General features: G+C 38.6%; 53 protein-coding genes and 2 tRNA genes (1 of these 55 cut by a window edge). 20 read left to right on the top strand and 35 right to left on the bottom strand.

What is annotated here, in order from left to right:
* On the bottom strand, positions 1 to 250 hold the 5' portion of the coding sequence (locus GQR53_RS02610; protein ID WP_165742777.1) for a Grx4 family monothiol glutaredoxin. Its footprint begins 89 nt before the window's first position; the window shows 250 of its 339 coding nt (coding positions 1-250); it begins with the start codon at positions 248 to 250; the stop codon falls past the left edge of the window.
* A gap of 266 nt (positions 251 to 516) precedes the next feature.
* Between GQR53_RS02610 and GQR53_RS02605 the strand changes: the two genes are divergently transcribed.
* The 4 genes from GQR53_RS02605 to GQR53_RS02590 all read left to right on the top strand — a co-directional run bounded on the left by GQR53_RS02605 (position 517) and on the right by GQR53_RS02590 (position 6,080).
* A complete protein-coding gene (locus GQR53_RS02605; protein ID WP_002960323.1) occupies positions 517 to 1,098 on the top strand; it encodes a Fe-Mn family superoxide dismutase in 582 nt (193 codons plus the stop codon).
* 210 nt (positions 1,099 to 1,308) lie between these two features.
* Positions 1,309 to 3,231: a PrkA family serine protein kinase gene (locus tag GQR53_RS02600; protein WP_165742776.1), complete on the top strand. Its 1,923-nt coding sequence runs from the start codon at positions 1,309 to 1,311 to the stop codon at positions 3,229 to 3,231.
* A 31-nt stretch (positions 3,232 to 3,262) separates the two neighbouring features.
* On the top strand, positions 3,263 to 4,546 hold the full coding sequence (locus tag GQR53_RS02595; RefSeq protein WP_007375849.1) for a YeaH/YhbH family protein: 1,284 nt from the start codon (positions 3,263 to 3,265) through the stop codon (positions 4,544 to 4,546).
* Between the two features lie 19 nt (positions 4,547 to 4,565).
* Positions 4,566 to 6,080, top strand: a complete 1,515-nt coding sequence (locus tag GQR53_RS02590; protein WP_165742775.1) for a SpoVR family protein — start codon at positions 4,566 to 4,568, stop codon at positions 6,078 to 6,080.
* A 98-nt stretch (positions 6,081 to 6,178) separates the two neighbouring features.
* On the opposite strand, the gene GQR53_RS02585 is transcribed toward GQR53_RS02590, so the two are convergent.
* Both GQR53_RS02585 and GQR53_RS02580 read right to left on the bottom strand, forming a co-directional pair.
* Positions 6,179 to 7,150, bottom strand: a complete 972-nt coding sequence (locus GQR53_RS02585) for a diguanylate cyclase (RefSeq protein ID WP_165742774.1) — start codon at positions 7,148 to 7,150, stop codon at positions 6,179 to 6,181.
* A 3-nt stretch (positions 7,151 to 7,153) separates the two neighbouring features.
* Entirely contained in the window at positions 7,154 to 8,158 is a 1,005-nt protein-coding gene (locus tag GQR53_RS02580; protein ID WP_024605320.1) for a response regulator, read from the bottom strand.
* Between the two features lie 232 nt (positions 8,159 to 8,390).
* Between GQR53_RS02580 and tpx the strand changes: the two genes are divergently transcribed.
* Positions 8,391 to 8,972: a thiol peroxidase gene (gene tpx, locus GQR53_RS02575; protein ID WP_165742773.1), complete on the top strand. Its 582-nt coding sequence runs from the start codon at positions 8,391 to 8,393 to the stop codon at positions 8,970 to 8,972.
* Positions 8,973 to 9,060: 88 nt separating this feature from the next.
* Here tpx and adk read toward each other — a convergent pair whose 3' ends face one another.
* The 12 genes from adk to GQR53_RS02520 form a co-directional block, all read right to left on the bottom strand.
* A complete protein-coding gene (adk, locus tag GQR53_RS02570) occupies positions 9,061 to 9,705 on the bottom strand; it encodes an adenylate kinase (RefSeq protein WP_039487425.1) in 645 nt (214 codons plus the stop codon).
* A gap of 190 nt (positions 9,706 to 9,895) precedes the next feature.
* Positions 9,896 to 11,809 carry a molecular chaperone HtpG gene (gene htpG, locus GQR53_RS02565; RefSeq protein WP_002962320.1) on the bottom strand — a complete coding sequence of 638 codons (1,914 nt, stop codon included), beginning with the start codon at positions 11,807 to 11,809 and terminating at the stop codon, positions 9,896 to 9,898.
* 118 nt (positions 11,810 to 11,927) lie between these two features.
* Positions 11,928 to 12,665 carry an RluA family pseudouridine synthase gene (locus GQR53_RS02560; RefSeq protein WP_165742772.1) on the bottom strand — a complete coding sequence of 246 codons (738 nt, stop codon included), beginning with the start codon at positions 12,663 to 12,665 and terminating at the stop codon, positions 11,928 to 11,930.
* A gap of 4 nt (positions 12,666 to 12,669) precedes the next feature.
* On the bottom strand, positions 12,670 to 14,571 hold the full coding sequence (locus GQR53_RS02555; RefSeq protein ID WP_165742771.1) for an MFS transporter: 1,902 nt from the start codon (positions 14,569 to 14,571) through the stop codon (positions 12,670 to 12,672).
* A gap of 133 nt (positions 14,572 to 14,704) precedes the next feature.
* Positions 14,705 to 15,313, bottom strand: coding sequence for a recombination mediator RecR (gene recR, locus GQR53_RS02550; protein ID WP_165742770.1), 609 nt, complete (start codon positions 15,311 to 15,313; stop codon positions 14,705 to 14,707).
* A gap of 7 nt (positions 15,314 to 15,320) precedes the next feature.
* Positions 15,321 to 15,647, bottom strand: coding sequence for a YbaB/EbfC family nucleoid-associated protein (locus tag GQR53_RS02545; RefSeq protein ID WP_002962306.1), 327 nt, complete (start codon positions 15,645 to 15,647; stop codon positions 15,321 to 15,323).
* A gap of 60 nt (positions 15,648 to 15,707) precedes the next feature.
* Positions 15,708 to 18,233: a DNA polymerase III subunit gamma/tau gene (gene dnaX / locus GQR53_RS02540; protein WP_165742769.1), complete on the bottom strand. Its 2,526-nt coding sequence runs from the start codon at positions 18,231 to 18,233 to the stop codon at positions 15,708 to 15,710.
* A gap of 3 nt (positions 18,234 to 18,236) precedes the next feature.
* The gene (gene apt, locus GQR53_RS02535) at positions 18,237 to 18,782 is read right to left on the bottom strand and encodes an adenine phosphoribosyltransferase (RefSeq protein WP_002962303.1); all 546 of its coding nucleotides are present in this window, start codon (positions 18,780 to 18,782) and stop codon (positions 18,237 to 18,239) included.
* Positions 18,783 to 18,953: 171 nt separating this feature from the next.
* A complete protein-coding gene (locus tag GQR53_RS21695; RefSeq protein WP_002962301.1) occupies positions 18,954 to 19,076 on the bottom strand; it encodes a hypothetical protein in 123 nt (40 codons plus the stop codon).
* 72 nt (positions 19,077 to 19,148) lie between these two features.
* A complete protein-coding gene (locus GQR53_RS02530; protein WP_002962300.1) occupies positions 19,149 to 19,901 on the bottom strand; it encodes a putative DNA-binding domain-containing protein in 753 nt (250 codons plus the stop codon).
* A gap of 36 nt (positions 19,902 to 19,937) precedes the next feature.
* Positions 19,938 to 20,795, bottom strand: coding sequence for a DUF692 domain-containing protein (locus tag GQR53_RS02525; protein ID WP_165742768.1), 858 nt, complete (start codon positions 20,793 to 20,795; stop codon positions 19,938 to 19,940).
* 67 nt (positions 20,796 to 20,862) lie between these two features.
* Positions 20,863 to 21,360, bottom strand: coding sequence for a hypothetical protein (locus GQR53_RS02520; RefSeq protein ID WP_024596351.1), 498 nt, complete (start codon positions 21,358 to 21,360; stop codon positions 20,863 to 20,865).
* Between the two features lie 226 nt (positions 21,361 to 21,586).
* Between GQR53_RS02520 and GQR53_RS02515 the strand changes: the two genes are divergently transcribed.
* On the top strand, positions 21,587 to 22,567 hold the full coding sequence (locus tag GQR53_RS02515) for a tRNA-dihydrouridine synthase (protein WP_165742767.1): 981 nt from the start codon (positions 21,587 to 21,589) through the stop codon (positions 22,565 to 22,567).
* 61 nt (positions 22,568 to 22,628) lie between these two features.
* Positions 22,629 to 22,955, top strand: coding sequence for a hypothetical protein (locus GQR53_RS02510; RefSeq protein WP_024603666.1), 327 nt, complete (start codon positions 22,629 to 22,631; stop codon positions 22,953 to 22,955).
* 16 nt (positions 22,956 to 22,971) lie between these two features.
* On the opposite strand, the gene GQR53_RS02505 is transcribed toward GQR53_RS02510, so the two are convergent.
* The 9 genes from GQR53_RS02505 to pyrC form a co-directional block, all read right to left on the bottom strand.
* Positions 22,972 to 24,015 carry a hypothetical protein gene (locus GQR53_RS02505; RefSeq protein WP_165742766.1) on the bottom strand — a complete coding sequence of 348 codons (1,044 nt, stop codon included), beginning with the start codon at positions 24,013 to 24,015 and terminating at the stop codon, positions 22,972 to 22,974.
* Between the two features lie 61 nt (positions 24,016 to 24,076).
* Positions 24,077 to 25,336 carry a tetratricopeptide repeat protein gene (locus GQR53_RS02500; protein ID WP_165742765.1) on the bottom strand — a complete coding sequence of 420 codons (1,260 nt, stop codon included), beginning with the start codon at positions 25,334 to 25,336 and terminating at the stop codon, positions 24,077 to 24,079.
* 11 nt (positions 25,337 to 25,347) lie between these two features.
* On the bottom strand, positions 25,348 to 25,965 hold the full coding sequence (locus GQR53_RS02495) for an energy transducer TonB (RefSeq protein ID WP_007583869.1): 618 nt from the start codon (positions 25,963 to 25,965) through the stop codon (positions 25,348 to 25,350).
* Positions 25,965 to 26,369 (bottom strand): biopolymer transporter ExbD, encoded by a 405-nt coding sequence (locus GQR53_RS02490; RefSeq protein ID WP_002961710.1) that lies wholly within the window; start codon positions 26,367 to 26,369, stop codon positions 25,965 to 25,967. The genes GQR53_RS02495 and GQR53_RS02490 overlap by 1 nt, the downstream gene beginning before the upstream one ends.
* Before the next feature lie 14 nt (positions 26,370 to 26,383).
* Positions 26,384 to 26,908 carry a MotA/TolQ/ExbB proton channel family protein gene (locus tag GQR53_RS02485; protein ID WP_002961709.1) on the bottom strand — a complete coding sequence of 175 codons (525 nt, stop codon included), beginning with the start codon at positions 26,906 to 26,908 and terminating at the stop codon, positions 26,384 to 26,386.
* Positions 26,908 to 28,272: a MotA/TolQ/ExbB proton channel family protein gene (locus GQR53_RS02480; RefSeq protein WP_002961707.1), complete on the bottom strand. Its 1,365-nt coding sequence runs from the start codon at positions 28,270 to 28,272 to the stop codon at positions 26,908 to 26,910. The genes GQR53_RS02485 and GQR53_RS02480 overlap by 1 nt, the downstream gene beginning before the upstream one ends.
* Positions 28,273 to 28,278: 6 nt before the next feature.
* On the bottom strand, positions 28,279 to 29,049 hold the full coding sequence (locus GQR53_RS02475; RefSeq protein ID WP_165742764.1) for a DUF3450 domain-containing protein: 771 nt from the start codon (positions 29,047 to 29,049) through the stop codon (positions 28,279 to 28,281).
* A gap of 1,068 nt (positions 29,050 to 30,117) precedes the next feature.
* A complete protein-coding gene (locus tag GQR53_RS02470; protein ID WP_002961702.1) occupies positions 30,118 to 30,321 on the bottom strand; it encodes a cold-shock protein in 204 nt (67 codons plus the stop codon).
* A 437-nt stretch (positions 30,322 to 30,758) separates the two neighbouring features.
* Positions 30,759 to 31,811, bottom strand: a complete 1,053-nt coding sequence (pyrC, locus tag GQR53_RS02465; protein WP_165742763.1) for a dihydroorotase — start codon at positions 31,809 to 31,811, stop codon at positions 30,759 to 30,761.
* A 292-nt stretch (positions 31,812 to 32,103) separates the two neighbouring features.
* On the opposite strand from pyrC, the gene GQR53_RS02460 reads away from it, so the two are divergent.
* The 3 genes from GQR53_RS02460 to GQR53_RS02450 all read left to right on the top strand — a co-directional run bounded on the left by GQR53_RS02460 (position 32,104) and on the right by GQR53_RS02450 (position 36,590).
* On the top strand, positions 32,104 to 34,473 hold the full coding sequence (locus tag GQR53_RS02460) for a GGDEF domain-containing protein (RefSeq protein WP_165742762.1): 2,370 nt from the start codon (positions 32,104 to 32,106) through the stop codon (positions 34,471 to 34,473).
* Between the two features lie 410 nt (positions 34,474 to 34,883).
* A complete protein-coding gene (locus GQR53_RS02455; RefSeq protein WP_002961689.1) occupies positions 34,884 to 35,771 on the top strand; it encodes a LysR family transcriptional regulator in 888 nt (295 codons plus the stop codon).
* Positions 35,772 to 35,825: 54 nt separating this feature from the next.
* Positions 35,826 to 36,590: an ElyC/SanA/YdcF family protein gene (locus GQR53_RS02450; protein ID WP_165742761.1), complete on the top strand. Its 765-nt coding sequence runs from the start codon at positions 35,826 to 35,828 to the stop codon at positions 36,588 to 36,590.
* 14 nt (positions 36,591 to 36,604) lie between these two features.
* Here GQR53_RS02450 and GQR53_RS02445 read toward each other — a convergent pair whose 3' ends face one another.
* Positions 36,605 to 37,357, bottom strand: coding sequence for a Nif3-like dinuclear metal center hexameric protein (locus GQR53_RS02445; RefSeq protein ID WP_165742760.1), 753 nt, complete (start codon positions 37,355 to 37,357; stop codon positions 36,605 to 36,607).
* Between the two features lie 150 nt (positions 37,358 to 37,507).
* On the opposite strand from GQR53_RS02445, the gene GQR53_RS02440 reads away from it, so the two are divergent.
* Positions 37,508 to 37,849, top strand: coding sequence for a hypothetical protein (locus tag GQR53_RS02440; RefSeq protein ID WP_002961684.1), 342 nt, complete (start codon positions 37,508 to 37,510; stop codon positions 37,847 to 37,849).
* A 138-nt stretch (positions 37,850 to 37,987) separates the two neighbouring features.
* On the opposite strand, the gene GQR53_RS02435 is transcribed toward GQR53_RS02440, so the two are convergent.
* From GQR53_RS02435 to GQR53_RS02415, 5 genes are all read right to left on the bottom strand, one after another.
* On the bottom strand, positions 37,988 to 41,167 hold the full coding sequence (locus tag GQR53_RS02435; protein ID WP_165742759.1) for an amidohydrolase family protein: 3,180 nt from the start codon (positions 41,165 to 41,167) through the stop codon (positions 37,988 to 37,990).
* Positions 41,168 to 41,272: 105 nt separating this feature from the next.
* Entirely contained in the window at positions 41,273 to 42,097 is an 825-nt protein-coding gene (locus GQR53_RS02430; RefSeq protein WP_002961680.1) for a M90 family metallopeptidase, read from the bottom strand.
* 354 nt (positions 42,098 to 42,451) lie between these two features.
* Positions 42,452 to 43,090, bottom strand: a complete 639-nt coding sequence (locus tag GQR53_RS02425; RefSeq protein WP_165742827.1) for a CatA-like O-acetyltransferase — start codon at positions 43,088 to 43,090, stop codon at positions 42,452 to 42,454.
* A gap of 136 nt (positions 43,091 to 43,226) precedes the next feature.
* Positions 43,227 to 44,267 carry a Glu/Leu/Phe/Val dehydrogenase gene (locus GQR53_RS02420; protein ID WP_033028599.1) on the bottom strand — a complete coding sequence of 347 codons (1,041 nt, stop codon included), beginning with the start codon at positions 44,265 to 44,267 and terminating at the stop codon, positions 43,227 to 43,229.
* Between the two features lie 430 nt (positions 44,268 to 44,697).
* A complete protein-coding gene (locus GQR53_RS02415; protein ID WP_165742758.1) occupies positions 44,698 to 46,224 on the bottom strand; it encodes a fumarate hydratase in 1,527 nt (508 codons plus the stop codon).
* A gap of 155 nt (positions 46,225 to 46,379) precedes the next feature.
* Between GQR53_RS02415 and pabB the strand changes: the two genes are divergently transcribed.
* The 3 genes from pabB to GQR53_RS02400 all read left to right on the top strand — a co-directional run bounded on the left by pabB (position 46,380) and on the right by GQR53_RS02400 (position 49,798).
* Positions 46,380 to 47,738 carry an aminodeoxychorismate synthase component I gene (gene pabB, locus GQR53_RS02410; protein WP_165742757.1) on the top strand — a complete coding sequence of 453 codons (1,359 nt, stop codon included), beginning with the start codon at positions 46,380 to 46,382 and terminating at the stop codon, positions 47,736 to 47,738.
* A gap of 6 nt (positions 47,739 to 47,744) precedes the next feature.
* Positions 47,745 to 48,320, top strand: a complete 576-nt coding sequence (locus GQR53_RS02405; RefSeq protein WP_024594770.1) for a CoA pyrophosphatase — start codon at positions 47,745 to 47,747, stop codon at positions 48,318 to 48,320.
* A gap of 101 nt (positions 48,321 to 48,421) precedes the next feature.
* Complete coding sequence (locus GQR53_RS02400; protein ID WP_165742756.1) at positions 48,422 to 49,798, top strand: L-serine ammonia-lyase; 1,377 nt, start codon at positions 48,422 to 48,424, stop codon at positions 49,796 to 49,798.
* 76 nt (positions 49,799 to 49,874) lie between these two features.
* Here the strand turns inward: GQR53_RS02400 and cysB are convergent, their stop codons facing one another.
* Entirely contained in the window at positions 49,875 to 50,852 is a 978-nt protein-coding gene (cysB, locus tag GQR53_RS02395) for an HTH-type transcriptional regulator CysB (protein ID WP_002961670.1), read from the bottom strand.
* 324 nt (positions 50,853 to 51,176) lie between these two features.
* Between cysB and GQR53_RS02390 the strand changes: the two genes are divergently transcribed.
* Complete coding sequence (locus tag GQR53_RS02390) at positions 51,177 to 51,935, top strand: hypothetical protein (RefSeq protein ID WP_024594743.1); 759 nt, start codon at positions 51,177 to 51,179, stop codon at positions 51,933 to 51,935.
* 73 nt (positions 51,936 to 52,008) lie between these two features.
* On the opposite strand, the gene GQR53_RS02385 is transcribed toward GQR53_RS02390, so the two are convergent.
* Entirely contained in the window at positions 52,009 to 53,301 is a 1,293-nt protein-coding gene (locus GQR53_RS02385; RefSeq protein ID WP_002961426.1) for an NCS2 family permease, read from the bottom strand.
* A gap of 118 nt (positions 53,302 to 53,419) precedes the next feature.
* Between GQR53_RS02385 and GQR53_RS02380 the strand changes: the two genes are divergently transcribed.
* The 3 genes from GQR53_RS02380 to GQR53_RS02370 all read left to right on the top strand — a co-directional run bounded on the left by GQR53_RS02380 (position 53,420) and on the right by GQR53_RS02370 (position 55,135).
* Positions 53,420 to 53,884, top strand: coding sequence for an SEL1-like repeat protein (locus tag GQR53_RS02380; RefSeq protein ID WP_002961427.1), 465 nt, complete (start codon positions 53,420 to 53,422; stop codon positions 53,882 to 53,884).
* Between the two features lie 298 nt (positions 53,885 to 54,182).
* Positions 54,183 to 54,617: a SulA-like leucine-rich domain-containing protein gene (locus tag GQR53_RS02375; protein ID WP_002961428.1), complete on the top strand. Its 435-nt coding sequence runs from the start codon at positions 54,183 to 54,185 to the stop codon at positions 54,615 to 54,617.
* Between the two features lie 38 nt (positions 54,618 to 54,655).
* Positions 54,656 to 55,135, top strand: coding sequence for a YchJ family protein (locus tag GQR53_RS02370; protein ID WP_002961429.1), 480 nt, complete (start codon positions 54,656 to 54,658; stop codon positions 55,133 to 55,135).
* Positions 55,136 to 55,209: 74 nt separating this feature from the next.
* On the opposite strand, the gene GQR53_RS02365 is transcribed toward GQR53_RS02370, so the two are convergent.
* The 3 genes from GQR53_RS02365 to GQR53_RS02355 form a co-directional block, all read right to left on the bottom strand.
* A complete protein-coding gene (locus GQR53_RS02365) occupies positions 55,210 to 56,127 on the bottom strand; it encodes a diguanylate cyclase (RefSeq protein WP_165742755.1) in 918 nt (305 codons plus the stop codon).
* 193 nt (positions 56,128 to 56,320) lie between these two features.
* On the bottom strand, positions 56,321 to 56,623 hold the full coding sequence (locus GQR53_RS02360; RefSeq protein WP_002961433.1) for a DUF6172 family protein: 303 nt from the start codon (positions 56,621 to 56,623) through the stop codon (positions 56,321 to 56,323).
* 179 nt (positions 56,624 to 56,802) lie between these two features.
* Positions 56,803 to 57,330 (bottom strand): VC2046/SO_2500 family protein, encoded by a 528-nt coding sequence (locus tag GQR53_RS02355; RefSeq protein WP_165742754.1) that lies wholly within the window; start codon positions 57,328 to 57,330, stop codon positions 56,803 to 56,805.
* A gap of 112 nt (positions 57,331 to 57,442) precedes the next feature.
* Here GQR53_RS02355 and GQR53_RS02350 point away from each other — a divergent pair.
* Together GQR53_RS02350 and GQR53_RS02345 are read left to right on the top strand one after the other, a co-directional pair.
* A tRNA-Tyr gene (locus GQR53_RS02350) sits at positions 57,443 to 57,527 on the top strand.
* Between the two features lie 49 nt (positions 57,528 to 57,576).
* A tRNA-Tyr gene (locus tag GQR53_RS02345) sits at positions 57,577 to 57,661 on the top strand.
* The last annotated feature ends 10 nt before the right edge of the window (positions 57,662 to 57,671 follow it).

Below are 57,671 nucleotides of genomic sequence, written 5' to 3'. Positions count from 1 at the left end.
CACAACCACCAACTAATTCGCCATCTACCCAAAGTTGTGGGAATGTTGGCCAATTTGCGTATGCTGGAAGCTCAGCACGAATGTCTGGATTAAGTAAAATATCAACGTATGCAAATGGTTCACCACATGACATTAACGCTTGCGATGCTTGTGAAGAAAAACCACAATTTGGTAATTTTGGTGACCCTTTCATGAAAAGGATTATTGGATTTTCTGAAATTTGCTGTTTAATTTTATCAATGGTTTCCATCTACAACCTCAAAGTAACGATAGCTAAATATATTTAGGTCTTGAAAATAACTCATCGTGACCACAAATATATAACTTAAAATGGGCAAATAAAGCCGCAATTGAAATAGTCTTTCGCAATAGCATTGCTGTTTGCTTAAACTTGAGTAAAATACTCAACAATTATAGTAACACTATATTACCGCTTGGTATAGGTAACTGCTCTGTTTCAACAGGCATTACGTATTACCAAATGGACTATCAACCAAAGAAGATGGAGATAAAAAAATGGCATTTGAACTACCGTCACTACCATATGCAATCGACGCACTTGAGCCACATATTTCAAAAGAAACGCTAGAGTTTCACCATGGCAAACACCACAACACATACGTGGTTAAGCTTAATGGTTTAATCCCTGGTACTGAGTTTGAAAACAAATCTCTAGAAGAGATCGTATGTTCATCAGAAGGCGGCGTATTTAACAACGCAGCACAAATCTGGAACCATACTTTTTACTGGAACAGCTTATCTCCAAACGGCGGCGGCGAGCCTACTGGCGCAGTTGCTGATGCAATCAACGCTAAATGGGGTTCTTTTGATGCGTTTAAAGATGCATTAAATGACAAAGCAGTAAATAACTTTGGTTCAAGCTGGACGTGGTTAGTTAAGCTTGCTGATGGTTCACTAGACATCGTTAATACATCTAACGCTGCTACACCATTAACTGATGATGGCGTTACTCCAATCCTTACAGTGGATTTATGGGAACACGCTTACTACATCGATTACCGTAACGTTCGTCCAGATTACCTTAAAGGTTTTTGGTCGCTTGTTAACTGGGAATTCGCGAACGCTAACTTCGCTTAATTAGCCTTTAAACGCTAATGTAAAAAAGACGCTTAGGCGTCTTTTTTTGTTTCTTGTTTATCACACCTAAGCGTCTCATCATTTAATAAAACGCTTTTAGTAACATGATCTTTTTTCACTTAAATTTTTAATTTTATTGCACAAAAATACACATTCGTGACTAGACTTTAAAAGGTAAGCACCTTTTTACAGCGGGTTTCGGAGGTTATTATGACGATTTTTGAGCATTACCAAGCACGATACGAAGCGGCACAGGAAGAAGAATACAGTATCGCTGAATTTCTTGAGATTTGTAAAACCGATAAGTCTGCCTACGCCAGCGCACCAGAACGCCTACTCATGGCAATTGGCGAACCACACATGGTAGATACCGCAACGGATGCACGACTAAGTCGATTATTTTCAAATAGAGTAGTTGCGCGCTACCCTGCCTTTGCTGATTTTTATGGTATGGAAGACGCCATTGAGCAAATAGTCTCTTATTTAAAACATGCGGCTCAGGGGCTAGAAGAATGCAAACAAGTGCTTTATTTACTTGGACCTGTTGGTGGGGGTAAATCATCCATTGCTGAAAAACTAAAGTATTTAATGCAACAAGTGCCTATTTATTCAATTAAAGGGTCTCCTGTAAACGACCACCCCCTCTCTTTGTTTGATCCTATCGAAGATGCAGACGTACTCAGCAAAGAATGCGGTATTAAACCGCGCTACTTAAAAACCATTATGTCGCCTTGGGCTGGCAAACGCTTAAAAGAGTTCAATGGTGATATAAGCCAGTTTAGAGTGGTTAAACGCTACCCTTCTATTTTAAACCAAATAGGCATTGCCAAAACCGAACCAGGAGATGAAAACAACCAAGATATTTCAGCACTGGTTGGTAAGGTCGATATTCGCCAGCTTGAGCACTTTGCCCAAAACGATCCTGATGCATACGCCTACTCTGGCTCTTTATGTTTAGCTAACCAAGGGCTGATGGAATTTGTAGAAATGTTTAAAGCGCCTATTAAAGTGCTGCATCCTTTACTTACCGCCACCCAAGAAGGTAACTATAACGGCACAGAAGGCATTAGTGCCCTGCCCTTTAATGGCATGATCCTCGCTCACTCTAATGAGTCTGAGTGGCAAACCTTTAAAAACAATAAAAACAACGAAGCATTTTTAGACCGTGTTTATATTGTAAAAGTCCCTTATTGCTTACGTGTAACTGAAGAAATTAAAATTTACGACAAATTACTTGAGCACAGCGAGCTATACAACGCGCCATGTGCACCGGGTACACTTAAAACATTGGCGCAATTTACGACGCTATCACGTTTAAAAGAGCCAGAAAATTCAAGTATCTATTCTAAAATGCGGGTATACGATGGCGAGACCCTAAAAGATACCGACCCTAAAGCAAAATCGTATCAAGAGTATCGTGATTACGCAGGGGTTGATGAAGGTATGACGGGGCTCTCTACGCGCTTTGCGTTTAAAATTTTGTCCCGAGTGTTTAACTTTGATACCACTGAGGTTGCTGCAAATCCGGTGCATTTGTTCTATGTGCTTGAGCAACAGATAGAGCGCGAGCAATTTTCAAGTGAAATAGAAGAGCGTTATTTAAGCTTTTTAAAAGGCTATTTAATTCCACAATATGTCGAGTTTATAGGTAAAGAACTGCAAACCGCTTATTTAGAATCGTATTCGGAATATGGACAAAATATTTTTGACCGTTATGTTATTTATGCAGATTTTTGGATACAAGACCAAGAATATAGAGACCCCGATACAGGACAACTATTTGACCGCGCAGCGCTAAACGCTGAACTTGAAAAAATAGAAAAGCCAGCGGGTATTTCTAATCCTAAAGATTTTCGTAATGAAATAGTGAACTTTGTACTGCGTGCCCGCGCACACAACAACGGTAAAAACCCACTATGGACAAGCTACGAAAAACTACGCACGGTGATTGAGAAAAAAATGTTCTCTAATACCGAAGATTTACTCCCTGTTATTTCGTTTAATACTAAAACGTCTGCAGAGGATCAGCAAAAGCACGAAGACTTTGTGAACCGTATGGTCGAAAAAGGCTATACACAAAAACAAGTTCGCTTGCTTTCTGAGTGGTATTTACGGGTTAGAAAATCGCAATAACCTTCATAGTCGTAGTATATAGGAGGTCAATATGGCGCATTTTATAGATAGGCGTTTAAACGGAAAAAATAAAAGTACGCTTAATCGCCAGCGCTTTATTAGGCGCTATAAAAAACAAATTAAAGAAGCGGTTTCAGATGCGATTAACAAACGCAGCGTTACCGATTCAAGCTCTGGTGAGAGTATTTCTATTCCACAACGCGATATCAGCGAACCTACATTTCATCAAGGGCAAGGCGGGAATAGAGAACAAATTCACCCTGGTAACGATCAGTTTTCTACAGGTGATAAAATTGAGCGCCCTAAAGGCGGACAAGGCGGTGGTGCCGGTGAAGGTGACGCCAGCGATTCGGGCGAGGGACAAGATGAGTTTGTATTTTCAATATCAAAAGATGAATACCTTGATTTACTGTTTGAAGATCTAGAACTTCCTAACTTACAAGAGAACCAGCTTGATAAGTTAGTGCAAATGAAAACCCATCGCGCAGGTTTTTGTAGCGACGGCATGCCAAGTAATATTGACATTGTCCGCTCTCTTCAAGGCTCGCTTGCACGCCGTGTGGCAATGAGTGCAGGTAAAAAACGTCGTTTAAAAGAGCTCGAAGAACAACTTGCTCTGCTGCTTGCTGGTCCACATAACGATAAAGCGGCAATTGCTTTATTACAAAAAGAAATTGCAGCATTAAAAGTGCAAATTAAGTCGGTTCCGTTTATTGATAACTACGATTTACGTTTTCGTAATTACGAAAAGCGCCCTCACCCCACCAGCAAAGCGGTGATGTTTTGTATTATGGATGTGTCAGGCTCAATGGATCAGCCAACAAAAGACATGGCAAAGCGTTTTTATATTTTGCTCTATCAATTTTTAACACGCAGCTATAAAGACATAGAAGTTGTTTATATTCGCCACCACACACAAGCAAAAGAAGTAGACGAGCAAGAGTTTTTTTATTCTCAAGAAACTGGCGGCACTATTGTTTCAAGCGCTCTTAAATTAATGAACGAAATAATAAAAGAGCGTTATCACGCAAATGAGTGGAATGTATACGCCGCACAAGCCTCTGATGGCGATAACTGGGCGGACGACACCCCGCAGTGTGGTGAAATTTTACGTAATAAGCTCTTAAGCGCAGTACGTTATTTTGCTTATATTGAAATAACCACTCGTGCTCATCAAAGCCTATGGCGCGAATATGAATCTATAACACACAGCCATAATAATTTCGCCATACAGCATATTCAAAGCGTTGAAGATATCTACCCAATTTTCAGGGAGCTATTTAAAAAAGGTCGTCAACAGCAAAACTCTGCATAGCCTAAAGCGAGGTAGCATTATGAATGATAAACGATTGAGTGATGGCCCAGATTGGACCTTTAATTTATTAGATGAGTACCAAGGTGAAATTGCTCGTGTTGCAGCTCACTATAGGTTAGACACCTACCCTAATCAAATTGAAGTGATAACCGCAGAGCAAATGATGGATGCTTACTCAAGTGTTGGTATGCCTATTGGCTACAGTCATTGGTCGTACGGTAAAAAGTTCATTCAAACAGAGCAAAATTATAAGCGCGGACAAATGGGTCTCGCGTACGAAATAGTGATAAATTCAGACCCTTGTATTGCGTACTTAATGGAAGAAAACACCCTACCTATGCAAGCGCTTGTAATGGCACATGCGTGTTACGGACATAACTCATTTTTTAAAGGTAATTACTTATTTAAAACCTGGACCGATGCAGGTTCAATTATTGATTACTTGGTATTTGCTAAAAACTACATAAGCCGCTGTGAAGAAAAGCATGGTATTACACAAGTAGAAGCCCTTCTCGACTCATGTCATGCATTAATGAATTACGGGGTCGATCGCTACAAACGTCCACAACAAATATCGCTATTTGAAGAGCAAAAACGCCAACAAGAGCGCGAAGACTACCTTCAATCGCAAGTAAACGAATTATGGCGAACTATTCCTGAGCAACAGCAAGAAACCAAAAAGAAAGTCCGCCATTTCCCTTCTGAACCTCAAGAAAATATTTTGTATTTTATTGAAAAAAATGCCCCATTACTGGACTCTTGGCAACGTGAAGTGATACGTATTGTTCGTAAAATTTCGCAATACTTTTACCCACAAAAACAAACTCAAGTAATGAACGAAGGCTGGGCAACTTTTTGGCATTACACCATCCTTAATCACTTATATGATGAGGGAAAGCTCACCGACTCTTTCATGTTAGAGTTTCTACAAAGCCACACCAACGTAGTTTGTCAGCCACCTTATAACAGTAAATATTATTCAGGCATTAACCCATATGCTTTAGGCTTTAATATGATGGTTGATATTCGCAGAATATGTGAACACCCAACTGAAGAAGATAAACGCTGGTTTCCTGAATATGCAGGTAGTAACTGGCTATATACACTGCATTTTGCAATGGAAAACTTTAAAGATGAGAGTTTTATTAGCCAGTTTTTATCGCCTAAGTTAATTCGTGATTTTAAATTATTTACTATTATTGACCATACTAATAATCCCCATTTAGAGATTGGCGCAATACATAACGACAACGGCTATAAGGCAGTGAGAGAAGCACTCTCAGCGCAGTACAATTTAAGTAATCATGAGCCTAACATTCAAGTGTATGATGTTGATATTAGAGGTGACCGTTCATTAACCCTACGCTATGTACCTCATAACAATATTCCTTTAGCAAACTCGCACGAGGAAGTGCTTAAGCATCTTTACAGATTATGGGGCTTTAAAGTAAAACTAGAGCAAGAGTCAAATTCTGGTGAGGTTTCAATGATTGGTCAATGCCCAATAGATGACTCTCGACACACAACACAATAATAAAGGGCAATACAATTTTCATACTGATTGGGTTTGCTCAGCAAATTGTAAAAACACGGTATTATTTAACCCTAAATTCTGGATATAAAAAATGACGCTTAAGTGTCATTTTTTATATCTGTATAGGCTGTCACCTTGTTTCGGCCTGTATTTTTTGAGTGATATAACGCTTTATCGGCAGCTTCTATCCAACGCTCATGATTTTTAAAATCATTACTATTGCCAGCAAAGCCGATGCTCACCGTCATTGTTATTTCAAAGTGTTTATACTTAACAGGGTTACTTTCAATCAATACCCTTAAACGCTCAGCAAATACAAAAGCGCCTTCTTTATCTGTATCAAGTAATGTCACTGCAAACTCTTCACCGCCATAGCGCCCTGCAACATCAGTCTCGCGCAGCGTCGTACGTAGTAAGTTAGATAAATGACGAAGCGATTCATCACCACAGCTATGACCATATTCATCATTTATTTTTTTAAAGTGATCAATATCAAACATTAATAATGTACTACAGCCACCACTTCGCTTAACTCTTAAAAACTCTTGGCGTAGCGTACCTTCCCAGTGTCCACGGTTTGCAAGCTGCGTTAAGCTATCTGTTTGACTTACTTGTTCTAATTTTTTATTTAACTCTTCAAGCTCTTTTTTATTTACCGCGACATCTGTTACATCATACAAAATAATACAAATATGGCTAACTTCACCCATCGTATTAGTAAGAGGGATGAATGTCGCATTTTGATACATGTAATCAGCTTTACCAGTAATAGGTCGATAATTTTTAAATCTAAAAATGTATGGCTGCTGCTCCCAAATAGTAAAGGAGCGGTTTTTTAAAACAAAAACCGATTCTGATTTACTTCTAAACCATTTTTCGTCTATTGCTGGAAATAAATCAAATAGATCTTTATCTTTTACTGCGCTTGGTAGAAGCCCTGAATGGTTTTCCATAAAACCATTCCATACACACACCTTATAATCCCTATCGAGTACCACAAGGCCTACATCAACGGTATTAAACATATCCATTAACCAATGGATCTCATTCATTTCTAAATCAGCGGCCATAACTTAATCTTCTAATAGGTAAGCAACTTTGTATTTCAAAGTTTTAAGTGAATCTTCAGTAAATAACAGCATGAGGTCGCAATTTATATCATGGTTTTCAATACCGTAACTAATCTCTATTGCAAGGGTGCGTTGCCAACGTGACTTGTTTGATTTAACCAACTCAGATACATCTCTGTGTTGGCCAAGTACAATCGGGTGCCCTTGACTAAATGACATATCGAGCTGTTTTGAAAGACCCGTTAAAATAGCGCCTATCAAAATATTACTAATATCCATAAGCAGCTCAAGTTCAACTTTATCGTTTAACTCGCCGTCATAGTTCATCAAAGAAGCTATTTCTTTAAAGCTTGAATCATTTAAAAGTAATAGCGCCTCGCCCGAAATACCACCGCCAATAAAGCCCTGGCACACACCCGATGTAGCTGCGTTATTATCTATAGACTGCAGCGCCATATCGAGTTCGTTAACTTCTAAAATATTTACATTCGGAATTGGAAGCTTTACAAACACATTAAGCAGACGTGCAAGTAAATCCCCTGCTTGGCCCATAGCAACGTTAGTGAGCTCTTGGTATATGTCACGTACATCAGGGTCAACTTGCTCTCCTAATGAATGAGAGAAACGTTCACGCATGGCTTTGTCTTTAATTCCATGGTGTTCAATTATGCTGGCTAGTTTTTCTGGGGAACATGGCTTTTGAATAAAATCGATAGCACCCAGCTCAAGCACTCTTTGGTGTGCACTTGGTTGTATATCACCAGAGACAACAACAGTAAGTATATTAAGCCCTTGTTCTTTCATAGCTATTAATACTTCATAGCCATCCATTTCTGGCATGTTTAAATCGAGAAAAAGTATCTCTGGTTCAATTAATTTTATTTGCTTTATGCAGTCAACGCCGTCAAGTGCAAATTCAACTTTAATGTCCCAATCTTCAGGTAATGAACGAGCTAACTGACGCCTAGCTAATTTTGAGTCATCACATATTAATACTGATGTTGACATATTATCTCTCTGTTTCTAAACCCGTCATGAGCATTAAAATCATTGTATAAAGGTTTTTATTTTTATTATTAAAGATATCTTTTGTAACTCCATGTTAATCAAAGTTTAGCCCAGTTACAATTTTTATATCGCAGAGCTTATATCTACTCTATTAGCAGGTTTAATCACTTGGTAACTAAAGCCCAGTATAATACACTGACGCCCATTGCGTTAATTTAAAAGGAAATACCTTATGTTACGTTCACTTGCCTTTGCTTTGAGTGCATTTTGTTCTGTGGCTATTGCAGCCGACTATCCAGAAAACACACTTGATGCAGGAAAAGTATCCGCGCAAGGCAAACTAGTCACTTTATTAGGCAAAGGGATCTCTGTTGGAGATAGCGCGCCAAACTTTAAAGTTGTTGATGACAACTTTATTCCAGTGACACTTGAGGATTATAAAGGCCAAGCTGTATTAATAAGTGTAGTACCCAGCCTAGATACCGGCATTTGTAGCCTGCAAACTAAGCACTTTAATGAAAAAGTAGCCTCACAATTCCCAAGTGTAGTTATGCTAACAATTAGTGCTGATTTACCATTTGCTCAAAAGCGTTTTTGCAAAGCTGAAAATATCGATAAAATCACTACGTTATCAGATTCTGTTTGGCGTGATTTTGGTCAGAAATACGGATTGATTATTAAAGATATGGGCTTACTAACGCGAACAGTCTTTATTTTAGATGAAAGCCATAACGTCATTTATAAACAGTTAGTTAGTAGCCTTTCAACTGAACCAGAATACAACAGCGTAATTGAGAAACTTAAAACATTGTAAAGTCCATTAAGTAGCACTAATTAAGCAATGCTAAATAGCCTTAAAACAAAAAACCGCCAATTGGCGGTTTTTTAATGTGCTTTTATAATTAACCTAAAAGTTCACCAAGTTGTTGGCTAACAGTTTCAACAGCTTGTGTACCATCTAGTTTATGGTATTGAGTATTACCAGCAGCCGCTTCTGCTTGATAGTAATCAACCAATGGCATAGTTTGCTCGTGGTAAATACCTAAACGTTTACGTACTGTTTCTTCAGTATCATCAGCGCGAACAATTAAGTCATCCCCAGTTTCGTTGTCTTTACCTTCCACTTTTGGTGGATTATAAACAACGTGGTAAACACGACCAGAACCAGGATGAACGCGACGTCCGCCCATACGCTCAACAATGACTTCATCAGCCACGTCAAATTCAATAACGTGATCAACCACTACGCCATTTTCTTTCATTGCATCCGCTTGCGGGATTGTACGCGGGAAGCCATCAAGTAAAAAACCTTTCTCACAATCCGCTTTAGTAATACGCTCTTTAACTAAACCAATAATAATATCGTCAGAAATTAGTTGACCAGCATCCATTACTTTTTTTGCTTCTAGACCTAGTGGCGTACCTTCTTTAATCGCCGCACGTAACATATCGCCAGTAGAAATTTGTGGAATACCGTATTTGTCCATTAAAAACTGAGCTTGAGTACCTTTACCTGCACCCGGCGCGCCCAAAAGAATAATGCGCATATTATTGTCCCCTAGTATGGATATTTATTTTAAAGCCTGAATTCTTCCACAAGCGCCGCCGATACTCAAGCAACTTATACTAATTGATGAGCCGTTGGGTGTTTACAGGGCATTAAAAAAGGGAACACACGTTCCCTTTTATTTAAAGTACATAATTTATACTTTATTAACTGAGTAAATAGCTATTTGCTTATTTACTTAGTTCAAGCATCAATTTATTTAAGCGAGTAACAAATCCTGTTGGATCTTTAAGTGTACCGCGTTCTGCAAGTAGTGCTTGATCTAGTAAAACGTGTGACCACTGCGCAAACTTATCTTCATCTTGTTCGTCATTTAAGTGCTTAACAAGTTGATGATCTGGGTTTAGCTCAAACACAGGTTTTGCTTCAGGGGCTGCTTGACCAACAGATTCCATTAGCTTTTGCATTTGTGAGCTCATGTCGTTGTCGTCGCTTACAACACATGCTGGAGAATCTGTTAAGCGGTGCGTAAAGCGCACTTCTTTAACGTCATCACCTAGTGCTGTTTTAATACGTTCAACAAGGCCAGCCATTTCTTTTTCAGACTCTTCTTGCGCTTTTTTAGTTTCTTCGTCGTCAAGCTTACCTAAATCTAAGTCACCACGTGTGATCGACTGTAGTTGCTTATCAGCAAATTCAGTTAAGTGGCTCATCATCCACTCGTCAACACGGTCACTTAGTAGTAATACTTCAATGCCTTTTTTGCGGAAAATCTCTAAATGCGGTGAGTTTTTCGCAGCGGTGAATGTATCAGCTACTACGTAGTAAATTTTGTCTTGGCCTTCGTTCATGCGTTCAACATATTGCTCAAGCGACACATCTTGTGTTTCTGAATCAGTGTGTGTCGAAGAAAAACGAAGTAGCTTACAAATAGCTTCTTTATTTGCAGCATCTTCAGCTGGGCCTTCTTTCATTACTTGACCAAACTCATTCCAAAATACTTGGTAATCGTCAGCTTTGTTTTTAGCCATACGCTCAAGCATTTTAATAATACGCGATGTACACCCTTTACGAATAGCTTGCGTTACTTTGTTGTCTTGTAGAATTTCACGAGATACGTTCAGTGGTAAATCGTTTGAATCTAGTAAGCCTTTTACAAAGCGAAGGTAGCTTGGCATGAATTGCTCAGCATCATCCATTACAAACACACGTTGTACGTAAAGTTTTAAACCACTTTGACGTTCACGGTTCCATAAGTCGAAAGGTGCTTTTTTAGGAATATATAAAAGGCTAGTGTATTCAGTTTTACCTTCAACCTTATTATGTGCCCAGCTAAGTGGCTCTTCCCAATCATGGCTTACATGCTTGTAAAACTCTTTGTATTCATCATCAGAAAGCTCTGATTTATCGCGTGTCCACAATGCAGTCGCGCGGTTAATGCTTTCCCACTCACCTGGTACTGCTGGAATTTTTTCGCCGTCTTCACCTTCAGATTCTGGCACTTCTGCTTTAAACATTTGTACTGGCGTTGAGATGTGATCAGAGTATTTAGTAACGATACTACGTAGGCGCCAGTCATCAGCAAATTCTTTTTCTTCATCGCGAAGATGTAAAATAATGTCGGTACCACGGCCTTCTTTTTCAATTTCTTGAAGTGTGTATTCGCCTTCACCTTGAGATTCCCACTCGTATGCGGTTGTTTCACCGGCTTTGCGTGTACGAACAGTTACTAAATCAGCAACAATAAATGCAGAGTAAAAACCTACACCAAATTGACCAATTAACTGTGAATCTTTACTTTGATCGCCTGTTAAGTTTTTGAAAAACTCAGCAGTACCCGACTTTGCAATAGTACCTAATGAGCTAATGATTTCATCTCGCGTCATACCAATACCATTATCTGAAATGGTAATTGTATTTGCTTCTTTATCTGCACTAATACGAACACGTAAATCGGCATCACCTTGGTAAAGGTCACCTTGAGATAATGCTAAAAAGCGTAACTTGTCTGCTGCGTCTGATGCATTTGACACAAGCTCACGTAAAAATATTTCTTTATTTGAATAAAGAGAATGAATCATTAAGTTTAATAATTGTTTTACTTCTGTTTGAAAGCCTAATGTTTCTTTTTGTGCTGCAGTCATTTATATATCTCCAATTTGCAAAGTGTCTGCGTTATGCACTTAATATGGGGTGAGGTGTTAGAACTTCAAGGGAAAAATTTAAAAAAGGTGAAACGAAAACAAAGAACCATTAATTTGTTTAAAACGAATGCGGACAATTAATATGAATCTTTTCACCAGTTGTTGGATGTTCAAAATATAAATCGCTGGCATGTAATTGTAACCGCCCTGCCATATGTTCACTTTGCGCACTTTTATATAAATCACAGCCTAAAATTGGGTGCCCTATAAACTGGCTGTGTATTCGTAATTGATGGGTACGCCCGGTAATAGGTGTAAATTGCACTAAGGTTCTGCACGGCTGCCTGAGCCGCTCAAGTACTTTATATTCACTCAGCGCTGTTTTACCTGTCGATTGGCAAATTTTAACACGCGGAAAAAGTAGTTTATCTTTTGCAATTGGCGCAGTAATTTGCCCATCATCAACAGCCAAGCATCCCTCTAACATGGCTACATAACGCTTTTGAATAGTGCGTGCCTGAAATTGCTTATTAATGTGCTTTGACGCAATCGCGTTTAATCCAACAATCATAATGCCCGATGTGCCAAAATCTAGCCGATGCGGTAACTTAGCCTCTGCGAATGCAGCTGTTAAGCCCTTTTGACCATTTACTAAGCGGTAATGCACTGAGTCCCAATTAAGCGGATTTTTACCTGATAAGCTTAATAGTCCACTGGGTTTATTGATCAGTAAAATATCATCATCTTGATATAATATTTCAATAAACCCGTCGCACTTAGGGGCTAAAAAATCATCAACTATAAGGGGTTGTTCTGAAGGTGTTTGCGATGTTGAGTTAGCCATTAAGTTAATCATTAAATTAGTCACTATCTTTTGAATGAAGCGCTTTTAAAGCCAATACTTTTTCACGTAAATCATCTGCTACTACTTTATCAGCAGCAATCGGGGCACCAACTGCAACCGACACCAAAGACCATTTTAATCGAGGTAATTGCCATTTAGCTTTACGGCTAAACATGCTGCCCCATAAACCACCTAAGTGCACAGGAATAACGGGCACAGGTGAGCGCTCAATAATGCGCTCGATTCCACGGCGAAAAATATCCACTGAGCCGTCACTGGTTAGTTTTCCTTCAGGGAAAATACCAACAAGTTCGCCTTTATTAAGCGCAGCAGCCACTTCATCAAAGGCTTTTTTAAACGCTTCTGGGTTGGTTTTTTCACTGTTAATGGGAATAGCCTTAGCCATTTTAAATAACCAATGTAGGGCCGGTGAATAATAAATAGGGGCAAATACCATAAACCGGATAGGCCTTGGTGATGCGGCTAAAATAAACATCCAATCAACAAAGCTGACATGATTACACACGACAACCGCAGCGCCTGCATCAGGTATATTACTTTCACCTTTTGTACGCACTCTGTACATACAAATAGCTAAAATATATATAATAAATCGTAAAAAGAACTCTGGTACCTTGGTATAAATATAAACAGAGATAAGTAAGTTTAGCCCAGCAAGTAACAGTAGCAACTCTGAAATACTCCACTGAAAAACAGACAGCGTTACAATACTTAAAACAGCACTGCCCACCATAAACAGTGCATTTAATACATTGTTAGCCGCTATAACTCGTGAGCGACTCGACTCTTCAGTACGCTGTTGAATAAGCGCATACAGCGGTACAGTGTAAAAACCAGAACCAATACCAATGCCTGCCATCCATACAAAGTGCCACACCATATCGCCTGTTTTTAATAGCTCCTGAAGCGTCATTAACTCAGGGTGTTGAGGTAAATAAGAGCTAATGGCTGGCTCTTGGCTCAGTAAGTATAAAAACAAGGTAATTAAGATAGCGCCAAAAGGCACAATTCCTAATTCTATTCGAGAGCGAGAAAGCTTTTCACACAGTAACGAACCAATCGCAATACTTAGTGAAAACACAACCAGTGCGCTAGTTACAACCAGTTCATCACCGCCCATGGTGTGTTTTACATAATTTGGTAGGGACGTTAAAACGATGGCGCCAATTAACCAAAACCAACTGATCCCAAGTACTGATTTACCAACCGATTCTGTTTGCGAATTAAGTGCTGAAAATACGTTTTTTGTGGATGAAAATATATTATAGGTAAATTTTAAGTTAGGCTCGTTTGCTTCACTAGTGGGTATAAAGCGACTGCTCACATAACCCATCACGGCCAAGACTAATACTGCAATACTTATAAGCGTAGGCCCTACTGATTGAGTAATATAATAAGTGCCAAAAATTGTACCCATTAGTATGGCCACAAACGTGCCTGATTCAACCAAACCATTCGCTTTTGTTAATTCATTAGGTGCTACGTGCTGCGGTAAAATAGAATATTTTAATGGACCAAAAAACGTACTTTGCACGCCCATTAAAAATACGGTGGCTAACATTAGCCACACATACTGCGTTAAAATAGAAACTGCCCCTACAACCATAATAGGGATTTCACATAGTTTTACGATTCTAATCAATTTTGATTTTTCTGTTTTTTCTGCAAGCTGCCCTGCCATCCCTGAAAATAAAAAGAATGGAAGAATAAATAACCCAGCAGCAATATTTGAATAAAGTGCGCCATCTGCAAGCGTTGCAGCCTGAAATATTAATAGAATAAGCACTGATTGCTTATACACGTTATCGTTTATCGCTGAGAAAAACTGCGTAATAAAAAGCGGTAAAAAACGCTTACTACCGAGTAATGCACTTTGATAGGGTTGGTTATCTTTCATTGTATTCCTTACTAATTAGAGACATAGCCCAAAAATATATTAGATTGTTTTTAAGCTTACCTTAAAAACGAAAAAGCCTACATGATTTAATCATGTAGGCTTTTGTAATTTGTTTTCAAATAGTGACTTAGAGCTAGTCTTGAGTAACTAGGCGCCTGCCGCTAAAGGCATGCATAAGTGTTCTACCATCTACTAAATCAAGCTCACCTCCCACAGGAATACCATGGGCAATACGTGAAGCGCCTACTTTGTATTTTTGACAAAGCTGAGCAATATAATGTGCGGTAGTATCGCCTTCAACGGTAGGGTTAGTCGCTAAAATAACCTCATTAATATCGCCTTGAGCAAGCTTTTGCTCTAAAACATCTAAGCCAATCTCTTTAGGACCAATACCGTCTATTGGCGATAAGTGACCCATTAATACAAAGTATAGACCTAAATACTGACCTGTTTGCTCGATGGCAAGTACGTCAGTAGGCGATTCAACAACACATAATATACCGCTGTCTTGGCGTTTTGTACTTAAACAAATATCGCACTGAGCTTGTTCGCAAAAAGTACGACAAGACTGACAGTGCCCTATGGCCCTCATTGCTTTAGTGAGTGCATTGCCCAGCTGAGTGCCTCCCTTTCGGTCGCGCTCAAGCAGGTGAAAAGCAATACGTTGCGCTGACTTTGGACCAATGCCCGGTTGACAGCGCAGTGCTTCTATAAGCTGATTTAAACTATCTGAAAGTTGCATTATTGACTTAAAACGGCATTTTCATACCTGGTGGTAATTGCATACCGCCAGTTACTTTACCCATACGCTCTTGTGTTTCTTCTGCAACACGGCGAACAGCATCGTTACATGCTGCTGCAAGTAAGTCTTCAATCATGTCTTTGTCGTCTTCCATCAAGCTTTCATCAAGCTGAACACGACGTACATTGTGGTTACCAAGCATAGTTACTTTAACTAAACCTGCACCGGCTTCACCAACAACTTCAAGAGTTGCGATTTCGTCTTGGGCTTTTTGCATGCGATCTTGCATTTGCTGCGCTTGCTTCATCATGTTGCCCATTCCACCTTTAAACATAACTTTCTCTCTTTCTTTTAATACATTAATTAACATGAACATAAGGGCGATTGTAAGTAATTACAATGCCTGAATACTGTTTTCGTCAATTTCGGCGCTAAATACTTGCTGAAATTGTACTATGTTTTCATCCGATGTGATCACATCGATTGCTTGTTGATGACGTCCTGCATCTATTTTTTGCTGAATAAGATAAGGAGAATCAATAACTCCCTTAGCAAAATTAATACTTAACGACACGTTATGCTCATAAATACTCGACAATGCGGCATCTAATCTTTGGCGAAGCATCGGTGTATCTAAATGCTTTTGTGATTCATCAACGTCTATATGTAAGCTGTTGCCTTGCTTGGTAAATATTGAATGCAACGCAAATTGGCGCATACGACCACCCAGTCCCATACGTTTAATTAAATAAGCCCATTCATCTTGTTGATGTGCAAATCTAATTTCACTAATTGGACTTTGAAAATCATCAGGCACGGGAATGCTAATTTCCTCGGGCGCTGCTTCAGGTACTTTTTGAGGGTTTATTTGCTCAAGTAGCTCTGGCGCTAGATTTTCGGTAATTGTTTGATGCTTTTCTTTAAAATCAACTTTTCGTGCTGGTTTTGTATTAGCGTGACCATGTGCCTGGCTTTCGCTCCCTGTTAGTGGGAGCTCATGCTTTTTTTCACTTGCACCTGCACTATCATTCACCCAAGGTGGGGGATCGCTAGGTGCAATGCTTGAAACGCTGTTGAGCTCGTTTGTATTTTCAGCGGTACTATCTTGGTGAACACTTTGAGCTTTAGGCATTCTTGGGTGGTGTTCTGGCTTTTTAGCGGCCGCTTGGTTTGGCTGCGCTGCTACATTATCTGCAGAGGTACTTGTACTCTTGCTTGATAACCTACCCGCACCGGATATGTTTCTGTCACGTAAAATACGAGCAATGGCAGATTGCGCCTGCGCTTCTTGTTCAGCTATTGGCGTACTTGCATTGTGATTTGTTAAGGGCTCTGGTGAAGACTCTGAGTTTGCAGTAGGTGCAGGTTTAAAACCCTGATCTACAGCGCTACTCATTATATCGTCAAATTGCGAGGCCAGCGTTTGTTCAGCATCACTATGGAGCATATAAGCTTCATCCTCACTTTGTCGCTGGGCTTGAGCATCTGAAACAACATTGGTTTGTGGTTGCTCTTTAGCTAAAGCCTGTTGCTTTGAAGCGTTTTCACTTTGTTGAACCGGTTGCTCTACTGCAACTTGGGCAGGCTCATTATTACTTTGCACAACTTCATTATTTGATGACTGAGCGGCAGCGTTAGCTGAAGGCTCTATCTCGACGGCTTTAGGCTGCTCTGCATTGCTAACTGGCTTAATATTATTTACTGGAGTACTGCTTTGGCCTACTACGGTGCTTTGCGATGTTTTATTTTTATTTAATATATCTCGCAGTGCATTTGCGCGGCCTTGTTTATTTGGGGCCGCCTCTTCGTTTGCTGTGTGTACAGTTTGTTGCACATCTGAAGGCTTAAATGCTAATAATCTTAGCATTATCATTTCAAAACCTAAGCGAGGCTCTGGTGCCCATTGTAAATCTTTTTTACCATTTAACAGTAACTGATAATAAATTTGAATTTGTTGTGGGCTCGTATGTTGTGCAACATGAGCAATATAATCTACATTTTTTTCATCTAGCCCTGCCGCTTCAGGTACTAACTGGGTTAGTTGAGTCAAATGCGTAAGTCCAATTAAATCATCAAGCAATGCCACATAATTAGGATTACGACTTGCTACCTGCGCAATCTCATCCATTAGCGCAGCGCCATCTTGTGCAAGTAATGCTGCAAGCAAGCTTTGGCTATAATGAGTATCCATTAAACCAAGCATTGTTTGTACTGCTTGATTATTAATATCACCATTTGTTTGCGCAATAGCTTGGTCGGTTAAGCTAAGTGCGTCACGCATACTGCCATCAGCGGCTTTTGAAATAATGCTAAGTGCATCGGTATCAAAGCTAAGCTGCTCTTGAGTAAGTACGTGTTCAAGCTGTGTTTTAATTTCACTTTGCGACAAGGCATTTAAGTTAAATTGTAGACAGCGAGATAATATAGTAACTGGTAATTTTTGAGGATCGGTGGTCGCCAGTAAAAATTTCACATGCTCTGGTGGCTCTTCAAGCGTTTTTAAAAGCGCGTTAAAGCTGTGCTTAGAAAGCATGTGAACTTCATCGATTAGGTATACTTTATAACGTCCACGCGTTGGTGCATATTGAACATTATCAAGTATTTCGCGAGTGTCTTCTACTTTTGTACGAGAAGCCGCATCTATTTCGAGTAGGTCAATGTAGCGCCCTGCTTCTATATCCAAACAGCTGCTACATTGTCCACACGGATTTGCAGATATACCTTCATCGCAATTTAAGCTTTTAGCAAAAATACGTGCAATGGTGGTTTTACCTACACCGCGGGTTCCAGTGAATAAATAAGCGTGATGCAGTCTATTTTGCGTAAGCGCATTTACAAGCGCTTGCTTAACATGAGACTGCCCAACCAATTCATGAAAGGTTTGAGGACGCCATTTTCTCGCTAGAACCTGATAACTCATCGATTACTCGCCTTCGAATTCAACCAATTTTAGGATTTTAATACCCATTTTTTTGATGCGCTGCTCGCCACCAAGTTCTGGTAGTGATACAACAAATGCTGCATCTGTGGCTTCGCCACCTAGTTTATTAACTAACTTAGCAGTGGCTTCAATTGTGCCACCAGTTGCTAATAGGTCATCAACTAGTAATACTTTGTCGCCTGGTACAATTGCATCTACATGCAGTTCTAGCGTGTCTTCACCGTACTCAAGTAAGTAATCTTGGCGAATAACTTCGCGTGGTAACTTACCTGGTTTACGTACTGGAATAAACGGAATGCCTAACGCGTAAGACAATGGCGCACCAAAAATAAAACCACGTGATTCTGTGCCTATGATTTTAGTAAAGCCCTGATCTTTATATTCTGCGATAAACGCGTCAATAGTTGCTTTAAAGGCTTCTGGATTTGCCATTAAAGTGGTTACATCGCGAAACATAATGCCCGCTTTTGGATAATCAGCAATTGTAGTTATGCTGTTTTTGATAATTGCTGGTGTTACTTGAGTCATAATTTTAACTGCTCAATTGTTTATATTACAAAGCAGGTGATTATAACCTTAACTAACCTTTAATTGCGAGTTTGGCGTTATTATAAAAGAAGTATTAAATATGGACGGGGTAATTAAAATAAAGTAGTTCAAGGCTGAAGTTAGCAACAGCCTTAATACACGCTATACATTTTACGTTAAGCTAGTGATCCAGCCTAATATTGCATTTAAACAACCAATCCCTGCAAATACAGCTAAAAAAGCAAGAAAGTAAGTAGCGTTGAACGGATCTTTAAAGTCTTTATCATCTGACATTGGTACAACCTTTTATTAAGCACGGCAAATAAGGCTGCCATAATAGACGATGTAAAATCATCAATAAAGACCTTAGTCTTGATTTTTTGTCACAATTACTCCTCGTTCAACCATAGCATTAAGAGTAACCAGTGCACCTTGAGTAATTTGCTCTGCATTAAATTGTGGTGCATGAGCTAATACCTGTTGGCAGACGTTGTCAAATGTCGCGCCTTCGCTTGCCTCTATGATTGACAATAGCAAAGCTGTCATCGCATTCGTAGCCAGAAATTGAACGTCATCATCTTCATCTCTATATACAACAAAATAATTAGGCTGAGGTGATGGCTCTTTTGGTTTAAAGCGATTGCTAATATTTTGAACCGGAAATTGATAACTTAAATTTCTTGCCGTTTTCGATAAATATAAAGCTGAACTAGTGAGCGCTGTTGTTTGTAATTTTTTCTCTTGCTCATCTTCGTGTGCAATGGATACATCTAGCTCTACCCATTCATAATGGGCAAGCTCTAGCATAAACACGGGATCGTATTTTTTCATTTTATAATCACTTGATAAGTAATTAATAAACTCCCCTGCTATGTCTAAAAAGTACGGCGAATGACAATCATATTCGCTAAAAAACTGGCGTACGAGGGCTTGCCATTGCTTCTGGGTATATAACGTTTTTAATACCGGAAAACCTGATGATATAAAACCTTCAATGTTATTAAAAAATAGGTCGCGATAAATAGCCATACGCCTGTCTTCGATACCGCTGGGCTTTTTATTTTTTTGAGGCTCGCGAATATGCGCCATAAATTCGTTTTGTATTTCAATAAAGCTCATAACTAGGCACTCTTTTAATGTTGATAAAGGCTTATATTAAGCTCGTTGTTTTGAAACAGTTGAATCAAAGTGTTTAGCCTGTAGATCATGAATTATATCTAACTCTTTGGTTAAAACATTCATGGTAGGAATATTAAAATCGCGCTCAAGCAAGGTTGGAAATACGCCATGCACTTCGTATGCTTTATCGAGTAGCTCCCAAACAGGATCAATCACATCAGCGCCATGTGTATCAACAATTAAGTCATCAGCCTCATTATAATGGCCAGCAACATGCCCATAGGCTATACGATTAGAAGGTAACCCAGTTAAAAATGCTTGCGCGTTGTAGCCATGATTTATCGAATTAACATAAATGTTATTCACATCAAGTAAAAGTTTGCAGTCAGCTTGCTCTAAAATAATATTCGTAAATTCAAGTTCTGATAATTGCTGTCCAGGCGCGCCATAATAGGAAACATTTTCTATCGCAATTTGCTGCTCTAGTATGTATTGAACTTGTTTAATACGAGGAACAACATGTGCTATAGCATCTTGTGTAAATGGAATGGGCATTAAGTCATACATATGCCCTGTACCGGAGCAGTAACTTAAGTGCTCACTAAAAATTTTTATATTGTGCTCTTCAAAAAAAACTTTTAAAGACTTAACAAATTCAACATCAAGAGGTTCGGGAGAACCGATAGACAGTGATAATCCATGACACACAAAATTATTAGCATCGGTTAATGTTTTAAATTGCTTTTTAAAGCGTCCACCCAGTTTTAACCAGTTCTCTGGCGCAACTTCTAAAAAGTCTACTTGATTAGGTACATGCTCAAGCAGCTCATCAAGCATTTCTCGTCGTAGGCCAAGGCCCACCATCCCAAAATCTTTACTTTGAGTTTGTATCATAACTACCTCTAACTTAACAAAAAAGGGCCTTAGGGCCCTTTTAGCATAACTTATTTAGAATAAGATATTAACGGCCACCACATTTACCTTCGCCGCACTTACCTTCTTTTTTAGTTTTTTTAGCGTCGCCGCCACATTTACCTTCACCACATTTGCCTTCTGTTTTAGCTTTTGCGTCTTTTGCATCGCCGCCACACTTACCTTCGCCGCATTTACCTTCTTTTTTATCTTTTGCGTCGCCACCACATTTGCCTTCGCCGCATTTACCTTCTTTTTTACCTTTTGCATCGCCGCCACATTTGCCTTCGCCGCATTTGCCTTCTTTTTTATCTTTTGCGTCGCCACCACATTTGCCTTCGCCGCATTTACCTTCTTTTTTATCTTTTGCGTCACCGCCACATTTGCCTTCACCGCACTTACCTTCTGCAGCATCTAATTGGTAACCTGTTACTAGTTGTTGAAACTCAAATGGGTTAGCTTGTACATCTGCAGATACAAAACTTGCAGAGCCAACTACTACTGCACCTAAAGTTAACGCGATTGTATTTTTTTTAACTGTATTCATTTTATGACTCTCTTTAATCAAGGATTGTAAATCTCAGCAATAAAAATGTATTTTTAAATTGCTTGTATGCTTAAGTAGACCCGTACAAAAATAAAAACTTTCATTTATTTTCATAATATTTACTTTTGCAATTTATACATCAAATATGGGCGGTAATTACAGATTTATCAATGTGTGATTTACAGGTAAACTATGCCTCCAGTTTTTTATCAAAATTAATCTCTTTATGAAACTTGTTTTAGCGCCTATGGAAGGTGTCGTTGATTTTAAAATGCGCCAATTACTCACAGACATTGGTGGGTTCGATTTGTGCGTCACAGAGTTTGTAAGAGTGGTTGAAACATGCTTACCTGACAAAGTTTTTCATCGATTTTGCCCTGAACTACATAATAATGGATTTACACGAGCAGGTACTCCTGTGCGTGTTCAATTACTCGGTCAAGAAGCAAATCCGTTAGCCGAAAATGCAATAAGAGCAATCGCATTAGGGTCCCATGGGGTCGACCTAAATTTTGGTTGCCCAGCAAAAACAGTTAATCGTAGCCGAGGGGGGGCTGTACTGCTTAAAGACCCTGACCATATGTATACGATTATTAAAGCAGTCCGAGATGCTGTAGATGATGAACATGAAGTAAGTGCAAAAATTCGCTTAGGCTTTGATGATGACAGTAACAGCCAAGAAATTGTTGATGCTGTGGTAAGTGCAGGTGCAAATAGTGTAGCTATTCACGCCAGAACCAAACGAGATGGTTATAACCCGCCAGCTTATTGGGAAAAAATTCCACCAATAATAAAAGGTAAGAATATTGCCGTTGTTGCCAATGGTGAAATTTGGCAAGTAGAGGACGCAATGCTTTGTCAAAAACGAAGTGGGTGCACTGATTTAATGCTTGGTCGTGGCGCCCTTTCGCACCCTGATTTAGCAAAAAAAATTAAAGCTCATGTAAATAATGAGCAATATGATAGCCTTGAGTGGGAGCATATTATTTATCACTTAATTCACTCAGCTATTCATCAAGACCCCGCGAAGGATGAAAAATACTTTGCTTCACGTACTAAACAATGGCTTGGTTATCTAAAACGCCAGTACCCGCAAGCTATCGATTTGTTTGACGAAATCAGACGTTTAAAAAGTAAAGAAGATGTGGCGAGCGTATTAAATAAATATGCCAAAGCACCTCAACTTGATTCAAATCATAACGACTAACTTAAAGACTCTAGATAATATCAGTATAACGTAAAGCCCATTTAATAAGGTTGTACTGATAATGCATCATCAAAAAAGACTTAACGATGAAATAGCACAAGTTAAATTAAATATATTAACCATGCTTTCTAAATCAGCTTACCCTGCACATCACCATTTAATACAAATTTTAGCTGATACAGCAAATAATGAATGGTTAGACTGCGCAGCAGAGAAGTTAGGCCCTGAGTATGCACTTTTAATCAGTCGCATGACCAAACTAGAAGCCGCACTAAGTCAAATAGAAATTGGCCAGTATGGCTACTGCTGTGATTGTGAAGAAAAAATATCAGCTAAGTCACTTGAACTAGACCCCGCAACTCAACGGTGTACAAAGTGCGCACAATAAGCGCACTTTCAAATCATTATATAATGTGTTGTATAAAGCTAAATGATTGCCCTGGGTAGAGAATTATATCTTCAACCAAGTACTGGGCCTCTTCTGGACTCATTTGTAGGCGCTTTATAAGGTTTACCTTTGCTTGAGGCAAAGTCCACGCATGGTAGTGAATACCTATATCTGATTCCATCATCGCAAGCATCAATGTTTTATCTTTATTAGACATATCCATAGCGCTCGCCATTGCAGGTAAGTCTTGATAGTTAGCCTGCCAATCTAAGCCTTCTATTAATTTTTCATCAGATAAATACTGAACTAAAAACGATTTTTGGTGAGAAGTTGGCAGCTTACTGTCGAATGCAACACGATCTAATACTTTTATTTTTTCGTTTAAAAGAGTAACCCATTCTAACGGTGAATGTACTTCGCCACTAAAGTAATTAAGTTTGCTCTGATACCACTGAGTGCCATTTGGCAGACCTCTTAGACCCACACTTCCTCTTGGCTTATAACTAGCTAAATAATCGCTAAAAGCTCTTATATGGCTTTTAAGCGCTGGTTGAACATGGTTACTTGCTATCGCACTTAATACATAGCTTTGTAACAATGTAAGTTCAACCTTGTTCAGCTTTAAATTGCTTTGTTGAGCACTGTCTAGGGTATCTTGGGTTAACTTGAGCCAAGTAATAACATTATCCGGTGTGTTTTTTGAGCCTTCAAAAGCGAGCATGTTTTCTAAAACATTTACTTGGGCTGGCCAATTAAAGTAGCGTTCAGGGAAACGCTCTGCAATTACCAAATAGTTTACTTGCGCAATTTGATTTAGATTAAGCTCCATACCCATTAGGCTCTGATAAATAGTATGGCGTTTTGTTAAGTAAGCATCAGAGAAAACCAATTGATCTTTTTCAATGTTATTGCCTTTAGTAGCACCTGTTTGTACAAGCGCCATGTTTAAAGCTTTTAAAGCGACTTGTGCGTCCTCAAACGACTCATAAGGTTGAGGCTGCTTTGAACATGCAGCTAAAAATAGGCACAGTAGTGATGATAAAAAGAGCTTTTTATACATAGTAGTTCCAATAAAAAAAGCCCCAGAGGGGCTTTTTATAAGTTGCTTAAGCTAATTAAAATTAAATTTTAACACCGTTGCGAGCGGCTTTATCTTTAATATATGTAGACCAACCTTTTGCAAACTTACGTGTGCGAGGGTCATCCATAGCTTTAGTAATTGCAGCATATGCTTGCTTATACTTACCTTGGTAGTAATACGCTTCAGCTAAATCTGAATAAATTGTGCCTTTTTTGTCAGAGCCAAGCTCTAATGCTTTGTTCAAGCGAACAATAGCAGCACTGAATTTTTCAGATTGTAAAAGTAATGAACCTGCTTTGCGGTAAAGCTCAGCGTCGTCATCAAATTTAGCAGCATCTTCGTAGTACTTAGCAGCTTTTTCTAAATCTTTAGAACGATGGTAATTACTCGCAATCGCGCTAACATTCTGCTTTGTACGTTTTACTTTTTCACTCTTAATGGCCTTTTCTAGCGTTACAGCTGCTTTATAAGGGATCTCATTTAGAGAGTAAAAGTTAGATAAGACTTTATACTCAACTTCATTTTCAAAGTAACCATTCTTGTATGCAACTTCCATAGTTGCTAAACCTTTAGAATAATCTTCAGTTTGTAGGTAATACTTACCTAAGCTAACCCAAGCTTTTTTATCATCAGGCCATACACGAACAATTTCTTCGCCAATTTTAACCATGTTTGCATAATCTTTAAGCTCAAAGTATGCGCCAAGTTTTAATTGGTAAGGGCCTTTGTTAGGCTCTTTTTGAAGTTTTATTGCCTTATCTGCTGGTTCAAAAACATCACGGTATTGCTCTAACTGATAGTTAGCTTGAGCAATACGTGTATAAACCGTAGGGTCCTCTTCACCGGTAAAGTCCATCCAAGCTACATATGCTTTTTTAGCTTCTTGGAACTTTTCTGTACCAGCGTATAAGTCACCTAACAACTTAAGAGTTTGTTCTTGATCAGCAAAGTTTAAAACATCAGGTGCAACGGCTTGCTTAGAGTACTTGATCGCTTCGTCATACTTTTCTTTTTGAGCGTACATGCTACCTAAGTAACGATTTACGGTCGCTTTATCAAAGTCATTCGAAGGCTCGATTTCTCTAAGCAAAACAATTGCTTCATCAACTTTTTCTTCGTTGTACAAATCAAATGCTTTAATTACTTTTTTACCAGTACGCTCGCCCATGATTTTAGTTTTTGCTTTTTTACGCTCTTCAATCTTTGCGTAATCCGGCGCTGCTAAAACAGATGCACTTAAAGTAGCACCCGACACAGACATAAGAATTGCAAGAGCAGTTACTTTAGAAAAATTTCTCATTACTCGCCTCCTTAATTGCCTTGGTTAAGTTTAAAGTCTAATTGAACTTGTAAACCTGGTTGTTTCTGTGGTTTTCCGTCAATGATCTTAGGACGGTACTTCCACTTACGCAGTGCACGTTTAGCTTCACGGTCAAAGATACGTTTCGGATCTGCGTCAATTACTTCAACGTCAGTTACTCCACCTAGCTCATCAATTGTGAATGAAAGTTGAACCCAACCTTCTTTACCATCACGTGCTGCTTGCGTTGGATATTTTGGTTCTATACGAACGATAGGTGTCGCATCACCATCTCGTCCAAATGCACCAGGACCACTTAGTCCACCTGCCGAACTACCAACATCAATGCTTCCCATATTAAATGACATAGCACCAGGATTTGGATTATTATTTTCCGGCTGTGGCGGCTGCGGTTTAGGCGGCTGCTTTGGCGGTGGCGGAGGAGGAGGCGGTACACGCTTCCTCTCCTGCACCTTAGATTCAGGCGGATTCGTCATTATTTCGACTATGATCTGCTCTTTTTGTTCCGTATTACGGTCAGCCCCACCAGAGATGAGGAATGCCATGAAGTAGAACAAGCCGAAAGTAACTGCCCCACCTGCAATCAGTGAAAACAGAAAACGAATCATTACTGATCTCCAGCTATTGAAATTCTCAGGTTATCACCCGTCGCTTTAATCTGGTCCATAACTTTAACCACTACGCCGTGTTTTGCTTCTTTATCAGCTTGCAAAATTACAACTTCAGTAGGTTGTTCTGCTAATAAACTTTCGATTTTTGCTGAAATACGTTCAACATCAACCTGCTGTTTATCAATCCAGATCTCGCCGTTACTACGAATAGCAATAAAAATGTTAGCATTTTTTTGCTTAGTAGCTTGAGCCGCTTTAGGTTTATTGACCTCGATACCAGCCTCTTTAACGAACGATGTAGTTACGATAAAGAAAATAAGCATGATAAATACGATGTCAAGCATTGGCGTCATATCAACCGCTGCTTCTTCTTCTTCACGAAAACGTTGTTTACGTGCCATATTTAATTCTCTCTCTAGTGATGAGGCATACTATCAATAAGTTTGGCTTTCACCATTTTAGCTTTTGTCTCAAGACGTGAGCTAAAAAATACTCCAGATAATGCCGCAACCATTCCAGCCATTGTTGGGATTGTTGCCATTGAAATACCTGATGCCATTAAACGTGCGTTACCCGTACCCTGGTTGGCCATGGTTTCAAAAACCGAGATCATACCAGTAACAGTACCAAGTAAGCCTATTAAAGGACAAACAGCTACTAATGTCTTAATCAACAACATACGCTGATCTAATTTTTCAGACGCTTCAGAAATCCATGCTTCACGGATTCTGTGTGCGTACCAAGACGTAGTGTCTTGGCGGGCATCCCACTTTGCTACAATTTCTTTCGCTGTGCGAGGAAATTCTGCAAGTAGGAACCAATAGCGCTCAATCATTAAAACCCACATAAGAAAGAGTGCTATCGCGACCACGTATAAAACCTGGCCGCCTGTGCCAACAAAATCCCTGATAGATTCCCATATCTCCATCAGGACTAGCATTAGGCTTTCTCCTTCTCCGCGTGAGTAGCAACGATACCCGCGCTTTGCTCATCAAGGATGTGTAATACCGACTTACTACGACCAGCTACAAGAGCATGAAGTAGAATTAGTGGTAATGCAGCAATTAGACCTAGCGCTGTAGTTACAAGTGCTAGAGAGATGTTACCTGCCATGATCTTCGGATCACCCGTACCGAACAATGTGATTGTTTGGAACGTTAAGATCATACCGATTACTGTACCTAGTAGACCTAGTAACGGTGCGATTGCAGCAAGAATCTTAATTATATTGATACCAGCTTCAATGCGTGGCGTTTCACGTAGAATCGCTTCATCAAGTTTAAGCTCAAGGTTTTCAACATCTTGGTTCTTGTTGTCATGGTACACTTTAAGAATACGACCCAGTGGGTTATTTGTATTCGGTGTAGCAACATTTTTAAGCTGGCTCTTAATCTTACTAGTAGTAAGTGTAAGGTCAACAAAGCGGATTAGAGTAATTAGCATACCTAGGCCAAGTAAAGCCGTGATGATATAACCAACTACGCCACCTTGATGGAAGTATTCCATAAGGGTCGCTTTTTGAGTGTTGATACGTAAGATAGCACCACGAGTCGGATCTATGTAAACACCAGCGTAGTTATCTGGTGATGTATTTTCTAGAGCCGTGATACCGTCTAAGATATAACCGTCTGGTTGCTTACCTAGAGGCTGGATAGACTTAGTCTCTGGTGAATAAATTAAGTAACCATCGTCTGTAACTAAGTTAAAGTTACCGATACGTGTTACTTTTTTCATTGACGGGTTACCGTCAAGACCAGCAACTTCAGTTTCAAAAGTTGAAACTTTAGCTGATTCTGTCATTTCAGTTTGAAGTGAAATCCAAAGTTCTTCAAGTTCGCGAACTGTAGGAAGTTCTTTAGCAGCGGCTAACGAACGTAAGATTTCAGCACGACCTGGTTTTTCAGCACTAACTAGTGACGCTTCGATAGAACCGATAGCATCTTGAGCTGCACGACGTACAACACCAAACATCTCACCTAAAGTACCTTGGGCACTTTGAAGAGCTGCTTCTTTTTCAGCTAGCGTATTTTCGTTTTGTGCATATTGCTTAGCTAAGCTTTCACCACGAGACTTCTCAGAAGCAAGTTGGCTTTTAGCTTTGTTAAGTAATGCTTGCTTGTCAGCACGTTCTGATAAGAACTCTTGCTCACGTTGCTTATTGATTTTACCTTCAGAGATACGCTCTTGCTTTACTTGCTCAAGAATTTTATCTAGAGCTCCAGTATTTGCATGTGCATTAAGCGCGGTACCTGCAGAAACAGTTAGTACTGCTGCAACAGCAAAACCTTTAAATAGTTTCTTCATTATTGATTACTCCGCGCCAAAGATAGGTAGTTTAACAAGTTCTAATGTCGCTTGCTTACGCGCCATACGAATAACTTCTTTAACAGGTTTTAGGTATTCTTCGCCTAATGCTTTCCACTGTTTAGTGTTGTTATCCCACACCCAAGCATGTTTCAAGTCAAAAGACTGAGCAACGTAAGTGATACGACCTAACTGACCGATATCAACGTTAATGCTTTTACCATCAACTTCTAGAGTACCTTGTGAAGCAGATACAAGAGAGCTGTATGCTGTTTCAATAGTGTAAGCTTCAAGTACTTGACGGAATTTTTCAGACGTCGTTACAGACGCAGAAACCATGATCTCACGTAGTCTTTCAACACGTCCTAAACGCGTTTCAAGATTAAATGGAACGTCCGCTTTGATGAATTGCTCAAGCGTATCGATCATGCGATACATCAAAGGCACAACGTTTTGTTTAGTGTTATCAATAGTCGCGATTTGACGATCAAACGATTCAATTGAAGCGTTTTGGCTATCAACCAAGCGCGACACGTGATCGTTATACACTTTCATAAGTTCAGTCTCATCAACAACGCTACGGTACTCAGCGATTAGCTCCTGAGTTTGACCATATACATTGTCAATTTTAGTTTGAGACTTAACCGCAGCCTTTTGAATTTGTTGACCTGCTTTTTGCACGTCATTCAAAGGATCTGCAATCACATTGCTGCTTGCAAATGCAAATGCGCCAACCAACGCAGTTGCTACAAGACTCTTTCTGATTTTAACAGACATAGTTCCCAACCAATTAAGTAATGTTACTTTTATAATTTAATTATCCTCCGAGGAGAACAACCCTGATATCTTTTAATAGATATCAACCTTCCAATAATGCTAAATGCAATTAGCGCTGTCAACTTGATGTTTACTAATCTCAGTAAATAAATAGCTAAGTTAATGCTTAAACGAAAGTACCAGCCCACAACAGTTAACATTATTGCAACGAAGCTTTTTCTTAATATTTCTATTAAAGCCTTTTAAGGGGTGTATTTATTCGCATTGCACTGACATAAAACAACATTATTGCAACATTTAGCTAAAGCTGAATTCGCACTGAAAAAAACTAAAAAAAATATAAATTGATATAACAAAAGTTATTTTTTACACGATTTTATCGTGTTTTATCACCTCAGTTACACTTCATCTGAAAAAACAAACCATTTGTCGCACAAAAAAACAACACTGGATAATATTTAATATCGGATACTCACGCTTTATATACGTTACTTTTAAAACTATTTTAAAACGTGTTTTTCCATAAATAGTAATAATAAACTCAACAATGCATTTCTTTTAGCAGCATAAAAGCTTTTGATAATTAAACAGGTTGTATTTACCGCTTTAAAGTATTCTTTAATACTATTTTAACGTTAAGGTTAATTCAGTAATTAAGTTAATCATGAAGAGTTACCCTACTTTATTAGTAATACACTATAAATGAAGCTTTACGTTCACATAATAAAGTAATAGAAGCACCTAGAAGCCCTTATCAATGAGTAGCCTTCGTCACACAGAGTAAGCTTGAAACAGAATTTGCATGGATTGATATTGAGCATCGATTTTATTTAAGCTGGTATCAGGCCCATTGAATAAATTCTTATGAATGGTTTTTAAAAGTATTAGAGGATTGTTTTGTCCGTTAGATTATTAGTTGTTTAGCTTTGCAAAGATAGAATGTTTGAGTAGTTTTTTAAGTTTAAAAAAAGGAGAATTTGAGGTATGAAATAAATAGATTTAAGGAAGGGGAATTATGGTGAAACAGAAACCTGCTTCACCAAGATGAACTAGAGTTCACATAATAAATTATGCTGCTTCTACGTTCTCAGCTTCAGGGCCTTTTTGACCTTGTTTGATGCTGAATGTCACTGCTTGACCTTCGCTAAGAGTGCGAAAACCAGAACCAGTGATTGCGCTGAAATGTACAAACACGTCAGGACCATTTTCTTGTTCAATGAAACCAAAGCCTTTAGCTTCGTTGAAAAACTTTACTTTACCAGTAACCGACATACTAAATTTTCCTGTAAGTCAATAATTAAAATTCAGCCATATTATTATGGCAATATCCTCCCTGAGTCAATGCTCAAAAATATGGAGGTACAGTACAGGAACAAGTAATAACCTAACCGGTAACCTTAAACGCAGCACAATATCCGTAAATTCAATACATAAAAACTCAAAGCAAGGTAAGATTAACACATTATATTTTTTTTCGCTCTATTAATTAGGAATTATTTCTTAAAAATATAAATTTGTTTTAAATCGCCTTTAACTGACTAATTTACAAGCAAAAACCATAAGTATTATTGTAATATTTATTGCTGTAAGCGAGATCAAAAGCCACCTACAACCACCCTGTCGTCGAATTACGCCTCAATAATATCAAAAGCACAAACAAAAAAGCCGCATTAAAAATTAAGCGGCTTTAGATTTAAATATATTATTGGTTATTCGACAGACCAATCCATTGTATTTTCAGCTTTTATAGGCACAACTTCAGAGTCGCCCAATGTATAACTTGCAGGTACTTTCCACGGCTTTCTTTGTAATGTAATTGTATCTGTATTACGCGGCAATTCGTAAAAATCAGGGCCAAAGTGGCTTGCAAACCCTTCAAGCATGTCCAAAGCTCCTGCATCCTCAAATGCTTCAGCATATAATTCAATAGCGGCATGAGCCGTGTATGCACCAGCACACCCACAAGCAGCTTCTTTTTTATCTTTATAATGTGGTGCAGAGTCAGTTCCTAAAAAGAATTTTTTATTTCCACTTATTGCTGCAGCCATTAATGCTTGCTGGTGAATGTTACGCTTGAGAATTGGTAAACAGTAATAATGTGGGCGAATTCCACCCGCTAACATATGATTGCGGTTATAAAGCAAGTGATGCGCTGTAATTGTTGCCGCTACATTGCTAGGTGCATTAACAACAAACTCTACTGCATCTTTAGTCGTAATATGCTCGAGTACAATTTTAAGCTCAGGAAAGTCATTTACTACATCTCCTAAAATTGTATCCAGAAATACTTTTTCACGGTCAAAAATATCAATCGACGAATCTGTCACTTCCCCATGCACTAACAGCAACATGCCTACTTCTTGCATTGCTTTTAAAACTGGATAAATATTTTTTACTGATGTAACACCCGAGTCAGAATTAGTGGTAGCGCCAGCAGGGTAAAGCTTAGCTGCTACTATTTTACCTGTCGCTTTAGCTTTTATTATTTCATCTGGTGTAGTTTTATCCGTGAGATACAAAACCATTAATGGCTCAAAGTTGCCTTGTGGATTTGCAGACATAATGCGTTCTCTGTACGACAATGCCGTATCTGTGCACGTTGCTGGCGGAACAAGGTTTGGCATAACAATAGCGCGGCCCATGTATCTGCTAATATCGCGTACAGTGTCTTTTAACTGGTCACCATCACGTAAATGTACATGCCAGTCATCAGGGCGAGAGATAGTAAGGGTTGTTACAGAGTTTGTATTATTACTTGTCATTACTTTGTTCCACGGCTGAATTTATCCGATCATAGGCATATGATGTTTTCGAGTAAAGATTTTATTAAAAATAAAGTTTTTATATGGATAAAATTACTGAGGTACTATTTAAAGCACAATGAGCAAATTCAATGTTATTAGCTTATTGTAATGATTTATGATTAATTAAAAACTCGCTATATTAAAACTTTACAGTGTATGAAACCACTCATCGCTTTAATTTGTACAAAAACCCAAAATTAGGTTAACTTAACTGCGAATTTAAAAATAAAAAGAACAATATAAATTGCCTATGTCTTATAAAACTGATGCTACTAGAGCGCTTGAGATAAAAACTGATCAACTAAGTATCATTAATCAATTTTCATCTAGCCTATTGCAACTAGACATACTAGACGAGCTATTTGAGTATGTTACAACGCACGTTGTTAACCGTTTAGGATTTGTTGATTGCGTTATTTACCTTGCCGATAACAATGCTTATACATTAAATCAAGTTGCATCGATGGGTATTGCTCACGCCCGTGATAAATATCAAGCCGAACGTAAAGTAATACGTTTTAGTGAAGGAATTACTGGGGCTGTAGCCACAACTGGTAAAGCCGTAGTTATCGATGATGTAACAAAAGATAGCCGTTATATCGCAGATGAGCGCCCTGCTCAATCAGAACTATGTGTTCCTCTTATATATAAAGAACAAGTTTTAGGTGTTATTGATTGTGAGCACCCAATCAAAGGTTATTTTACCAATGCACACCTTGAAATTCTTACAACAGTTGCTCACTTACTCAGTGCTAAAATTAACCAGGTAAATACGGTAAATAACTTACAAAAAACAGTTGAGCAACTTAACAACGCACAAAAATTAGAAAATAGCTTATTACAAATAGCCAACCTAACCTACAAAGCCAGTGATTTAGACACTTTTTTTGAAGCACTCCATAACATCATAAACAGCTTACTCCCTGCTGATAACTTCTTTATCGCTTTGTACGATAAACAAGTTGATATTCTTGATCTGGTTTATATAGTTGAAGAAGGGATTCAAAGTCATGCCCATAAAAAAATCTCAAAAGAGCAGCTAAAAGATACGGCTTCTTACTATTTATTAAAATCAGATCGTGTTTTATTACTTAACCAATCACAATATCAGCAACACATTAATGCTGGCGACTTTAAACTTGTTGGTAGGTTATCTCAATCCTGGCTTGGCGTTCCATTTAAAACAAATGAAAGAATAAGTGGTGTAATTGTTGTTCAAAGCTATGATAAAAATTTGCAATATAACGAACACGATAGCGCTCTATTAACCTATGTTAGCCGCCAAATAAGTATGGCAATTGATAGACAACTAGCCCGACAAGAGCTAGAGCATAAAGCACTTCATGATGAACTAACAGGCCTTGCTAACCGCTCTTTACTTATTGAGCGGATACAACACGCTATCTTACGTTTATCCCGTGCTAAAAAAAGCACAAGCCATGCACTTTTATATTTAGATTTTGATCGATTTAAAAGTATAAATGACGCTTTAGGCCACGAGGTAGGTGACCACTTTTTAATTAAAATTTGTGAACTCATTAAAAACACCGTCCGTAATACCGATACTTTTGCACGTTTAGGGGGTGACGAATTTGCTATATTCATGGAAAATATCACCCATAAAAATCAGGTCTGTGAAGCATTAAAACGCATACAAACGGCACTTTCTAAACCCTTAAATGTAGATGGTCATTTATTACAAGCTTCAACAAGTATTGGCATAGCTTACAGCGATAATATTGACGATAAAGCCTATATATTATTACAACAAGCCGATGCCGCTATGTATGAAGCTAAGTCAACCGGACGTGGTCAGGTAAAGTTTTTTAATAACACGATGCGTAAAAAACTTAAAACCCATGCCGATATAGAAAACGACTTACAACACGGTATTGAACACAACGAGTTTGAACTTTATTTTCAACCAATTTTCACAATTACTACCAGTGAAGTTATCGGCTTTGAAGCACTTGTTCGTTGGCATCACCCTACAAAAGGGTTTGTACCCCCTAATGACTTTATACCGATAGCTGAAACTACAGGGCAAATTATAAATCTTGATTTACATTTACTTGATTTGGCGGCCCAGCATATTTCAAATTGGCACCAACAAGGCCATCGCTTTTTAAAAGTCACCGTTAACGTATCGTCACGACACTTTGCAAGCCTCGATTTTGTAGCGCAAATACATTCCATTTATAATAAGTACCAATTACCTCTAGGTTCTTTATGCTTAGAAATTACCGAATCTGGCTTAATAGAAAATCTAGAACTCGCCACTCAAATAATTGAAGGTCTCTCACCTTTAAAAGTAAAATTATGTCTTGATGATTTTGGAACAGGTTATTCAGCACTAGGCTACTTGCACCAACTGCCTATTCATATTTTAAAAATAGATAAAAGCTTTATTGACCATCTACAGGATTCTACTAACCCACTTGTTGAAGCCATTTTATCACTTGCGCAATCATTAAAACTTGAAGTTGTAGCTGAAGGAATAGAAACAGTTGAGCAATTAACTATTTTGCAATCCACCGCGTGCGACTATGGTCAAGGCTTTTTAAAATCAAAACCTGTTACTGCCAAAGAAGCCATATTACTAATTAATAAACCCTTATAAAAAGAGCCAGCGAGTAGGTCGCTGGCTTTGGTACTACGCATATACTCACCCATTGAGCTAAACTTAAGCTATAAGGCAAAACGACTCTAGCTTTTAAACCACAATCTAAATTATGCATTCAACAAATCTCACCTCATACCGTTATCAACATGGTTAAAACTCACGCTGAGCCAAAACGCACAGCAATCGTTATATTTAAAATACAACATGAAGCAAACTCATCTAAAACTCATCAAACCAGTTTTAAAATGACTTATATCATTACTAACTCTAATATTTTCACGATTCATAGCGATAAACTGCAATAAAACGCGTAATTTTAGCCATCTAGACGTTGAAACGTTTTTTATATAGGCGTAGTATGTAATTAATCTGAGCTGAACTCACTTTTTTCATGAGAATTTTTAAAGATGATTGGTATTAAACATTTAAAAACCATAGCAACCCTAAAAGAAACAGGATCTTTGGTTAATACAGCACGAGAGTTATTTTTGACACAATCTGCTTTATCTCATCAAATCAAAGATTTAGAGAATAAATTGGATTGCCAATTATTTGAGCGTAAAACTCAACCAGTCCGCTTTACCCCTCAAGGAATGCTATTACTTGAATTAGCTCACGAAATATTGCCAAAAATGGAAGCGACTAAATGTCGTTTAAAAGAAAGCTTAAACCAGCCTATTTCTCAACTACGTTTGAGCGTGGAATGCCATGCATGTTTTCATTGGTTATTACCTACTATTAAAGAATTTAATAACTTTTGGCCTGATATAAAAATTGATTATGAACGTGGCTTTAGTTACGACGCTATTCCTGACTTACTAAGCGATGAGCTCGATTTAGTTTTAACGTCTGACATACGCGAACCCGACACATTAGAATACGCGCACTTATTTGATTTTAAATTGAAGCTTATTGTGGCGCCGGATCATGAACTTGCTAAAAAAGCGTATGTAACAGCGCTTGATTTAAAAAACGAAACTATTATTTCATACCCTATCCCGCGTGAACGCCAAGATATATTTAAGCATTTCATTCAAAATGCTCGTTTTGACGGTACATTAAAAACGGTTGACCAAGGACTACTTATTTTTCAACTAGTAAGTGCTGGAATGGGCGTTGCCGCTTTACCTGATTGGCTAGTTACACCTTATGAAAGCCAAGGCTTAATTAAATCAATTCCTTTGGGCGCTCTTGGTCTTACTCGCCCTATGTATTTAGCGATGAAAAAAGACATGAAAGATAACCCTGTTTATCGTCACTTTTTAAATACCTGTAAGCTAAATAACGGTCGATAATCATCAATATAATAAGTAATATCGCTGTAATTAACTCTACAGCGTTTAACTCTTATGTTTGTTATTAAAAAAATGATTGGTGGTTTACTTATGCCACTGCCTCTATTTGGTTTATTTGCGTGTCTGATGCTCCTACTGGCATTTAAAGGCCGCAAATCAGCTCTCTTTTTGTCTACTTTAAGTTTAATTGTATTACTTGCATTGAGCACACCCTTTATCGCCAATTTAATTATCCAAAATAATGAACCTGCGTCGCTTGCATTTAATACTCTAAAGCATCCAAAAATAGACAAAATAGTTGTACTAGGTTGCGATATAAACCCAAATCCTGCACTCAGTGCTAATAATCAATTAGGTAATTGTGCGCTAACGCGCTTGGTAGAAGGTGTAAAACTGGCAAAGCACTACCCTAACGCAGAGCTTATAGTTTCAGGCGGGGGTTATAAAAATACCACTAATAGCGGGCTTATGTATCAAACGGCAATTAGTTTAGGCGTTAATAAGAGCCGTATTTTCCAAAATCCAAAAGCAATGGACACAGGTGAAGAAGCTAAATTACTGGCATCAAAATTAGTCGACTTTAAAGTTGCACTAGTAACATCTGTACTGCACATGCCCCGTGCCAAAGACTTATTTAATGCTCAAGGTATTGAAGTCATAACCGCAGCCACTGATTATCATAATTTTGCTGCACTTCCATGGAGCAAGCAGTTTATTCCCAATGCTCATGCCTTACTTGTGGTTACGCAATACAGTCACGAAGTAGTAGGAGATATATGGATAAGTTTGCGCCGCTGGATAGATCCAGAGGCGCTGTAACTTATATAGCCTAATTAAACTGGGTTATCTATGTCTATAAATGTCACATCAAAACCATGCTCTTGAGCAAGTAACTCACCTAGTGCTTTTACACCATAGCGCTCTGTTGCATGATGCCCGGCTGCAAAAAAATCAATGTTTTGCTCACGAGAACTATGAATTGTCTGCTCCGATGCTTCACCCGTTAAATAAGCATCAATGCCTTGCTCTGCTGCTAAGTCAATATATCCTTGCCCACCACCAGTACACAGTGCAATGGTTTCTATTTTAGCTGAGCGTACTAAGCTTGTGAGCGGGGTTCGATTAAGCACTTTTGCAATTTTATCTGCAAAATCTTCACCACTTAATGGTGTTTTTAAACGCCCTTTCATTGCTACGCTATTTGAAGTTGGCTCTAGCCCTGTTTCAATTTCAATATCTAATAACTTTGCAAGTTGTGCGTTATTGCCAACTGCTGGATGAATATCGAGTGGTAAGTGATAGCCAAATAAATTAATATCGTGTGCTAATAACGCACCTATGCGACGCTTTTTCATACCCGTTATTAGTTGAGATTCCCCTTTCCAAAAAAAACCATGATGAACCAAAATAGCATCTGCTTGTTGCTCAATGGCAGCTTCTATTAAAGCTTGGCTTGCGGTTACACCCGTCACAATTTTTTTAATTTCGTTTTTACCTTCGACCTGTAAGCCATTTGGGCAAAAATCTTTTATTAAATGAGGTTTCAAAATGTCATTTAGGAGTTGGTTAAATTCTCTACGTTGCATACAACTTACCTTACTTAGCACTGAATTTTGTGCAAATTTTGGCGTTTATAGGCCTAAAATGGAAGGAAAATCGCAAAAAATTGAAAAACTGTTTTAAAATAGGTATAAATACCTCTTCTTTATCTGTGTTCACAACGTATAGGGTCTCTGATGAGCAAACTAGACAAAACAGAAGTGTTATCTGCCTTTGAAGCAGCGTACGAAACTGCCAATGGTAAAAAACCTGAAATCACAACCAAACCTGGTTGGTACAGCATTGATGGCGGTAAAAATTTACGCCTAGCTGACGTAGCAGAGCTTACTAAAAAATTAAACTCTGGTAAAACAACTAAAACGAAAAAACCAAAAGCAGCTGCTCCTGTTAAAGCACAGAAAAAAGCGCCATTCACTGTTGTTACCGAAAATGAAGAAGGTTACACAGCGGAAGAACTTTGGATTGTAATTTTAGCTCGTAAAGATCATGACTGTCGCTTACCGCGCGGTGTTGTTTAATCAACATTTATGATTTTTAAAAGAAACCGCGTTAAGCGGTTTTTTTATATCCGTTATTTGCCAAAAATATAAAGCTTTATAAATTGGGTAAGGCTAAAAAAAGCGGTTATGTAGCCGCTTTAAAAAGTTTAAAATAAATTACAGTTCTTCAAAATAAAGTGGTTCGCGTTCTTTTTTACCCACTTCATTCATTGTCTCTGCATTGAATAGTCGACCATTGATCATGGTGTAATCTACTTTATCCGAATCTCGAATATTTTTAAGCGGATCGCCATCTATAACCATTAAATCAGCCAGTTTGCCCACTTCAAGCGAGCCTACGTTTTTATCAAGTCCTAAATACTTAGCCGGATCGAGTGTTGATGCACGTATTGCCTCAAGCGGTGTCATTCCGCCCTGTGCAAACATCCACATCTCCCAGTGTGCACCTAAGCCTTCACGCTGACCGTGAGCACCTAAGTTAACTAATACACCTAGGTCTTGCAGCTCAGCAGCAACGCGTGCGTTATTAAAGTGATTATAGTGATGATCGGGCGCTTTAATGCGGCGCATAGAGCGTGGTAATAATTGATTTTTAGGCACAAATTTACTTAAACGTGGATGATTCCACACATCAGTTTTATCATACCAGTAATTTTCACCCCAAATGCCACCATAAGCCACTACAAGTGTTGGTGTGTAACCTACATCACTTTGCGACCATAACTGCTTTATATCGTCATATATGTGCTCTACAGGGATTGAATGCTCAATACCTGTGTGTCCATCCACAATCATACTTAAGTTATGTTGTAATAATGAGCCGCCTTCAGGGACAACCATCATTTCAAGCATCCGGCCTGCTTCAATAACTTGTTGGCGCTGCTCACGGCGTGGCTGGTTATAAGATTTAACACTAAACGCCCCTACTTTTTTAAGGCGCTCTAAATGAAATTTAGCATCGTCTAACGAGTCAATATGCGACGTATAACCTGGCATATTTGCGCCATATAAAATAGTACCCGTTGAGAAAATACGCGGGCCAACAATCATGCCTGCCTTTTGCATTTCGCTTGCGGTAAATATTTCTGAGGTATCATTTGATGGATCGTGAATTGTAGTTACACCCAGCGCTAAACCTGCAAAGTTTTTCCAGTTTTGCTCAGGTATAATTTCACCGCTTGCTTGCGAGCCATGTGCATGAGCATCAACAATACCAGGCATAATAGTTTTACCTGTTACATCAATAACCTCAGCACCTTTAGGGATGCTTATATCGCTTGCTGTACCAATTGCTTTAATATGCTTGCCATCAGTGATGATTACACCATTTTCAATAACCTTTTCGCCGTCCATAGTTATAATTTTTGCACCAGTGAGCGCAATCATGCCTTTAGGCTCTGCCATTTTTTTACTGAAACCGATATTATCGCCACTTTTCACTTTAAAGTCGGCATCTTCGGCTTTGTTAATAGCAAACATCCCCTCAAGGCTTGCATGATAAAGCTCAGGCCCTAATGTCCAATAAAGTTTGTTGCTCTTAGCACTCCAACTAATGTTTTCACCAGCACGCACCGATAACTGCTCTATTGGGAATTGACTGTCTTTAGGCCCAATATTAATTGTTTTACCACTTTGAACAAACGGCGTTACAAATACTTTAAATCGCTCAGCAAAAGCGAGGTATTGCCCATCTGGTGATACTCTAAATTCTGTCGCATGCTCTGATTCGTACAGTTTACGAAATTTTTTACTTTCAAGCTCTACTACGCTAAGCGTTGGTTTTGGCCAAGGACTCATTATAAAAACGCGATCGTTTGCATCTCCAAATTGTGGTTGATAACCACTTTTTGAAATAAGCTCACTTTTACCGCCTTTTGCGCTTACGCTATATATACCAGGGTTAAGTGACCACTTAGGGTTTAAAATACTGCCGCCAGTAGCTTTTCGATAAACAACCGTTTTACCATCTGGGCTAAAAGTTGGCTCTACATATTTACCAGGCTCTTTAGTTATTGTATCGCCACGACCACTGCGCGCAGAAACCACTCTTACAGACCCTTGTTTGTTATCATCCCATGTGGTGTAAACTATTTTTTTACCATCGCGAGAGTATTGTGGAAATAATTCGTAATGATCAGTTTGCTTTGTTAAACGCTTAATTTTACCCGACTCTAAATCACGTTTATAAATATGCCCAAGCGCTTCAAAAATTGCCGTTTCACCATCTGGGCTTACTTGCACATTACGCAGCATTTTTACATCAAACTCATCAGTATCTAAGTTTTGTGTAAAGCGCACCGCTTTTTGAATTTTTTTACTTGTTTGCACTTTAAAAGGGATGGTTTTTACAGATCTGTCTGCAACATCTAGCTTGTGAATTGTGCCACCAGCCCAAAATACCAGTTCTTCATTATCGGGTGTCCATGCAATGGTTGGGTATACACCATGAATAGCCCAAGTCTCTTGCATATCTCGCTCAAGCTTATCGTAAAGCTTAGTGTGCTCACCGCTGGTTAAGTCATATAAATAAAGACTAGTTTGAAAATCATCACGCTTTATATACGCCAGTTTTTTTCCATCAGGTGACGGTGTAGGCCTAATAGCACCGCCCATCGTATCGATTATGGTTTCAATTTCACCCGTTTCACGGTCGTAGCGCTTAATTTTATAAATACCCGCTACAGAATCTTTTGAATAATGAAAGGTTTTACCGGGTGTTGCATCATGCGAAAAGTATACATAACGACCATCCGGTGAAAACATTGGCTCACCTAAATCTTTTTGATCGTTCTCGCGTTTTGTAAGCTGTACGCCCTTGCCACCCGCTTTGTGATACAACCACACTTCACCTGCTCCCAATGAGCGGCTAGCTGTAAAGTGTTTACGCGCAACTAAGTAGTCGCCATCAGGACTCCATGCAGGACTATTTAATAACCTAAAGGTTTCATCGGTAACAGCGTGTTGATTTTCGCCATTTAAGTCCATTATCCAAATGTTATCGCCGCCATCTTGGTCGGAGGTAAACGCAATACTTTTGCCGTTAGGACTAAAGCGTGGTTGCATTTGCCATGCAATATCAGAGGTGAGCTTTGTAGCTGTACCACCACTCATTGGCATAGTGTAAATATCGCCAAGTAAGTCAAACACCACAGTTTTACCATCAGGGCTAATATCTATATTCATCCATGTGCCTTGCTCAACGCTAATTGCAGCGTCAACAAATTGCCCTTTTGGTGAATCTACTTGCCATTTTTGTTCGTCTTTTTCAGCGGCATTTACCTGCCCTATCGCTAATGACACCGACAATGCTAATACTGTATGAAGCATTTTTTTCATGCGTTTCTCGCTTGTTATTGTTGCAGTAAAAACTATTTCACATGATTGCAACAAAAACAAACGCAACTTGCCAGCGTTATATGATAAAGCGCGGTTTATGTAGGTTTAATGCCAAACAATAGGGTCAAATTGATAGTAATTAACTAGCATACTATAAATTTCAGGATCGTATCGGCGAAGCTCTGCGGGTTTTTCGAGGAAGGTTTCGGTGAGTACAGCAAAAAACTCAGCTTCATTAGTTGCGCCATAGCTGTGAATAACATGTGGCATGCTATAAGCAACATGACTTTTCAACTGGGTGAAAGCACGGCTAAATACTCGGCCCCACTCTTTGTAATCTGCTGAGCTTTTTAAAATGGGTGTGCCCGTTGTTTTACCTGTTTCTTGATCGAGTTGATGCGCAAACTCATGAAAAACTAAATTATGTCCATCACTTGGCAAGCGGTTACCTTCAAGCACGTCATGCCAACTGAGTACTAGTGTGCCGCCAGGCCATGACTCGCCTAGTCTTACCGTATTATGGTAACTCACAAGTCCTGCACTATCGCGAGTTGATTGCGGAGCATAATAAGCACTGGGGTATAATAAAATTTCTTTTACATTTCTATATAACGGCCACGGTTTATTAAGCACTAATACACACGCATCGGCGGCAACAATTAACTTCATTGCAGACGTTAGCCTTAAGCCATCACAACCAACGAAGCGTTTTTCGTTTAAAAACCACGTTATGTGTCGCTCTAACTTTTCTCTGTCAGCGTCGGTCATTTTTTTATAGATGGGCATGCAACGCAGTAAAATATCTTTTTGCTGTGAATTTAAAGCAAAGTCTTTATATTTACTGCGCCATAATCGGTTTTGAATTGATGGCCAACGCCAGAAAATCACCACAAAAAGAATTAAAACAACAATTAACAGTCCATTTATCATGGGGATTTCCTGAGCTAAGGTATGGTATATAAATATGTCCAGCACACGTGCTTTTCAAGCATATAAAGTTATGTATTTGAATATAAAGTAATTCACATCGCATTGCTTATAGATTACTTAACCTGAACTTTGGTTAAGAGATTTACTAATGTATTGGATCATGTTGATATTTAAATTTATTTTCTCTAGCCAGAGATTTTCAGTGAAAACAAGGCGAATTTACGCGTCAATAGCGGGCCTATTGCAAGTAAATTCAACGCAGTTAGCGCTAAAAATAGCTGCTTGATATAGATTTATTATCCAAAGTTCAGGTTAATTACTGCTTTGCACTACCGTTAAATGACGTGTTTAAAGTTAACCTTTGCAAAAAGAGTCAAATGTACCCTGCAATGTGCTTATAAATTTCGCTACGTGCAAACCATCCATTAATGAGTGGTGTACATCGATAGCTAAAGGCATTGTACCTGTGTGTTTATCAAACTGACCAAATACAAATTTAGGAATGCCTAAACTCTGCCCTTCACTAAATGCATGCGAAAACGCACTAAAATTCAGCCACGGCAAAACAGATATATGAATTAAGTCGGCCTGCCCTTCTGTTTGAGCAAATGCATCAGAAAATAACGGCTGTAATTTCGCTTTTTTGCTTACGTCACTTGCATGATTTGCAAACTCTTTAAAATCGCTTGCGCTGTTAAAATAACTAAAAACAAACGTATCGTTTTCAGACAACTCAACCACACTTGCGCGAACACTGTTAAGTAGCCATGGCTTACTATCTATTATACGTAGCATTATTGAATCGTACTCATGGCACGCTTTTAAGGTGCAATATACATATGCTTGAAAAAAAGAAAATTGATTGGTTTTGCAATAGTCGTAAAGTGCTTGAGCATCTAAACGCACACACACATTAAAATAAGGCTGAGAAAAGTGTTTAAATAATTCAAAGTGTTGCTTTCTAGGCCAATTATCTAAATCGATAGGCTGCATGAGAGAAGTTAAGGGAGTCATAATTTGCCGCACAAAATTAAAAATAAAGTGTACCGCTGTTCAGTAATAATTGCATTAACTTACAGATAAACAAAAGGTGTGCAATTGCACACCTTTATTGCATTTTAGCTTAAATTTATAGACCGTTTTTAATGATCTCTTGGGCTAATTCGTCAGCAATTAAATGCGTTGATTTTTGCTCTTTTTCGCTGCGAGCAAAAATTTCAGTTAACGTATTAAAAATACCTTCAACATGTTTATTAGACGCTGCTGCACTGTAACCATCTGGCGCTGTTTCATAATAAACATTAATAATACCACCGGCGTTAATTACGTAATCTGGTGCATATAAAATGCCTTTTTCACGAATAACTTCACCGTGGCGAGATTCTGCCAGCTGATTGTTAGCACAGCCTGCAATAATAGTCGCTTTTAAACGCGGTATCGTTAAATCGTTAACGGTTGCACCTAATGCACAAGGTGCATAAACATCAACATCTAAGTCGTAAATGTCATCAATGCCAACCGCAGTTGCACCAAAATCACTGACTACACGGTCAATGGCAGCTTGGTTAATATCAGTTACAAACAACTCAGCGCCCGCATCATGTAAATGTTTACATAAACCATAAGCAACAGCACCTAAACCTTGAACAGCCACTTTCACACCTGCAAAATTTTGATGACCGCGTTGATGCTGTAGCGCTGCTTTAATTCCTAAAAACGTACCGTATGCTGTAAATGGCGATGGGTTACCGCTTTTACCTTCAAGACCCAGTACGTAATTAGTTTCTTTATTCATGATAGCTACATCAGCACATGTGATGTTTACATCTTCTGCTGAGTAATAGCTGCCATTTAATCGCTCTAACTGGCGGCCAAATGCACGGAATAATTGCTCAGATTTAATTTCTTTCGCATTACCTATAATTACAGATTTACCACCACCAAAGGGTAAGCGCGCAACTGCATTTTTATAAGTCATGCCCTTTGATAAACGTAGCACGTCATAAACAGCATCTTCGTCGTTTGCATAATCCCACATTCTACATCCGCCAACAGCAGGACCTAGGTTGGTATTATGTACAGCAATAATTGCTTTTAAACCCGACTCTTCATCAGAACAAAAAACCACTTGTTCATGGTTATCAAATTCAACTCGATTAAACACAGCCACTTAAAATACTCCGAAATAGTTAACCCGTGAGAGGGTATGCGCGCTGGAAATTGCCGAGACTTTATCACTTCATATACGTGTTCGCTATACTCACAGATGATAAAACCAATGAAAACATTAAGCTTAAATTAAATAACCTAATTAAAACTTTTATATAGATAAAAAATTTACAAAACCGCCATTTTTAAGTTTTAAATACTATAAATATAAGAATCACACCGACTTACGTTTACGTGAACGTAATACAATTATTGCATGTAAAGTTTAATATACAAGTGCTACTTGCCCGACACGTACTGCTGCCTATAGGTTTTCAGTAAAAAGTGAGCTTTTTCGCAAACTGGTCAGAGCTGTAAACTTAATAATAACTCTATTTAAAAAAACAAAAAAGCGAGCACTAGGCTCGCTTTTTAAAAATACAAAACGTACGTTATTTTAGCTTGCTATCAAGCTCTTCAATTTTAGCTTTCCAGATAGCAGGGCCTTGTGTATGCGCATTGGCGCCTTCACTGTCTACTGCAACAGTCACTGGCATATCTTCTACTTCAAATTCGTAAATAGCTTCCATACCTAAATCTTCAAAAGCTACAACACGCGCTTTTTTAATCGCTTTAGATACTAAGTAAGCTGCGCCGCCTACAGCCATCAAATAAACAGATTTATGCTCTTTAATAGATTCAACCGTTGCAGGGCCACGTTCAGCTTTACCAATCATGCCTACAATGCCTGTTTTTTCTAGCATCATATCGGTAAATTTATCCATGCGAGTGGCTGTTGTAGGGCCAGCAGGACCTACTGCTTCATCGCGTACCGCATCCACTGGGCCTACGTAATAAATAAATTTATTATCAAAGTCTACGCCCTCAGGTAAACCTTCACCTGAGTTGATCATATCTTGCAAACGTTTATGCGCTGCATCACGACCTGTTAAAATAGTGCCCGAAAGTAAAACGGTTTCACCCATTTTCCATTCTTGAACATCTTTTTTAGTCAGTGTATTTAAATCAACACGACGTGTGCCTTCGCCCACTTCAAATGTTACTTGTGGCCAATCTTCTAGTTTAGGTGCTTTTAAATTAGCAGGGCCAGAACCGTCAAGCGTAAAATGTACATGGCGAGTTGCCGCACAATTTGGGATCATTACTACAGGTTTTGAAGCTGCATGTGTTGGTGCTGTTTTAATTTTAACATCAACAACCGTTGTTAAACCGCCTAAACCTTGTGCGCCAATACCTAATTTATTAGCACGGTCAAAAATTTCTAAACGCAGTTTTTCTTCAGTTGTTTCTGCGCCGCGCTCTATTAGTTCATGGATATCAACCGGATCCATTAACGACTCTTTAGCCATTACTGCTGCTTTTTCAGCCGTACCACCAATACCTATACCTAGCATGCCTGGCGGACACCAACCAGCACCCATTGTTGGTAGTGTTTTTTCTACCCATGCAGCAACATCATCTGACGGGTTTAACATAACCATTTTACTTTTGTTTTCAGAGCCGCCGCCTTTAGCCGCAACCATTACTTCTACTTTTCCACCCGCTACTAAATCAATATGCACAACCGAAGGCGTATTATCTTTAGTGTTTTTACGTGTGCCAGCAGGGTCTGCAACAATAGATGCACGTAAAGGGTTATCTGGATTTAAATATGCACGACGAGTACCTTCATCAACCATTTGTTGAACGGTTAAATCTGTTTTATCCCACTTAACATCCATACCTACTTTAACAAAACAGGTAATAATACCGGTGTCTTGGCAAAGTGGACGCTTGCCTTCAGCCGACATGCGTGAGTTAATTAAAATTTGTGCAATGGCGTCTTTAGCCGCTTTACTTTGTTCTTTGTTGTACGCTTTTTCGAGTGCTTGAACAAAATCAAGTGGGTGATAGAACGAAATATATTGCAATGCATCTTCAATGCTATCAATAAAGTCTTGCTGACAAATTGTACTCATAGTGGTTCCTTAAGTTACCGTTACGCGTTGTCGCGTAATCTAAATCAAACCGGTGACGGTGGTTTGCACTGTTTTTTGCAGCTTAGTGCTGCCAAAAAATTTGACTTATGATACCCTCCCAGCCCGTTTCGAGCCAGTTCTTAAAGGGGCAGTAAATGCTAAACAATAAAAAAAATTGTATTAAATTAGGCATAACACAAAACTGCATTGACGTTTTTGCGCATTTTTCACATTTGCCTTATGCAATTCTATTAGATTCTGCAAATAGTAATCATATAAACAGCCGTTTTGATATTGTTGCTATTGAGCCGCAAAGTACCCTTGAAGTAAAAAATAATAAAAGCTTTTTAAATAATATAGAAAGTAGTGATAACTGCTTTGAAATTATGAATAATGAGCTTTCGCATCTTGCTAAAACAAAAGCCGATTACGATTTACCCTTTAACGGCGGCTGGCTTGGCTACTTTGGCTACGACCTAGGCCGTACAATTGAAAACATCCCCACTCGTGCTATCGAAGATATTAATCTTCCCCAAATGGCTATTGGCCTTTACTTAGATGCCCTTATTTACGACAAGCAGCAACAAAGCTGGTTTTATGTGTCGCAGCCAAACACCGATCGATTAGCGCTTTATCAGCGATACTTAAATACACACGTTAACTCCCGAGTTAATACGCAGTCCTTTGCCCTAAATAGCGACTGGCAATCAAATATGAGCGAAACGGAATACGCTGCAAAGTTTGCCCAAATTGAGGAGTATTTAAAAAGTGGCGATTGTTACCAAATTAATCTAGCGCAGCGCTTTAACGCTCAGTTTGAAGGCTCCCCTTGGGCAGCTTATATTAAACTGCGTGAGGCAAATAAAGCGCCATTTTCGAGCTTTATAAATCACCCTCAAGGGGCTATTTTATCAATTTCTCCTGAGCGCTTTATATCTGTAAATAATAACGTTGTAGAAACCAAGCCAATTAAAGGCACACTGCCGCGAAAAGCGGATGCGCTGGAGGATCAACGCCAAGCCCAAATACTCGCAGCATCAGCTAAAGATCGCGCTGAAAATGTAATGATTGTTGATTTACTACGTAACGACTTAGGCAAAGTAGCAAAACCAGGCAGCGTTCACGTCCCTTCCCTTTTTGCTATTGAAAGCTTTCCGGCAGTGCATCATTTAGTAAGCACGGTAACCTCAGAACTTGATGAAGGTAAAACAGCGGTCGATCAGCTAAAAGCGGCTTTCCCGGGTGGCTCAATCACCGGTGCGCCCAAAATTAGAGCGATGGAAATAATTGAAGAACTAGAACCACATCGCCGCAGCATTTATTGTGGTTCAATTGGTTATTTAAGTGCATGTGGAAATATGGATACGAGTATCACTATTCGTACCTTGGTGTGCCACAAAGCGCAAATTTACTGCTGGGCAGGCGGCGGAATAGTAGCTGATTCTAAAGTCGAATTGGAATATCAAGAAACTTACGATAAAGTAAATAAAATCCTCCCTTTATTAAAACAGTAGGTCGCTTTGAATAGTGAACACATTATGGCGCGGTTTCTGTTAAGCCCTACAGCTGCGCCAAACCAGTTAAAAGACACGCGTAAAAAACGTGCTAGCGCTGTTATGCTGCCAATTATTGATATAGATAATCATGCACATATTTTACTGTGTAAACGCCCTACTTATTTACACCATCACCCTGGGGAGATTTGTTTGCCCGGAGGTAAGTTTGAAGTAAGCGACATTACCCTTCGCACCACAGCCCTTCGCGAACTAAAAGAAGAGCTAAATATTGCCCAAAGCAACGTTAATGTATTAGGTCATTTACCTGAGTATTCAACATTAACGGGTTTTAGTATTAGCCCCTATGTGGGTTTACTTAATAAAGGCACCACCTGGGAAAATGACTATAATGAAGTACAAGCGAGCTTTTTACTCTCTGTCACTGAGTTAAATAACGAAGCTAATTGGCAACCCTTACCTTTTCAACGATTTGGGAAAACGGTTATTTTGCAAGGTTTTAAAACCCCACATGGTTTACTTTGGGGTGCGACTGCAAGCATTATAAAAAACTTTACAAAACAACTCGCCTTACCAGTTTAAATCTTCGTTATTAGTAGTTACACAATCACAATTCCACGTTATCATGCTCGACCGTTCAAAGAGCAGCTTCGTGCTGATAAAACAAAGTAGAGACACACATTATGATCAGTGCATTTGATATGTTTAGCATTGGTATTGGCCCTTCGTCATCACACACCGTTGGCCCAATGCGCGCATCACGCTTATTTGTTAATGACCTACAAGAACAACAATTATTAGCAAATGTTACCGATATTAAAGTAGAGCTTTATGGCTCTTTGGGACAAACAGGTGTTGGCCATGGTTCGGGTAAAGCCGTAATTCTTGGTTTAGCCGGTTATGACCCTGAAACTATAGATGCCGATTTAGTCGACGACATTTTAGCGACCATCGAAAAAGATCAGGTTATTTATTTAAACAAAACACACAAAGCTAAGTTTCCAAAACAAGGTGCTATTGTTTTTCATCGTCGCAAAACGCTGCCTAAGCACTCTAATGCAATGGAAATTATCGCCTCAAACAACGGCGAAAAAGTTTACAGCAAAGTATATTACTCTATTGGCGGTGGCTTTATTGTTACTGATGAAGAGTTTGAAAACGAAAAACAAGCAGCCGTTGATATTAGAGAAGAAAACCCAGCTCCTTTCCCTTTCAGTAGCGCAAAAGAGCTACTAGAGATGTGTAAAGAGTCAGGGCTTAGTGTTTCAAGCTTGATGATGAAGAACGAAAAAACACTGCGTACTGAAGATGAAATAAAAGACACGCTGTTTCATATCTGGAAAGTAATGATGGCCTGTATTGACCGTGGTATGCGTACAGAAGGTATTTTACCTGGCGGCTTAAAAGTAAAGCGCCGTGCGCCTAGCTTATACTTAAAACTAAATATAGAAGTCAGTAACGACCCACTTCGTGCAATGGACTGGGTTGATTTATTTGCCCTTGCCGTAAACGAAGAAAATGCGGCAGGTGGCCGTGTAGTTACCGCACCAACTAATGGTGCTGCGGGGATTTTACCAGCTGTACTTATGTACTATCACACATTTGTGAAAGAAGTAGACCGCGATATAGCCACACGTTATTTATTAACGGCTGCTGCTATTGGTATTTTATATAAAAAGAATGCCTCTATATCGGGTGCCGAAGTAGGTTGCCAAGGTGAAGTTGGCGTTGCGTGCTCTATGGCAGCAGGCGCATTAACAGAAATTGTTGGTGGCAATGTTGTGCAAGTAGAAAACGCAGCAGAAATTGGTATGGAACATAATTTAGGCCTCACGTGCGACCCTGTTGGTGGCTTAGTACAAGTGCCGTGTATTGAACGCAATGCAATGGGCGCGATTAAAGCAATTAATGCCTCACGTTTAGCTATTCGTGGCAGTGGAGAGCAAAAGGTATCACTTGATAAAGTGATTAAAACCATGCTTGAAACCGGCAACGATATGAAAACCAAATACAAAGAAACCGCTCGCGGTGGATTAGCAGTTAATATTATCGAATGTTAATCAGCTCGCTATAAAGAGAAAAAGCTGCCTATTTTAAAATAGGCAGCTTTTTTATTGTTCGTTCAATGCAATCACCTTATTTAACGGGTAACTCTATATCTGCAAATAACTTATCTACGTCATCTTGGTTACGTAACAAGCTTGCTCGCTCTACGCGCTCTTTAGTTAAGTGCGGTGCAAAACGTTCAATAAAATCATACATGTAAGTACGTAAAAAGCTGCCCTTTCTAAAACCAATTTTGGTCGTGCTTGCTTCAAATAAGTGGCTTGCATCAATACACACTAAATCGGTATCGCTCACTTGATCTATCGCCATTGAAGCGACAACACCAACTCCTAAACCCAGTCGTACGTATGTTTTTATAACATCAGCATCGGTTGCAGTAAATACAATGTGTGGCTCAAGTCCGTGTGCGCTAAATGCTTTATCTAACTCTGAGCGGCCCGTAAAACCAAATACATATGTAATGAGTGGATATTGGGCAATGTCAGCAACAGTTAAACTATTTGCCTTTTTAGCGAGCGGATGGTCTTTAGCAACAACAATACTGCGATTCCAATGATAACAAGGCAACATAACTAAATCTGAATACAAATGCAGTGCTTCTGTTGCAATAGCAAAGTCGGCATCACCGCGTGCTGCAGCATCCGATATTTGCTGTGGAGTGCCTTGGTGCATATGAAGCGATACCGCAGGGTATTTTTTCATAAACCCTTGAATAACGTTAGGCAAAGCATAACGGGCTTGGGTATGTGTTGTGGCAATATTTAACTTACCTTGATCAGGTAACGTATGCTCATTAGCAACGGCTTTAATACCTTCTACTTTGGAGAGTATTTCACGAGAAATATTAATTATATCTTCGCCAGCACCGGTTACATGCGTTAAATGTTTACCACTGCGACCAAAAATTTGTACACCCAACTCATCTTCTAACATGCGTACTTGTTTAGAAATTCCTGGCTGCGAGGTAAATAAACTCTCAGCAGTCGCTGAAACATTTAATTTATGATTTTGTACTTCTACGATGTATCTGAGTTGTTGTAATTTCATGGCTGCAAATTTTAACGTTATTATTCATATTATTTATAAAGGCAATACCGCTTAAAACCAAGTGTTATTTGCGTAAAATATCACTTTAGGTCTTTAGGTGTGCAATTATCTGATTAGAGCTCAAGGCTAGCATAATAAATATGCTTGAGGTAGCGATGTTTATTCAGCTTTAGTTTATAAGCCCTTAGGGTGACTACGGTTTATAAAGAGCTCAACCTATCAATTTTTTGGTGTATTTTTTAAGTTAATCGGCGCAAAGCTACCCTGTTAACGTATATTTAATGTAAGATTAAATAATTAGGTTATATGTCCGAGAATTACACCATGATCGTTTCTATTATAATAGTGCTTATAGTTGCATTGATTGTGATTGCACTTTGGGTAAGTGCTGTACAACAACACAAAGAAAAACAAGAAGCGGAACGCCGCAAAGAGCTAACAAAACAAAAAGCTATAATAGAAGAAACAGAAGAAGCACTAATGAATAGTGCCAATATACCTCTTTCTGAAAATATAATCCGTGTATTGCAACGCCGTATTTACGAAGCATTAAACACGATGGTTACTAGTTCGCCAACATCCAAAGCACTCAAAAGCCGCTTAGGTGAGGCTAAAACGCACCTCACCAATGCAGTTCTAGACAACAGCAGTGAAGCCCTAACGCTACCGAGTAATGACAAGCAGCTTGTTGGCCTAATTCAAGGTATTAAAAAATTACGCTCAATTTTACGCTCTGAACATAATAAAGGTCGCATTGATAGCCAAGTTTTTGTTTTAGAAGATAAACGTCTTGAAAAACTACAACTGCGTATTAATATCGAAAGCCAAATAAAACGTGGCTTATCTGCCCGCTCAGCGAGTATGGTTGGCTCTGCAAGGCAGTATTTTGAAAAAGCACAGGCAACGCTCAATGCAGTTACATACACCGATGAATATGTAACAACAAAACGCCAAGAAGTTGAAGGTTACTTAGAAGCAATTAGTGTTGAACTAAGAGCTTCTAATGCAAGCGCACTTAAAAAGAAAACAGAAGAAGAGCAAGACGACTTAGATATATTGTTTGCTCCTAAAAAGAAATGGTAATTCTTTTATAAAAGTATTAAAAAAGCTTGCACAAATTAAATTTATGCAGGCTTTTTTGTCTCTTTGTTAGTCATTAAGACAAAAATGCAAACTTGAAAACAAACAAGGCTGTTAATATCCAAACACTAATACTGATTTGATCTTGCTTACCACACAATACTTTTACCGCTGTATAAGATATAAAGCCAAGTGCAATACCGTGCGCAATCGAAAACGTTAATGGTGTCATTAGTAATACCACAGTAACAGGAATTGCATCGGTCATATCATCCCAATTTACAAACTTTAAATTTTGTAACATCAGTACAGCGACATATAAAATAGCACCTGCCGTAGCATAAGCCGGTACCATTTGTGCAAGCGGTGCAAAAAACATCATTAGTAAAAAGCAAATACCTACAACTACAGCCGTTAAGCCAGTACGTCCGCCAACAGAAACACCAGCAACCGATTCTATATACGATGTAGTCGTAGACGTGCCTAGCATCGCACCTGCAATTGTTGCAGAGCTGTCAGCACTTAGTGCGCGCCCTAAACGAGGCATGTTACCTTTTTCATCAGCTAAACCAGCTTTTTGAGTGACCGCAACTAATGTACCCGAAGTATCAAAAAGATCGACAAACAAGAATGCAAAAATAACACTCATCATTGATATATCAAAAGCGGCGGCAAAATCTAGTTGCATAAAAGTAGGCATTATTGATGGTGGCATAGCCATAACACCGTGATATTCAACAAGCCCTAAACTTAGTGCAATGCCTGTCACTAATAAAATACTAATAAGTACACCGCTTTTAAAATCGCGGTATAAAAGCGCTGCAATTACAAAAAAGCTTAATATAGCTAATAATGGGCCTGGGGAAGTAATGTCGCCCAATTGCACTAGTGTTGCTGGGCTTGAGACAATAATGCCTGCATTTTTAAGGGCAATTAAGGCTAAAAAAGCACCAATACCTGTTGCGATAGCTCGCTTGAGCACCAGAGGTATGGCATTAATAATCCATTCTCTGACTTTAAATAAACTTAAAAATAAAAATATACAACCCGACATAAAAACAGCCCCTAATGCGGCTTGCCAGGTATAACCCATTCCTAATACGACGCCATACGTAAAAAAAGCATTTAGTCCCATACCAGGCGCTAATGCTAATGGATAATTAGCCCATAAACCCATTATAAAACAGCCTATCGCAGCTGCTATACAGGTAGCTACAAATGCAGCCCCTTGGTCCATCCCTGCCTCAGCAAGCATAGCCGGGTTTACAAATACAATGTATACCATAGTGATAAAGGTAGTTAGGCCAGCAACGCATTCGCGTTTAACTGTTGAGTTATTTTCGCTGAGTTTAAATAAGGCTTCAAACATAATAAACTTGTGATAGTAAAAAGTGACGAGATTTTAACATAAAAATTATCTTTTACAGGACATTTTACCTTGCTATATACTAAACTGTTAAAGTAGTTAAAATAATAAATGAACCAATATGCTTAAAACAACACCTTGTGAGCAAGACTTAGAGCAACAGCTAGACAACATTTTAGGTTTTGTTACTCAACCAGAAAGCAGCCCCGCGCCCATTGATAATAAAAAAGATGAGCAAAGTACTATTAATAAAGCCCTATATTATTTAAAAAATAATCAAGCTCCATTGGCTGCAAAATGGATGCGCCTTGCTGCAATGGCAGGAAACCATAGAGCACAGTTTTATTTAGGTTTATTTTTTGTAAAAGGTGAAGGCGTGCCACAAAGTGTATTTCATGCTGTAGCGTGGTTGAGCTTAGCGAGTAGCCAAGGGTACGCACCTGCCACTGCAGCGGTTACAGATATACGCAAACATATCGAAACTAAGCGATTTAAAGATGCTCAATGTTATGCAGCAAGTTTGTACGAACAAATCCACCAACTCCAGTTTTCTCATATGATCCCTCGCACCAGTGAAAACACATAAACTAATTAAGTTATAAGTACTGTATACAGTGTTGAAAAATACTGTATATAGTTACAAAGATACTCCTACACAGTATAAAACCCACAAATGAAAACATGACTCAAAAGTTTATTTTAAAAATACCCTCTTAAAAGCAAGCCTATAACAAGTTGATTAATAAAGAATTATAGATTTAAAAACAAAAAACAATGATCAAAAGCTGAATAACTGTACAAATAAATAGCATAAAATGCTTGCACGAAAGCACTGTATAAACTACTGTATATGAATACTGTATAAAAACCCAGTGAGTGAAATTATGTTACAGCCTATTACCGTAAGAACAGTTAAAAGTTACCAACAAGACGAGCAAAGCGATTGCGTAAATTTGATCCAAATTGAAGATGAAATTTCAGCGACCTTTGAGCTTTTAAAAGTATTACACCAATACAATAGCTCTAATGCATGGACGTTATTAATTGCGCCAGATCATGTACCGAGCAAAGCTTTACTTGACTCATGCTCTATTGATACAAGTAAATTACTTGTTATTAGACAGAAGCACCTAGTAAATCTAGAGTATGTATTAAATTCTGCGTTACATAATGGAAACTTTGCAGCTGTAATTACCTGGACCGATATAGTTAATAACCAACTACTTACAAATCTATCGTTCGATTTAAGTAAAACAAATACAAAACTATACTGTTTTACTAAAAACGCTCAAACAACAGAGATACCACTCGCTCAATAAGCTTGTTAAACTAATGTTTTAGATTCTGTATTATTATTATGACTTCACTCAATACCACATTATGTTTTTGCAGCAGTGGGCACAATTATGCCGATTGCTGCGAGCCGCTTCACTTATCTGTAAAGCAAGCTGACACTCCTGAACAACTTATGCGCTCACGATTCAGTGCTTATGTTATTAAAAATGCAAAATATGTTTATCAAACCTACGCAAAAGAAAAACAAGCTGAAAACCCGGTTAAAGAAATCAATGATTTTGCTAACAGCTGTCGATTTATAAATCTTGATTTAATTGACTCAAGCCATGATGGCGATACTGGAACTGTAGAATTTAAAGCCCAATATTTTTATCAAAACTTATTTTGTGAGCTTCACGAAAAATCGCAGTTTATTAAAGAAAACACTCAATGGCGTTATTTAGATGGCACTATATATCCTGTTGAAGATATTAAAGTAGGCAGAAATGATGACTGCCCATGCGGTAGCAATAAAAAGTACAAAAAATGTCATAGCATGTAATAAATAATCTTATTTAATATTTATCATCTAAAAAGTGTTTTTAAGTGGCAGAGTGATTTATTAGCTAACTAAACTTAAAAACACACTTTGTTACGCCCTTGCATTTTAGACTCATACATTTTTTCATCTGCGATCTGCAACGTGTTTTTGTTATTTACGTATGGTTGTAGGGTTGCACCGCCAATACTAATAGTCACAAAATCATATTCTGAATATTTGTGTAATATTCCTAAATCGGCCACATTCTGTTTAATTTTATCAGCAACACAAATTGCACCTTCAGTGCTTGTATGCGGTAGAACAACTACAAACTCTTCGCCGCCATAACGCGCAACAAAATCGGTTGGCCTTTGCAAACTATTAGTAATAGTTTGTGCTACTAGGTTTAACACCGTATCCCCCTGCACATGACCATAGATATCATTGTATTGCTTAAAATAATCTATATCGATGAGTAATAGTGCATAGTCAACTTTTTCTCGTAAGGCGCTTCGTTCCATTTTAGAAAAATGCGCATCAAAATAACGACGATTGAATACCTTTGTTAAATCATCTAGAAATACTTTTTGATTGAGTAAGTCATGTTGAAGTTTCATCGTGATATGGGCGCGCACTCTTCTATATAAAGTTTCCGAGTTAGTTGGTTTCTTTATAAAATCTACAGCCCCTGCTTCCCAGCACTCTTCTTCTTCGTTTTCAAAGGATGTAACAAAAATAACGGGGATATCTTGTGTTTTAGTATTATTTTTTAATTTTAAACATGTATCAATACCACTCATTCCACCCATACTAATATCGAGTAGGACTATATCGGGTACATTTACATTACAAATTTCAATTGCTTCTTCACCACTTCCAGCTGTTGTCACATTAAAATGCTCAGATAATATTTTTTTTAATACGATTAAGCTTAATAACTGATCGTCAACTATAAGTACTTTAGAATTCTTTAAACTTAGTTTTAATTGATGGTCAGAGTAATTTATTGGCATAGTAAAAATGTTTTGTTTTTTTAATTAAAAACAGCCTATAGCATCACATTTTGTTATGCAAATGTTAATTAAGAGGGATTCTACTTATTGGTTACTAATAAAAATACTTTTTAGTAAATCTTTACTGCATAAAAACAAAAAATGAGCCACTTGGACTCATTTTATAACTTTGAATACTTAATTTAGTTAAGTATTATTCGTCATCATCTAAATCTAATTGCTGACGTTGAGCAGGTCGAGCTAAAATCTCTACGTAGAAAGAGGTCAAACCTTGCTTTTCAATTTCGCCAATTTGGTTACTTAATTCAGCAACGTGCACAACTTGCGCATCTTCAGCTGTGTTACCAAACTTACAGTCAAATGCCCAATAGTCAGCATCTTCAGGTAGCGTTTTATTACGCTCTCTTTTCAAATATTTTTTCACTTCGTGCTTTGCAGCATCAACCATACGAGGGTATTTGATTTTCTCGTGATTTAGCGTGAATGTTTTCTTCATTACGTTCCTAATTACCTTGGTTTAATGATAATGGCATTTCATGTCATACCATTTGACGCCATTATAGCAATTGCATTTAATTTTTGGATGCTTTTTTTTCATTAAATCAATTATTAGCAAATATATAAAGCAGACCCGTTATAAAGCATATATTAACTGATGATTATTACAATCATATATCACACCGCAATAAGCTGAAGTGGTTGATGTATTGCATCATTATTAAGGCTGTCGTAAAAAGCAGCTGCATCTATAGGAGGATTAGCAAGTTGTGTTTGTTCGCTTTTAATTCTTCTTCTGACAGCAAGCTCACAGTTATCTATTATATTAAGTGGAATATGCTTATCATCATTTCTAATCGCAAGTGGTTCAGGCTTTAAGCACTGTCTTAGCTTAATACTTGTCATACCGCAGCGCTCCCCTTCTTGAGATATTAATGATGCATTAAACTGTCCAACCAACATATTGTATTCATCAGGGGCTAAAAGTTGCTTTGGACCTGCGCCAAATTGCTTTCTTAATGCCTCTTCTTCTATAACTAAATTATCTATTTCAGTTTTTGGTAAATGAAATTGGCTAAAGTCGAGTGCGTCATGTGACAGCATCGCTAATAATAGAGAAAATTCGCCACGACGATTTTCATGCACACTATTATTGAGCCTACTGTTTAACTGACTCTCTGTGATTAACAAGTCATCTATTTGCATAGTCTTTAGTCGATTGTGGTAACTGATAGATATTTATCGGCTTTATTTCAATTTTCTTTAGCTTTTTTCTTTACTTAAATACGCAATTTGCTATTATCAGCGCCGTTGCATTGGAGGGGTTCCCGAGCGGCCAAAGGGATCAGACTGTAAATCTGACGGCTCAGCCTTCGCTGGTTCGAATCCAGCTCCCTCCACCACTTTTCTTACCGCTAAGTTAAGTGGGGCCAAATGTAACAAAAATAGTGTGGAGGGGTTCCCGAGCGGCCAAAGGGATCAGACTGTAAATCTGACGGCTCAGCCTTCGCTGGTTCGAATCCAGCTCCCTCCACCACTTCTTTTTT

The organism is Pseudoalteromonas sp. Z9A6, from assembly GCF_011378805.1.
Lineage (GTDB): Bacteria > Pseudomonadota > Gammaproteobacteria > Enterobacterales > Alteromonadaceae > Pseudoalteromonas > Pseudoalteromonas distincta.
This window is presented reverse-complemented; position numbering and strand designations above follow the sequence as displayed.

Coding starts and splice junctions, on each gene's coding strand:
- GQR53_RS02605 (WP_002960323.1), top strand. CDS start 517: ATGGCATTTGAACTACCGTCACTACCATATGCAATCGACGCACTTGAG.
- GQR53_RS02600 (WP_165742776.1), top strand. CDS start 1,309: ATGACGATTTTTGAGCATTACCAAGCACGATACGAAGCGGCACAGGAA.
- GQR53_RS02595 (WP_007375849.1), top strand. CDS start 3,263: ATGGCGCATTTTATAGATAGGCGTTTAAACGGAAAAAATAAAAGTACG.
- GQR53_RS02590 (WP_165742775.1), top strand. CDS start 4,566: ATGAATGATAAACGATTGAGTGATGGCCCAGATTGGACCTTTAATTTA.
- GQR53_RS02585 (WP_165742774.1), bottom strand. CDS start 7,150: ATGGCCGCTGATTTAGAAATGAATGAGATCCATTGGTTAATGGATATG.
- GQR53_RS02580 (WP_024605320.1), bottom strand. CDS start 8,158: ATGTCAACATCAGTATTAATATGTGATGACTCAAAATTAGCTAGGCGT.
- tpx (WP_165742773.1), top strand. CDS start 8,391: ATGTTACGTTCACTTGCCTTTGCTTTGAGTGCATTTTGTTCTGTGGCT.
- adk (WP_039487425.1), bottom strand. CDS start 9,705: ATGCGCATTATTCTTTTGGGCGCGCCGGGTGCAGGTAAAGGTACTCAA.
- htpG (WP_002962320.1), bottom strand. CDS start 11,809: ATGACTGCAGCACAAAAAGAAACATTAGGCTTTCAAACAGAAGTAAAA.
- GQR53_RS02560 (WP_165742772.1), bottom strand. CDS start 12,665: ATGATTAACTTAATGGCTAACTCAACATCGCAAACACCTTCAGAACAA.
- GQR53_RS02555 (WP_165742771.1), bottom strand. CDS start 14,571: ATGAAAGATAACCAACCCTATCAAAGTGCATTACTCGGTAGTAAGCGT.
- recR (WP_165742770.1), bottom strand. CDS start 15,313: ATGCAACTTTCAGATAGTTTAAATCAGCTTATAGAAGCACTGCGCTGT.
- GQR53_RS02545 (WP_002962306.1), bottom strand. CDS start 15,647: ATGTTTAAAGGTGGAATGGGCAACATGATGAAGCAAGCGCAGCAAATG.
- dnaX (WP_165742769.1), bottom strand. CDS start 18,233: ATGAGTTATCAGGTTCTAGCGAGAAAATGGCGTCCTCAAACCTTTCAT.
- apt (WP_002962303.1), bottom strand. CDS start 18,782: ATGACTCAAGTAACACCAGCAATTATCAAAAACAGCATAACTACAATT.
- GQR53_RS21695 (WP_002962301.1), bottom strand. CDS start 19,076: ATGTCAGATGATAAAGACTTTAAAGATCCGTTCAACGCTACTTACTTT.
- GQR53_RS02530 (WP_002962300.1), bottom strand. CDS start 19,901: ATGAGCTTTATTGAAATACAAAACGAATTTATGGCGCATATTCGCGAG.
- GQR53_RS02525 (WP_165742768.1), bottom strand. CDS start 20,795: ATGATACAAACTCAAAGTAAAGATTTTGGGATGGTGGGCCTTGGCCTA.
- GQR53_RS02520 (WP_024596351.1), bottom strand. CDS start 21,360: ATGAATACAGTTAAAAAAAATACAATCGCGTTAACTTTAGGTGCAGTA.
- GQR53_RS02515 (WP_165742767.1), top strand. CDS start 21,587: ATGAAACTTGTTTTAGCGCCTATGGAAGGTGTCGTTGATTTTAAAATG.
- GQR53_RS02510 (WP_024603666.1), top strand. CDS start 22,629: ATGCATCATCAAAAAAGACTTAACGATGAAATAGCACAAGTTAAATTA.
- GQR53_RS02505 (WP_165742766.1), bottom strand. CDS start 24,015: ATGTATAAAAAGCTCTTTTTATCATCACTACTGTGCCTATTTTTAGCT.
- GQR53_RS02500 (WP_165742765.1), bottom strand. CDS start 25,336: ATGAGAAATTTTTCTAAAGTAACTGCTCTTGCAATTCTTATGTCTGTG.
- GQR53_RS02495 (WP_007583869.1), bottom strand. CDS start 25,965: ATGATTCGTTTTCTGTTTTCACTGATTGCAGGTGGGGCAGTTACTTTC.
- GQR53_RS02490 (WP_002961710.1), bottom strand. CDS start 26,369: ATGGCACGTAAACAACGTTTTCGTGAAGAAGAAGAAGCAGCGGTTGAT.
- GQR53_RS02485 (WP_002961709.1), bottom strand. CDS start 26,908: ATGCTAGTCCTGATGGAGATATGGGAATCTATCAGGGATTTTGTTGGC.
- GQR53_RS02480 (WP_002961707.1), bottom strand. CDS start 28,272: ATGAAGAAACTATTTAAAGGTTTTGCTGTTGCAGCAGTACTAACTGTT.
- GQR53_RS02475 (WP_165742764.1), bottom strand. CDS start 29,049: ATGTCTGTTAAAATCAGAAAGAGTCTTGTAGCAACTGCGTTGGTTGGC.
- GQR53_RS02470 (WP_002961702.1), bottom strand. CDS start 30,321: ATGTCGGTTACTGGTAAAGTAAAGTTTTTCAACGAAGCTAAAGGCTTT.
- pyrC (WP_165742763.1), bottom strand. CDS start 31,811: ATGACAAGTAATAATACAAACTCTGTAACAACCCTTACTATCTCTCGC.
- GQR53_RS02460 (WP_165742762.1), top strand. CDS start 32,104: ATGTCTTATAAAACTGATGCTACTAGAGCGCTTGAGATAAAAACTGAT.
- GQR53_RS02455 (WP_002961689.1), top strand. CDS start 34,884: ATGATTGGTATTAAACATTTAAAAACCATAGCAACCCTAAAAGAAACA.
- GQR53_RS02450 (WP_165742761.1), top strand. CDS start 35,826: ATGTTTGTTATTAAAAAAATGATTGGTGGTTTACTTATGCCACTGCCT.
- GQR53_RS02445 (WP_165742760.1), bottom strand. CDS start 37,357: ATGCAACGTAGAGAATTTAACCAACTCCTAAATGACATTTTGAAACCT.
- GQR53_RS02440 (WP_002961684.1), top strand. CDS start 37,508: ATGAGCAAACTAGACAAAACAGAAGTGTTATCTGCCTTTGAAGCAGCG.
- GQR53_RS02435 (WP_165742759.1), bottom strand. CDS start 41,167: ATGAAAAAAATGCTTCATACAGTATTAGCATTGTCGGTGTCATTAGCG.
- GQR53_RS02430 (WP_002961680.1), bottom strand. CDS start 42,097: ATGATAAATGGACTGTTAATTGTTGTTTTAATTCTTTTTGTGGTGATT.
- GQR53_RS02425 (WP_165742827.1), bottom strand. CDS start 43,090: ATGCAGCCTATCGATTTAGATAATTGGCCTAGAAAGCAACACTTTGAA.
- GQR53_RS02415 (WP_165742758.1), bottom strand. CDS start 46,224: ATGAGTACAATTTGTCAGCAAGACTTTATTGATAGCATTGAAGATGCA.
- pabB (WP_165742757.1), top strand. CDS start 46,380: ATGCTAAACAATAAAAAAAATTGTATTAAATTAGGCATAACACAAAAC.
- GQR53_RS02400 (WP_165742756.1), top strand. CDS start 48,422: ATGATCAGTGCATTTGATATGTTTAGCATTGGTATTGGCCCTTCGTCA.
- cysB (WP_002961670.1), bottom strand. CDS start 50,852: ATGAAATTACAACAACTCAGATACATCGTAGAAGTACAAAATCATAAA.
- GQR53_RS02390 (WP_024594743.1), top strand. CDS start 51,177: ATGATCGTTTCTATTATAATAGTGCTTATAGTTGCATTGATTGTGATT.
- GQR53_RS02385 (WP_002961426.1), bottom strand. CDS start 53,301: ATGTTTGAAGCCTTATTTAAACTCAGCGAAAATAACTCAACAGTTAAA.
- GQR53_RS02380 (WP_002961427.1), top strand. CDS start 53,420: ATGCTTAAAACAACACCTTGTGAGCAAGACTTAGAGCAACAGCTAGAC.
- GQR53_RS02375 (WP_002961428.1), top strand. CDS start 54,183: ATGTTACAGCCTATTACCGTAAGAACAGTTAAAAGTTACCAACAAGAC.
- GQR53_RS02370 (WP_002961429.1), top strand. CDS start 54,656: ATGACTTCACTCAATACCACATTATGTTTTTGCAGCAGTGGGCACAAT.
- GQR53_RS02365 (WP_165742755.1), bottom strand. CDS start 56,127: ATGCCAATAAATTACTCTGACCATCAATTAAAACTAAGTTTAAAGAAT.
- GQR53_RS02360 (WP_002961433.1), bottom strand. CDS start 56,623: ATGAAGAAAACATTCACGCTAAATCACGAGAAAATCAAATACCCTCGT.
- GQR53_RS02355 (WP_165742754.1), bottom strand. CDS start 57,330: ATGCAAATAGATGACTTGTTAATCACAGAGAGTCAGTTAAACAGTAGG.